Source organism: Pseudoduganella flava, from assembly GCF_007830495.1.
GTDB lineage: Bacteria > Pseudomonadota > Gammaproteobacteria > Burkholderiales > Burkholderiaceae_D > Rugamonas > Rugamonas flava.
The window spans coordinates 225564-283081 of record NZ_VLKW01000001.1 but is presented as its reverse complement, the minus strand read 5'-3'; the positions used below and the strand labels follow the sequence as shown (position 1 = coordinate 283081).

Sequence of the window (57518 nt, the reverse complement as noted above, 5' to 3'; positions counted from 1 at the left end):
GAGATGATCGGCGAATTCACCACGTCGACGCCGTCCGCCACCCGGGCCGACACGTTCGGCTGGGACACCAAGCGCGAGTGCATGTTGGAAGGCACGACGGCCTTGCGCGACATCAATAAGCGGCTGGGCCTAAACTTTCCGCTGGATGGACCGAAAACACTGAACGGACTGCTGCTGGAATACCTGCAGGAGATCCCCGACGCCCCGATCAGTGTGCGCATTGGCAATTGCATCATTGAGGTTGTTCAAGTGCAAAATCAGTCGATCAAAGTCGTCAAATTACGACAGCACCACGCTTTACAAAAGTGATGCCCACGGGCATCATCGCTTGATTGCGACCCACCTTTCATCCTAGTAGTTAGCGCTATGGCAGCAGTGCAACCCAATACGGCGGCAAGCGCGCCCATGCCGGGACTCGCGCGGGCATTGCTGCAGGCCGGGCGTTTGACCGCCCCGCAGGCGGATGCGCTGCAACGCAAGTCGCATGTGGAAAAGGCGCCGTTCATCGATGTGCTGCTGGCCAGCGGCGCGATCGCCTCGCGCGAGCTGGCCGTGTTCTGCGCGGAGACGTTCGCGTACCCGATGCTCGACCTGCAGGCGTTCGCCGTGGCTGCGCTGCCACAGAAGATCATCGATCCGAAGCTGATGCAGACGCAGCGCGTGGTGGCGCTGGCCAGGCGCGGCAACAAGATGTCGGTGGCGATCTCGGATCCGACGAACACGCAGGCGCTCGACCAGATCAAGTTCCAGACGGAGACGCTGGTCGAACCGGTGATCGTGCCGCACGACGTGCTGGTGCGGCTGCTGCAGGAACTGGCCAAGAGCAGCGAGCAGCTGATCGGCGAACTGGCCGGCGAGGAAGGCGATATCCAGTTCGAGCAGGAACCCGATGCGGCGCTGCAGGAAGCGCCGGCGACGGACGTCGAGGATGCGCCGATCGTGCGCTTCCTGAACAAGATGCTGATGGACGCGGTGAACATGGGCGCGTCCGACCTGCACTTCGAACCGTTCGAGAAGTTCTACCGGATCCGCTTTCGCGTCGACGGCGTGCTGATCGAACATGCGCAGCCGCCGATCGCGATCAAGGACAAGCTGGTGTCGCGCATCAAGGTGCTGGCCAAGCTGGACATCTCGGAAAAGCGCGTGCCGCAGGATGGCCGGATGCGGCTGATCGTGTCGCCGACGAAGACGATCGACCTGCGCGTCTCCACATTGCCGACGCTGTTCGGCGAGAAGACGGTGATGCGTATCCTCGATGCGACGCAGGCGCAGATGGGCATCGACTCGCTGGGCTACGAGCCGGAACAACGCGCGCTGCTGCTCGACGCGATCCAACGGCCCTACGGCATGGTGCTCGTGACGGGGCCGACGGGTTCCGGCAAGACGGTGTCGCTGTACACGTGCCTGAACATCCTGAACAAGCCGGGCATCAACATCTCGACGGCCGAAGATCCCGCCGAGATCAACCTGCCCGGCGTGAACCAGGTGAACGTGAACGACAAGGCGGGGCTGACGTTCCCGGTCGCGCTGAAGTCGTTCCTGCGCCAGGACCCGGACATCATCATGGTCGGCGAGATCCGCGACCTGGAAACGGCGGACATCGCGATCAAGGCGGCGCAGACGGGCCATATGGTGTTCTCGACCTTGCACACGAACGACGCGCCGTCGACGTTGACGCGCCTGATGAACATGGGCGTGGCGCCGTTCAACATCGCGTCGTCCGTCATCCTGATCACGGCGCAGCGCCTGGCGCGCCGGCTGTGCTCCTGCAAGAAGCCGGCCGACATCCCGGCGGACCGCCTGGTCAGCGCCGGCTTCCGGCCGGAAGAACTGGACGGCAGCTGGAAGCCCTACGCGCCGGCGGGCTGCGAGCGCTGCAACGGCTCGGGCTACAAGGGCCGCGTGGGCATCTACCAGATCATGCCGATCACGCCGGCGATCGAGGCGCTGATCCTCGCGCACGGCAATTCGATGCAGATCGCCGCGCAGGCGCAAGCCGAGGGCGTGAAGTCGCTGCGGCAGTCCGGCCTCGTGAAGGTGAAGGCGGGATTGACGAGTCTTGAAGAAGTGCTGGGCTGCACGAACGAATAGGAACACATATGGCACACGCGGCGAACCGGTCCAGGGACGGTCAGATCAAGGAATCCGTCTTCGCCTGGGAAGGCAAGGACAAGACGGGCAAGACCGTGCGCGGCGAGCTGCGCGCGGGCGGCGAGGCCGTCGTCAACGTGACGCTGCGGCGCCAGGGCATCATGGTCACCAAGGTGAAGAAGAAGGTGTACCGCTCCGGCAAGAAGGTCACGGAAAAGGACATCACGCTGTTCACCCGCCAGCTGGCCACGATGATGAAGGCCGGCGTGCCGCTGCTGCAGGCGTTCGACATCGTCGGCAAGGGCCACTCGAATCCTTCCGTGTCGAAGCTGATCATGGACCTGCGCGCGGACATCGAGACGGGCACGAGCCTGAACCAGGCGTTCCGCAAGTTCCCGCTGTACTTCGACCCGCTGTTCTGCAACCTCGTCGGCGCCGGCGAACAGGCCGGCATCCTGGAAGACCTGCTGACGCGCCTTGCCGTCTACAAGGAAAAGACGCTGGCGATGAAGGCCAAGATCAAGTCGGCGCTGACGTACCCGATCGCGATCCTGGCCGTCGCGTTCATCGTCACGGCCGTCATCATGATCTGGGTGGTGCCCGCGTTCAAGGAAGTATTCACGAGCTTCGGCGCGGACCTGCCGGCGCCGACGCTGCTGGTGATGGCGATGTCGGAGTTCTTCGTCAACTGGTGGTACCTGATCTTCGGCGGGCTGTTTGCCGCCATCTACTTCTTCTTCCAGGCCTGGCGGCGCTCGCTGAACATGCAGCGCACGATGGACCGGCTGCTGCTGAAATTGCCCGTGTTCGGCGAGGTGATCCGCAAGGCGACGATCGCCCGCTGGACCCGCACGCTGGCGACGATGTTCGCCGCCGGCGTGCCGCTGGTGGAAGCGCTGGACTCGGTTGGCGGTGCGTCGGGCAACGCCGTGTACCTGGACGCCACCCGCCGCATCCAGACGGAAGTCTCCACCGGCACGAGCCTGACGGTGGCGATGCAGAACGCCGAGGTGTTCCCCAACATGGTCACGCAGATGGTCGCGATCGGTGAGGAATCCGGCGCGCTGGACGGCATGCTGGGCAAGGTGGCCGACTTCTACGAAGAGGAAGTCGACGAGGCCGTCGCGTCGCTGTCGTCGCTGATGGAACCGGCGATCATGGTGATCCTCGGCGTGCTGATCGGCGGCCTCGTCGTCGCGATGTACCTGCCGATCTTCAAGCTGGGCTCCGTCGTCTGACGGCCAGTTCCAGCCAATCGAACGTGATGCGGTGAACCCTGCCGCGCCCGCGTTTCCGCGCGGTCGCGTGAGATGCGTTCATCGTGCACGTTCCCCATCCGGCGCATGCAGCGCGAGCACCCGCACCGGCGCGCCGGGCGCACAGGCCAGCGCGTCGAGCGCCGGCTTCGCCAGCCGCAGTACGGCGGCGTGCGGATCGGCATCCGCCACGACGACCCGGAATTCCTGCCGCCAGGTGGTCGCCACGAGCGCCGGGCTCGCGCCGCCCGGTCCCGCCGCCGCGATGTGCAGCCGGCTGTCGCGCACGGCGCGCAGGTTCTCGAGGCTGGCTTGCAACACCGGGCCGCCGTCGAAGATGTCGATGTAGCCGTCGAAACGTAATCCCTCCTGTTCCAGCAGGCGGCGCGCGGGCGCCGTGGCATCGTGCGTGCGGCCGATCGCCGCGCAGGCGGCCTCGCCCAGCAGGTGCGTGTACAGCGGCAGGCGGGGTACGAGGTGCTCGATGAACAGGCGGTCGCCCTTGCCGCACAAATCGTCCGCCGCGTCGAAGTCCATGCGGAAGAACGGCCGGCCCACGCTTTCCCAGAACGGCGATTTGCCGTGCGCGTCCTGATAGCCGCGCATCTCGGCGAACACGCGGCGCGCGAACAGGTCGGGGAACTGGGCCAGGAACATGAAGCGGCCCTTGGAAAGCAGCCTGCCGTTCGTGCCGTTGCGGTAGTCCGGATGCAGGAAGAGAGAACACAGTTCGGACGCGCCCGACAGGTCGTGCGACAGGTGCAGCGACTCGACGCGGTTCACGAGGCCCGTCGTGGGGCTGGCATGGACCGAGGTACTGATGCGGTAGTTGTAGAACGGCTCGCGCACGCCGACCGCGCCCTTGATGGCCGACACGCCGCACACCCGGCGCCGCTCGAGGTCTTCCAGCACGAACAGGTAATCGGCATCGGCGGGTGCGGCCTCGCCGGCGAACGACGCCGCAGCCATCGCCAGTCGCGCCCGCAACGCCGCGCGGTCGGCTTTCAGCGTGGTCATGCCCGGCCCGGCGGCGAGCGCCATGGCAAGGATGGCCTCGAGATCGTCCTCGGCGGCGTTGCGCAGCACCAGCATGTCACACCGCCCGGTCCGCCGCGGCCGGGGCTGCCGGCACCGGCACGCTTTGGCGCGCCCGATGCGCGCGGTGGATGGCCAGCAGCAGCAGGCCGGAGACGACGCAGATCGCCGCCATCAGCAGGAAGAACCCCTGTGGGCTCATGCGTTCCCAGATGGCGCCTGTGACGCCGGACAGCAGGTTGCCCGTGAAGGAGCAGAAGAACCAGGCGGCGATCGTGGTGGCGGCGAAGTGCCGGGGGGCCAGGCTGGCGAACAGGCCCAGGCCCACCGGCAGGATGTACAGTTCGGCCAGCGTGTAGAGGGCGAAGAAGGCGACGAGCCATGGCCAGCCGATCGCGAAACCGGCCGCGTGGCCGATTGAGATCAGCGCCGCCAGCGCCGCGTAGGCCGCGCCGACGCCGATGGCGCCCAGCGTCATCCGCTCCAGCGCGGGTTGTGCGCGGCCTTGCGCGGCGCGGGCATTCCATCTGCGCACCAGCAAGGGACTGATCAGGAATACGAACATCGAGTTCAGCGACTGGAACCAGGTGGCGGGAATGGTCATGCCTAACGCCTGGCGGTCCACGTCGGTGTCGGCCCACAGCGCGAACGTATTGCCGCTTTGTTCGTAGGCGATGCGGAACAGCATGACCGCCAGCGCGACCCCGGCCAGCATTGCGACGTTACTCCGCTCGTTGTTCCGGTCATCGCCGGCCGGCGCGACTTCGGCCCTGCGGGGCGCCCTGTCCGCCTCGGGCGGCAGGTAGCGGCCGCCCCAGGTGTAGATGAGAAGCCCCAGGCACATGCCGACGCCGGCGGCGCCGAAGCCGTAGTGCCAGCCATACAGCTCGCCCAGCGTGCCGCAGATCAGCGGCGCGAGGAACCCGCCGAGGTTCACGCCCATGTAGTAGACGTTGAAGGCGGAGCCTGCCCTGGGGTCGCCCTGCGCGTACAGCAGGTTGACCTGGCTCGGCAGGTTCGGCAGGAACAGGCCGTTGCCGATCGCGATCACCGCCATCGCCGGGAAGAACAGCGGCTCGAACGCCATCATGAAGTGGCCCAGCGCCATCGTCGCGCCGCCGAGGATGACCGCCTTGCGGCGCCCCAGCCAGCGGTCCGCGACGAGGCCGCCCGCGATCGGCGTCAGGTAGACGGCCGCCGCGTAGGCGCCGAAGACCACCGACGCGTAGGCCTGCGAGAAATGCAGCGCCTTCATCATGTAGTAGATCTGCAGCGCGCGCATGCCGTAGAACGAGAACTTCTCCCACGTCTCCGTCAGGAACAGGATGGTGAGTCCCTTCGGCTGGCCGAACCAGTTGCCCGTGTCACGCATGGTGCACCTCCATCGCCTTGTCGAGCGGCCAGATGGGGCGCGCCAGGTGGACGTACGGCAGGCGCGCGAGGTCGCTGTTCAGGGCGCCCGGCGCGTCGCAGATGATGGTCGTTGCCGCGATGGGATCGAAGCCCGCGCGGAAATGCCGGGTCGACTTGACGACGACGAGGCGCTTCGCCGCCAGGTCGATGCCCAGCTCCGTGAAGCACTCCGGCGAAAAGACTTGCTGGCGCCGGGTGTTCAGCACCACGTCGATGCCGCCGACGCGCAGCGCGACCGCATCGCCCAGCGCCTCGGTGAACTTGCCGGCCAGGCCGTGCTGGCGCGCGTCGTGCCGCACCGCGGTGACAGTCGCGCGCACGTCGACCGGCGGCCCCGACCCTTCGCCGACCTTGCCGCCGATGCGCAGCCGCAGCTCGGCGCCGACGCCGGCGTCGCTCGCCAGCTGCACCGCCAGCGGATCCCACAGCATGCCGAGGGCGGCGCCCTGCACGCCGCGGTCGATCAGTTCGCGCAGCACCCAGGTGCTGTCACAGGCCGCGCCGCCGCCAGGGTTGTCCGCGCTGTCGGCCAGCACCACGAGGCCCTTGTCCCCTGCCGCCAGCGCCGCGTCGACCGCGTCACGCACGTTCAGCGCACCGTGGGCCCCGACCTCGCGCAAGGCGAAGAACGTCTGTGCCAGCGCCGCGGCCGTGGCGCGCGCGGCGGCGTCGTGGCCCGCCTCGAACAGGACGAGCACGGCGGCGCCGGTGTCCGCGGTGTCGGACCACGGGAAGCCGTGGATCAGCGAGATCGACAGGATGCCCGGTGTCTGTTCGCGCCGCAGCACGTCGTCGACCAGCGCCCGCATCGGCCCCTCGCCCGTGCCGAAGATGCCCAGCATCGGTACCTTGTGCATCAGCGCGTCCGGACGGCAGGTGCGTGCCACCATGCGCGCCAGGATGCCGTGCAGCTCGCGGGTGCGCGCCAGGTAGTCGGTGTGCGGATATTCCTTGCATGCGACGAGGACCGCGCCGCTGGCCAGCATGCGGGGGGTCAGCGTGGCGTGCAGGTCGAGCAGCGCGCCCACCGGCACGCCCGGGCCCACGAGCGCGCGCACGCGCTCCAGCAGGTCGCCTTCGCAGTCGGGGTAGCCGTGCGCGATCATCGCGCCGTGCAGCACGAGGAACACGGCGTCGACCGGCCCCGCGGCCGCCAGCTGCCCGAGCAGTTCGTCGCGCAGCGATTCGTAGACGGCGCGCGCGACCGGGCCGCCGGGCTGGGCCCACGCGCACAGGCCGCACGTGACCGTGTCGCCGTGCACGGACGCGGTTTCGAGCAGGAGGCCGTAGCCGGGGAAGCCAAGGGCTTCGGCGCGCTGCGCTCCCCCGTCGCGCGGCCGGTACAGGATGCCTTCCCCGAACGCACGCAACGTGGTCGGGATCGGCGAGAAGCTGTTGGTTTCGTGGGCCAGCGCGGCGAGGAAGATGTGCATGGCGGGCCTTTCAGCGCTGGAAGCGTTGCGGGCTGATACAGGCCGGATCGAAGCCTGTTGCGGCCACCGCCGCCGGCACGGGCTCGCCCAGCAGCACGGACGCGTAATAGCGGCCCGCGCCCGGCGCCGACTGGATACCGTAGCCGCCCTGGGCGGCAGCCCAGAAGAAACCGGGCAGCTTCGCATCGAAGCCGCCGACCAGCTCCCCGTCGGCGACGAAGCTGCGCAGGCCCGCCCACACATGGGTGGGGCGGCGGATGCGCAGCGTGGTCAGGCGCTCGATGTTGTCGATGGCGATCGCGATGTCGAGTTCCTCGGCCTGCACGTCGTGCGGAAAGGTCGCGTCGGCATTGCAGGGCGACCCGAGCAAGGTCCCGGCGTCGGGCTTGATGTAGAACGACTCGTGCACGTCCAGGAACAGCGGCCAGTGCGCGGTGGCGAGACCGTCCGGCGGTGCGAAGATGAACGCGGAGCGCCGCTTCGGCACGAGTCCGACCGGGTCCGCGCCCGCCAGCCGCGCGACCTCGTCGGCCCACGCGCCGGCGGCGTTCACGACCACCGGCGCCTGCCAGCTGCCGCTGGCCGTGGCGACGGTCCACACGCCGTCCGCGTGGCGCAGCCCCGTGACGGCCGCGTCGTTGACGGTCAGCGCGCCGTGGCGGCGGGCGCCGCGCAGGAAACCCTGCAGCAGCGCGTCGACGTCGATGTCGGCCGCATCCTTCTCCAGCACCCCGCCCACCACCTCGCCGGGGCGCAGCACCGGTACCAGGTCGAGCGCGGCCCGCGCATCGAGGCGTTCGACCCGCGACGTGGTCTGGCGCACGAGCGCCTCGTGCTCATCCAGTGCGGCCTCCTGGCCGTGTGCGGCGAACACGAAGGCGCCGCGCGGCGACAGCAGTGCATGGTCGCCGAAACCCTCCGGCGGCTGGCGGAAGAAGTCGAGGCTGGCCCGCGTCAGCGCGCGCACCTGCGGCGGGCCGTAGCTCTCCATGAACAGCGCGGCGGAGCGCCCCGTGCTGTGGTAGCCCGGCTGCGTCTCGCCCTCCAGCACGACGACGCGCGCTTGCTGCGCGAGCCAGTATGCAACCGACGCGCCGCCGATGCCCGCGCCGATCACGATGAAATCCGCCGTTTGGTTCATGAGACCCCTGCTATTTTCAAAAAAAGAAAATTCTTCTGTTGTTGAAAGATATGCCACGCGAAGCGCGTGCGCAAGCACTTTTTGCGCGTGGCGCAAATCGGTTGACGCGCCTTCCGGCGGCCGGGATAATGGCTTTTCTTTTCCGTATCAGAAAATGTTGACGGCTTCACGCCGCGAGGAGGAGATCGCCATGTCAGACATCGTCCGCACCCCAAGCGCCCTGCCCCTGCCGTTCTCGCAGGCCGTGCAGGCCAACGGCTTCCTGTTCCTGTCGGGGCAGATCCCGTTGGGGGCGGACGGCAAGCCGCTGGCCGGAACGATCGAGGACCAGACCCGCAACGTGCTGGACCGGATCGCGGCGACGCTAGCGGCGCTGGGCAGCGGGCTGGAAGACGTGGTGCGTGCGACGGTGTGGCTGGCCGACCTGGACGAATTCGCCCGCTTCAACGCGGTGTACGCCGATTACTTCAAGGCGCCGCACCTGCCGGTGCGCTCCACCGTGCAGGCGCAGCTGGCCTTCGGCGTGGGGGTGGAGATCGAGGTCACGGCCTGCATCGCTTGAGCGGAACCGCCGTGCAAGACAGGCACAAGTCGCCGGATTACTTGCGTGCTTACTTGAGTGCTTACTTGCGTGCTTACTTGCGTGCTTATTTGCGTGATTACTTACGGCTTTTCTTCGCACGCACGGGCGTGGGTGGCGGTGGAGGAGGCTCCGCGGGCGCCGGCGCGGGCGCATCGAGCAGCGACGCGTACATGGTTTCCGAATTCGGCTCGTCCGACGTGCACACGGACAGCACGCGGCAGGGTTCCTCGCCGACGGCGATGTAAGCGTGCGCCATGCCGCTGTCGAAGTAGATCGAATCGCCCGTTTCCAGCCGAGCGGGCGCATACAGGTCCGTGTACAGGTCGACGGTGCCCTCGAGCACGATCGCGAACTCCTCGCCCGGATGGCGGATCAGTTCGCCGAAGTCCTCGATGGAGCGGGTGTGGATCTCGGCGATGATCGGCACCGAGCGCTTGTTCAGCAGGTCCGCGGCCGGATACAGGTGCGAATAATTGGGCGTGTTGATCGCGTAGCCGGTGCCGCGCCGGTTGATGCTCCTGCGGCCGCTGGACGCCGGCGCCGCTGCCTTGCCGGCCGCGGGGGTGCCGCTGAACAGCTCCGAGATGTCGACGTCGAGCGCCTTGCAGATACGCAGCAGCTTGTCATAGCTGAGCGACATCTTGTTGTTCTCGATCTTCGAGATGGTCGACATCGGCATGCCGCTTTTCTCGCCCGCCTCGATCAGCGTCAGGCCACGTTCCTTGCGGATGCGCCTGAGCGATTCGCCCAGGTTGCCATCCCGTTCCGGTCCGTGATTGATCGCGCGTTTTGTCGCCATGCCTGTCCTCTCCAATACCGCCATTATAGTTCGACCTTGCAGCGCGTGAAAACTCGGCATGGCAGCTTTTCCAGGATGCTAAATTCCCGCGGCCGCATGCGGATCGGCCACCCGCGGCCAGTAATCCGTGGAACGCAGCCGGTAGGGAATCGCGCCGAAGTCGAAGTTCATCGCACCCGGCGACGAGACGTACAGCACCTGCCGCGCCAGTGGCGCGAACTCGGCATGGAAGTGCTGCGTCGACTTCACCGCGACGACAGCCTTGTCGGCCAGTTCGAGGCCCAGGCCCGTGAAGGCGTCGGTACCGTAGGTCTGGGTGCGGATCGAGGCCAGCACGATGTGCAGCCCGTTGGCCGCCTCGACCCAGACGCTGGGCCCGAGACGCTCGCGCGTGCCGAGCGCGCTCTGGCTGTGGTTCTCGACGATCGCGCGCACGCGCACGCGCAGGTCCACGGGCAGGCCGGACGCCGGCCCGCACTTGCCGCCGATGCGCAGGTCGAGGACCGCGCCGACGCCCGCGCTGCGGCAAACGTGCACGGCGCCCAGGTCCCACAGGGCGCCGACGACGGCATCGGCCGTGCCGCGCTCGACGAGCCGGCGCAGGATGAACGTCGAGTCGCCCGCCGCGCCGCCGCCCGGGTTGTCCGCCACGTCGGCCAGCACCACCGGCCCTTCCCCTTTTGTTGCGGCGGCCACGTCCAGCGCCGTGTCGATGTCCACCGTCTCCGGGCCGATGCGCTCGCGCAGGTCCCAGAACGCCCGCCCCAGCCGCTCGGCCACGGACTGCGCCAGTGCCGCGTCGCCATCGGCCACCACCCAAAGCTTGGCGCCTGCTTCCGGCACGTCGCCCCAGGGAAAGCCGTGGCCGAGCGAGACGGACAGCACGCCCGGCTCGCGCTCGGCCGCTTCCATCTGCCGCACGAACTCGCGCATCGGTTCGCGCGTCGTGTGCCACAGGCCGACCATCCTGCAGTCGTACACCGCCATGACGGGCTGGATGTCCCCTCGCGCCGCGGCGACGAGCAGCCGGTACAGCTCGCGGCCGCGCTCGTCCGTGTCGACGTGCGGATACTCCTTGAACGCGACGATGACGTCCGCCGCGCGCTGCATCCGCCCGGTGAAATGGCAATGCAGGTCGAGCTCCAGGCCGATCGGCACGCCCGGGCCGACGATGGCGCGGATCCGTTCGGCGAGATCGCCCTCGCAATCGTCGTAGCCCTCGGCCGCCATGGCACCGTGCAGCAGCAGCTGGACGGCGTCCACCGGCATGGCGGCGCGCAGATCCGCCAGGATCTCGTCGCGCAGCGCCTCGTACACGTGGCGCACGGTGCGCCCGCCGGGCTGCGCCAGCGTGCACAGGCTCTCGACCGCCTCGTGGCCGTCCGCCTCGATCAGGCCGCGCAGGAAGTGGAGGAAGGCGCCGGCGCCTTGCGGGTCGCGACGGCTGGCGTCGCCGTGAAAGACGCCGATTTCCTCGAACGCGCCCAGCCCGGTGGGCGCGGCCGCGAACGTGTTGGTTTCGGTGGCGAGATGGGCGATGAAGAATTTCATGTCGGTCCTGATGCGCTGCAGGTGGATGTCAGTAGTTCAGGTTCCACGTGATCAGCTGGCCGACCACGCCCACCCACACGATGCCGAGCAGCGCCAGCGCCACCAGCACGCTCCCGAGGCGCGCCGTGCGCGGGCTGTCGATGCGGAACATGCGCCATGCCGCCCACACCCCGGCGGCCGCGGCGGCGAGCGCCAGCAGCCCGCTCGCTTCCAGCAGGCCCACCAGCCAGTCGATCGTGTGGCTGTAGACCGCCACGTCGGTACTGAGCACCGGCTTGATCAGCATGAACCACGCGGCCGCGTAGACCACGTCCACGACGACGGCCGCACGCAGGATGCGCCGCAGGCGCCGGTGCTCCGGCGTGGCGCCGCTCGTCGCGCGGTCGGCGCGGCGCAGCAGCGCGCCCAGCGGCCAGGCCAGCAGGGTGCCGGCGAGGACCAGCGTCGAGAACAGTAGCACCGTCAGGTTCAGCGGCGCGGAGCGCACGAACCGCGCCTCCTGCAGCACGGAGACGGGATTGTTGCTGGCGACGATGGTCTTGACGCCGCCCTGCTCCTTCAGCGCCAGCATGTCGGCGCCGTCCACCTTGCGCCACAGCTGCGGGCCGATTTCGCGGTAGGTCTCCGGCTCGCCCGTGAGGCCGGGCGCGGTGATGGTGCCGTCGGGGTTGGCGGTGACGACGGCCTGGTTCAGCAGGTACAGCGCGGTGAGGAAGCCGTGCTCCACGCGGCGCGAGCTTTCGTAGCGGCCCGCGATGCGCTGCGCGTCGGCGGCGGCCGAGGCCAACGTCTGCGGTTCGGGCGCGCGCGGCGCGGGGAAGTAGCGGTTCATGAAGCCGTCGAACAGCTCCTGGCGCGCCGCGTACACCGCGTCTTCCTTGCCGCGGCTGTTGTAGGAGAAGAAGATGCCCACGCCGTCGTCGGGCAGCAGGTTCATCTCGGTGTGGTGGACGATGGTGTCGCCGCCGTGGCCGATCACCCGGTGGCCGTTCTGCGGGAACGAGAAGAAGCCGTGCGCCATCACCGCGAAGCCCGGGTCGGCGGTGCCGGTGGGCGAGTGCATCAGCGTCGTCGTCTCCGGCTTCAGGATCTGACGGCCGTCCACGCTGCCCTGCTGCAGGTGCGCCAGCATGAAGCGCGCCATGTCGGCCGCGGTCGTCGTCAGCGCACCGGCCGGCGCCGTGATCACGAGCTCGAACGGCGACGGCGGCTGGCTCGCGACGGGATAGCCCTTCGACAGGAAGCCGGGCAGGTTCTTCGGCGGCGGTTGCACGAACGTCGAATGGCGCATGCCCAGCGGCTGGAAGATGTGGCGGTCCACGTAGGCCTCGAACGGCTCGCCCGACACGCGCTGCACGATGTAGCCGGCCAGCGCCACGCCGTAATTCGAATAGCCGGGCACCGTGCCGGGCGCGAACAGCATCGGACGCGGATGGTCCTTCAGGTAGCGCTCCGTGCTCGGCGCGCTGGAAGGGTCGTAGCTGAGCAAATCCTTCAGCCCCTCTTCGAAACCAGCACGGTGGTTCATCAGGTCGCGCATCGTGATCTTCTTGCCGAACTTTTCCTCGATCCTGAAATCGAGGTAGTCGTTGACGTTGCGGTCGAGGTCGATCTTGCCCTGCTCGACCAGTTGCATCACGGCCGTCCAGGTGAATAGCTTGGAGGTCGAGCCCGGACGCACCAGGCTCTGTTCCGGATCCATCTTCACTTTCGCGGCCACGTCGGCATAGCCGTAGCCCTTTTGCAGGAGCACCTTGCCGTCCTTGACGACGACGAGCGAAAGGCCCGCGATGTCGCCCGTCTTGAGGGCATAGGGCACGAGGCCGTCGAGCCACGCTTCCAGGTCGCCCGCCTCCAGCGCGTGGGTCGTGACGGCGGGGGGCGCGGCCTGCTCTTCGGGCTTCCTGGCCGGCGCGGGCGTGGCGGCGAGGTCGGTAGGTGCCTGCTGCGCCGGCGCGGCAGCCAGCGCCGTGCCGAACGCCGCGGCGGCCAACAGGGACAAGACGGAGCTGCTTGCTTTCATCGTGAGGTCTCTCGGATCAGTAATGGGGATTGAAGCTCAACAGGTGGTGCCAGGCGCCGACACCCACGAGTACCGCGAAGGCCAGTACCCACAGCAGGGCCATGCCGCGGCCCGTCCCGCCGCCGCTGTTGCCCGCCTTCGCACCCGCGAACACGGTGCGCGCGTGCCACAGCGCCGCCAGCAGGCCGCCGACGAAGGCGACGATGGTGACGCCCTGCGTCACCATCAACAGGCCGGCCGGGTCGGCGCCGTCCGTGGCGGCGACGGTGGCAACCCACAGCGCCACCGCCACCGGCACCAGGCAGCTCGCGACCCGCACGAGCGTCGCTGGACGGCCGGGCCGCGGCAGGCCATGGCGGCGCCGGATGCGCGCGGCGACCGGCCAGGCCAGCGCCGTCAGCACGGCCACGCCGAACGCGGCCAGCAGCGCCACCAGCACGGGCGTGCTGGCCATGAACGGCACCGGCTCGAACACGAACGCGAACACGTACGGCTCCAGGCCCCAGCGCTGCACCTTGCCGTCCTTGACGACGGCCTGCAAGCGCCGTTTGCCATGCTCTTCTTCCCACAGGAACGGCCTGACTTCGCGGAACACGTTGCGGCTGCCGCCGATCTCGATCGCGACGCGGCCATGCTCCACGGCCTCCACTTTCACGGGACTCAGCAGCTGGAGCACCGACATGAAGGAGGAGTCCTCGCGCCGCGTGTTGCGGTAGGCCCCGGCCAGCAGGTGCGCATGCGCCGTGGCGGTGGCTTCGTCGACGCCGGCCGCGCGGGGACGCCGGTCCGGCAGGTAACGGTCGACGAAGCCCTGATACAGCCGTTCGCGCAGCCACTTGCCCTGGTCGTGCCGGCCCGCCGCGTTCACGGACACGAACAGGCCGATGCCGTCGTCGGGCAGCAGGTACAGCTCGGAGTGGAACAGGTTCGTGTCGCCGCCGTGGCCCACGGCGCGGTGGCCGTTCACATCCTGCTGGTAGAAGCCAAGGCCGATGCCGTTCAGGTCCGGCATGCCGCGCGTGATCCGCGTGTGCATCAGCTGCACCGTCTCGGGCTTCAGGATGCGCTGGCCGTCCAGGCTGCCCTGCCCCAGATAGGCCAGCATGAAGCGCGCCATGTCGGCGCCCGGCGCGGCCAGGCTGCCGGCCGGCGGCAGGTTGACGATCTCGTAGGGCTTGGCCGGTTCGTCCACGCTCGGATATCCCTGCGCCATGTGCGCGCGCAGGGCCGGCGGCAGCGGCTGGCGGAACGTCGAATGGCGCATGCCCAGCGGCGCGAAGATGTGCTTCTCGACGTAATCGTCGAACGGCTCGCCGCTGACGCGCTGCACGATGTAGCCGGCCAGCGCGGTGGCCCAGTTCGAATAGCCCTGCGTGGTGCCGGGTTCGTACAGGTACGGCGGGATGTAGGCCTTCAGGACCTTGCCGTTGTCCGGCGTGTACTGGTCGTAGACGATCAACCCGCGCCCCGTTTCCTCGAGACCCGTCGTGTGGGTCATCACGTGGCGCAAGGTCAGCGCCTTGCCGCGCCAGGACGGCACGGCGAAGTCGAGATAGCGGTTCACGTCGGTGTCGAGGTCGAGCTTGCCCTGTTCGACCTGCTGCATCACGGCGGTCCAGGTGAACAGCTTCGAGATCGAACCGGGGCGGAACAGCGTCGTGGCGGGATCGACGGGCACCGCCTTCTCCCAGTCGGCGTAGCCATACCCCTTTTGCAGCAGCGGCTTGCCGTCCTTGACCAGCACGACCACGGCACCGGGCACCCCGGCGATGCGCAGCGCCGTGGGCATCATGCCGTCCAGCCAGGATTCGGCGTCGGCCGCCGTCAGCGCCACCGCGGACGGCACCGAGGCCGGCGCGGGCGCCTGCGCGAGCGCGGGCAGCAGGACGGCGGCGCAGCAAGCCGTGGCGGCGGCGCGCAGCCACGCCGCGGGTCGCAACGGGCGCGCCATCAGAATTCCCTCGACAGGTTCATGCCGACGGTGCGCGGCTGGGTCGGCGTCACCCGCAGGGGGCCGGCGAACGCGGTCAGTGCGGTGTCGGCGCTGGAGAAGGCCCGCTTGTCGGCCAGGTTGCGCACGAACGCGCCCACCTGCCAGCCGTCGACCTCGATCCCCGCCTGCAGGTCGGCCATCGCATAGCCGGGCAGCCGGAAATTCGGCACCGAGGTGCCCGGCGCATCGAACCCCGCGTTGCGCTGGCCGACCTGGCGCAGCGTCAGGCCGGCGTACGCGGCGTGGCCGCCCACGTCGAAGCCGTAGCGGCCCGTCACGCTGCTGGACAGGCGCGCGCTGTTCGGCAGGCGCGCGCCGGACGGCCCCAGCGCGGGCGCGTCCTCGGTCAGCTTCGCGTCGGTGTAGGCCAGGTTGCCCTCGAGCGTGAAATGGTCGTCCACCTTCCAGCGCAGCGCCACTTCCAGGCCCTTCGATTCGGCCTTGCCGGCATTGCCCGTCAACGTGGTGGCGCCCACCGCGATCGGCTGCTGCAGCTTGTCCCAGCGGATGTCGAACAGCGCGGCCTCGATGGCGAGGCGCCTGTCGAGCAGGTCGGCCTTGTAGCCCACTTCGTAGCTCCACAGCTTGTCCGGTTCGAACTGCAGCGGCGCGCCCGGCACGACCTGGCCGTTCTGGTCGAGCGCCGGCGGGTTCGGCCCGCCCGGACGGTAGCCGCTGGCGGCGCGGAAGTAGACGCTGCTGACCTTGTCGATCGAATAGCGCGCGGTGGCGAGGTAGGTCTTCGAGCTGTCCTTGCCGCCCGATTCGAAGTCCTTCACGCCGTTCGTGAGGGTGCCGTAGACCTGGCGGTTGCGCGCGGCGCGGGCGCCGACCGTGAACGACCATTGCGGTGCCGGATTCCACGTCAGGTCGCCGTAGAACGCGTTCTCGATGAAGCGCGACGGCTGCGCGGACCGGACGAAATCGGACTCCGTGCCGTCGGGCAGCTGCGCGTACAGGCGCTGGTCGCGCAGGCCGGTTTCCTTGTTGTGATAGTAGCCCACCAGCCATTCGAACGGCCCCCGTCCCGAGGTCAGGCGCACCTCGGCCGTGCGCTTGTCGAGGCGCGTGTTGTTGTCCAGCGCCCCGTAATTCAGGCCGTCGCTGCCGACGATGTCCGTGGCGTCCAGCATCGTCCGGGCGCGGAAGCGCTGGGCCGAACCGATCACGTTCAGGCGCGCCCAGCCCAGGTTGTATTCGACGTCGCCCGACAGCAGGCCGGTCTTGATCGTATAGGGCTCGTCGCGGTACAGCCAGTGCGTGAGGTCGCCGTACCGCGGGCGGCCGGTGGCGATGTCGTACTGCATCACGCCGGTGCCCGCGCGCTCGATGTTCTGTTGGGTCGCGGTGACGCGCACGCGCAAGTCGCGGCTCGGGTCGAACAGGAACGAGAGGCGGGCCCCGCGCGTATCGCCGTCGTTGACGTGATCGCCCGTCACGCGCCCGACCGACCGGATGTAGCCGCCGTCGTGCTCGTTGAAGGCCGCGAACCGCATCGCCGCGACGCCTTCGCTGAGCGGAACGTTGACGACCGCGTTCTCGGTGTGGCCCAGCGCGCCCCTGCGGCTCTGGCGGACGGCGACGCCGGCCTTGCCCGAGAAGCGGTTCGCGTCGGGATCGTTGGTCACATATTTGAGCAGGCCGCCCATCGCACCGGCCCCGTACAGCGTACCCTGCGGGCCGCGCAGCAGCTCGACGTGGTGCAGGTCGAGCAGCGACAGGTCGAGCGCGGCCACGGCCTCGCCGACGAAGCTGGTGCTGGAACCGAAGGCGACGTCGTCGACGTAGATGCCGACCGTCGGCGCGTTCTGGCTGCCCACGCCCACGCCGCGTATCTCGACCTGGCCGCGGCCGGGGCCGCCATCGGTGGCGACATGCACGCCCGGCAGCGAGCCGACGTAATCGGTCAGGGACGCGGCACCCGAGCGCTCGAGGGTTTCCGCGCTCAGCGTCTCGACGCGCAGCGGTACGTCGCGCACCGGTTCGCGGCGCCGGGTCGCCGTGACGGTGACGACTTCCGTCCTGGCGCCGGGACCGGCGGGCGGCGCGGTCCGCGCATCGTCGGTGGCGGCGGGCGCCCCGTCCTGCGCGGTGGCATGGGTACAGGCCAGCACGGCGAGTGCGGCCGCCAGCGCCACCGTCTTGCGGCGCGGCCCAGCACCGGCGGGAGATTGCCCTGGCGCGCGGCCGCTTGCCTGGCCGCTTGTCTGGCTGTTTGTCTGTGCGGTATTGGACAGCTGCAAAACGCTTCGGTACATGTTGCACTCCTGGTGAGGGAACCGCGGTCAATACGTTTTCCAATCAGTATATTCTTTTCATGATATGAATCAATCAGAAAATTTATTGAACTGTTTTCTGTATTGGAAAATACAACGCCGCGGTTCCGATTGGCCGCTCCGCTCGTGACGGGCGGCTGCTTCCGATCAGCGATCGAGAACCGCCAGTTGCGACTGATTCCCCGCTGGCCGAACCACCGGGCATGGTGATCCTCGGCGTGCTGATCGGCGGCCTCGTCGTCGCGATGTACCTGCCGATCTTCAAGCTCGGCGCGGTGGTCTGATTCCACGCCGTGATCCCGCCGCCTGATTCCGCCGCCCGATAGCGCGCCCCTACCCGCACGATTGCCCGCCGGCCTGCCGGATGGAGTAAGCTGCCGACTGCGGCGCAATCGGCGACCGGCGCGGCCGGCTGCCTGACCAACCAGGGGGCACAGTGGCGGCTTTTGTTTTACAAGTACTTCCCGCACTGGCGGCAGCACTCTTGCTTGTACTCGCGCTGGCGCAAACGCGCAGGCTGCGCCAGGCCCGCGCCGAGGCCGCCGCGTGCCGCGATGCCGTGCGCCAGATGGCGGTCGCCTACGATCACGCACCGCTCGGGCTGGCCGTACTGGACCGCGACCTGCGCTATGTCCGCATCAACCCGGTGCTGGCCGGGATCAACGGCGTCAGCGTCGCGCGCCATGTGGGCCACACGATCCATGAGGTCGTGCCGGAAGTGGCGGCACTGGCCGCCCCCACATTCAATGAAGTCCTGCGCACCGGCGTGCCCGTGTTCGGCCTCGAGTTCGCAGGACCGACGGCGGCCCAGCCGTCCGTCATCCGCACCTTCCGCGAGAGCGTCTACCCGATCCGCGACAAGCATGGGGCGATCGCCGGCCTGTCGGTGGCGGTGGAGGACATCACCGAACGCAAGCGCCTGCTCGAAGCGCTGCACGCCAGCGAACAGCGCGAACGCCTGCGCGCCAGCGAACTGGAAAGCGTGATGGACGCGACGCCCGCCGCCGTCTTCATCGCCCACGACCCCGGCTGCCTAACCGTGACGGCCAGTGCCGAGGCCCGGCACCTGCTGCGCCTGGCCGCGGACGAAAACCCGTCGCTGAGCATACCCGCGCGCCACGCCTTCGAAGTGTTTGCCGGCGGCGAGCGGCTGGCGCCGGACCGGCTGCCGTTGCAGGTGGCCGCCACGACAGGCGCCGACGTGCGCGGCAAGGAACTGGAAATCCGCTTCGACAATGGCGACGTGCTGCACGTGCTGATGAACGCGGTGCCGTTGCGCGGGCAGGATGGCCGGCTGATCGGCGCCGCGGCCGCGTTCGTGGATATCACGGCGCACACCAACGCGGTGCGGGAACTGCACCGCCAGGCCCGCTACAAGGATGAATTCCTGGCCGTGCTGGCGCATGAGCTGCGCAATCCGCTGGCCGCGATCCAGTCGGGCCTGGAACTGCTGAAACTGGATGCGTCGGAGACCACGCCACGCGTACGGGCACGCGAGATCATGCAGCGCCAGATGGCCCACGTGGTGCACCTGATCGATGATCTGCTCGACGTCGCGCGCATCAGCTCCGGCAAGCTCGAGCTGAAGATGGAAGCGGCCGGCGTACGCGAGATCGTCGAGGCGGCGACCGAGTTCTGCCGCGATGACATCGAACGGGCCGCGCTGCGTTTCGAGGCGCGCCTGCCGGCCGTGCCGCTGACGGTGTATGCCGACCGCGTGCGGCTGACGGAAGTGATCTGCAACCTGCTGCACAACGCCGTCAAGTACACGCCGCGCGGCGGCAGCATCGTGCTGGCCGTGGCCGAGGAGGAGGACAACGCGGTGTTCCGCGTTGCCGATACCGGTGCCGGCATCGCCGCCGACACGCTGCCCCAGGTGTTCGGCATGTTCGCCCAGGCCGAGGACACGCGCGCGCAACGCCAGGGCGGCCTCGGCGTGGGGCTGGCGCTGGCCAGCCGCATCGTCGAGCTGCATGGCGGCACGATCGTGGCCGAGAGCGACGGGCAGGGCAAGGGCAGCACATTCACGGTACGCCTGCCCGTGCTGCCGGCCGCCGCGGCTGGCCGGCGCGAACGCCCCGCGGCACGCGCACCCGCGCGGGCGCCGCTGCGCGTGCTGGTACTGGACGATAACCACGATGCCGCGCAGACGCTGGGCGCGATGCTCGAAGCGCGCGGCCACGCCGTGCAACTGGCCTACACCGGAAGGAGCGCGCTCGAGGCGCTGGAACAGGCGGACGTGGATGTGGCCATCCTCGACATCGGCCTGTCGGACATCAGCGGCCACGAGGTGGCGCGGCAGATCCGGCTGCGCCACCCGCACCGGCCGATCCTGCTGATCGCGCTGAGCGGCTGGGGCAGCGAGCGCGAGCGCCAGCAAAGCGAACAGGCCGGCTTCGACCTGCACCTGACGAAGCCGGCGACGATGGAGGCGCTCGAGCGCGCGATCCAGTCGCGCCGGCCGTCCGCCCAGCGCGCGCTCGCCTCGTAGCGGCGCTCCCTCAGTGCCGCGCTGCCGGCAGCGGCACGGCCATGTCGGCCTCCTGCTGCGCCGGCTTCAGCTTCACCCGCAACACCGCCACCGCCGCGCACAGCATCAGCACGCCGGCCAGCCGGATCACGTTGGCCGGATCGCCGCCCAGCACGGTGCCGTACAACAGCGGCAGCGTGAAGATCTGCACGATCATCGGCAGCACGATGAACATGTTGAAGATACCCATGTAGACGCCGGTGCGCTCCGGCGGGATGCAGCCGGCCAGCATCACGTACGGATTGCCCATCATGCTGGCCCAGGCAAGGCCGATGCCGATCATCGGCAGGAACAGCAATGCCGGTTCGCGGATCAGCGGGATGCACAGCATGCCGATGCCGGCCAGCGCGACGCACACGCTGTGCATCACCTTCGGGCCATAGCGCCGCGTGAACGGCACCAACGCAAACGCGGCGATGAAGGCGACGAAGTTGTAGAACGCGCCGATCTGGCCGTTCAGCAGGCCCGCGTCGCGAAAGCCCGCGCTGGCCGGGTCGCTGGTGCCGTACACCGTGCGCGCCAGCGCCAGCATGATGTACTGCCAATAGCAGAACATCGCATACCACTGGAACAGCTTCACCAGCGCGAGGCGGCGCATCGTGTCCGGCATGTCACGCAGCGCCAGCACGACGTCGGCCAGCACCGTGCGCAGGCCTGGCCGCGTGCCGCCTTCGATGACGGCGGGCGGGTCTTCCGGCGTCGTGCGGATCGACCACAGCACGCTGGCGATCGACATGAACGCGCCGAGCAGGAACGCCGCCACCACCACTTGCGGAATGTGGCTGCCGTTGGTCGCATCCTTGTCCATCCCCAGCAGCACCAGCAGCGACGGCGTCAGGTAGGCCAACGTCTGCCCCAGCCCAGTGAACGCGCTCTGCGTCAGGAAGCCGAGCGAATGCTGGCTTGGGGCCAGCTTGTCGCTGACGAACGCGCGGTACGGTTCCATCGTCACGTTGTTGGCCGCGTCGAGGATCCACAGCAGGCTGGCCGCCATCCACAACGTGGGGCTGAACGGCATGGCGAGCAGCCCCAGGCTGCACAGCAGCGCGCCGATCAGGAAGTACGGCGTGCGCCGCCCCCAGCGCGTGACGGTGCGGTCGCTCATCGCGCCGACGAGCGGCTGCACGAGGAGGCCCGTGACGGGGCCGGCAAGCCACAGCAGCGGCAACGTCGCTTCGTCCGCCCCGAGGTATTTGTAGATCGGGCTCATGCTGCTTTGCTGCAGCCCGAAGCTGAACTGGATGCCGAAGAAGCCGACATTCATGTTGACGATCTGCCAGAACGACAGGTGCGGCCGGTGTGCCATCGTGCGCTCCCTCACTCGGCCCACTGCCGCAGCCACGCGGCATGGAAAGTGGCATCGGCCGGTACCGCGCCGCGCACGCCGCAGATCGCCGCGGCAAACGCGTTGGCCCGCGCCAGCGTCGCCGCGCGCGGCCAGCCGTGCCGCTCGCCCAGCAGGAACACGGCGGAAAACGCGTCGCCCGCCCCCACCGTGTCGACGATCTCGACGCCTGCCGGTGCGGCGGCATGCAGCCGGGTGCCGTCGGCGCCCTGCCACAGCGCGCCGCGCGGCCCCAGCGTGACCACGAGGCTGTCCAGCCGGAACATCGCGATCAGGGCCGCGCAGGCGTCGGCCTCCTCCGACCGCGGCAGCCCCAGTGCGGCCTGCAGCCACGCCAGTTCTTCATCGTTCACCTTCAGGATGTCCGCGTGACGGATCGATTCCAGCACCGCCTCGGTGGTGTACTGGCCGTCGCGCAGGTTCAGGTCCAGGTAGCGCGGCGCATCGGTGGCGGCCAGCAGGCTGTCGAGCGTCGCGCGCGACACGGCGCCGCGCTGCGCCAGCGTGCCGAAGTACAGCATGCGGGGTGTGCCCTGCGCCAGCGCGGTCAATGCCAGGTGCGCATCGATATGGTCGTACGCCTGATCGGGCAGGATCGTGAAGCGGTGGCTGCCGCCCTGCTGCTCGACCAGCACCCGGCCGGTGGGCCGCACCGGGTCGACCTGCAGGCCGGCGTCCGGCATGCCGAAGCGCTCGAACTGTGCGCGCACTGTTGCACCGAAGGGATCGGCGCCGATACGGGTGATCGTCAGCGTGGCGGCGCCGAATGCGGCCAGGTGGCGCGCGACGTTGAACGGGGCGCCGCCGACGACCTGGCTGGCGCCGAAGTCGTCGACCAGCGCTTCGCCGAAGATGGCGATGGGTTGGCTGTGCTGTGTCATCCGGTTTGTCTCGTCATGTGATTGTTATGTGTGATGCGATGTGTGATGCGGTCAGCGCGTCAGCCAGCGCATGCCCCAGGGTTCCAGCTCGATCGCGTCAGGATACCTCGGCCAGGTGCCCGGCGGCACCTTCACCGTTCGCGCGGAGAAATTGAACAGCGCAAGGAAGCTATCGCCCCGTGCCAGCGCCAGCAATGCCGGGTCGTCCATCGGCAGCACCGTGCGCGGCACGTCGGCGGCCAGCGCGGCGCACGCGCTACGTTGTTCGACGAGCGCGCGCAGCGCACCGAAGACCCGGCCGGACCACGTATCGCGGTCGTCGCGCCGCGCCGCCGCTTCGTCGTCGAAGTCGGGGCGCTGCACCCAGCGCGTGTCGTGCGCGCGCTGTGGGTCGGCGCGGTAGCCGTGGTCGTTGCCCATGCCCAGTTCGTCGCCCATGTACAGCATCGGCATGCCGCCGAACGCCAGCGCCACGCCATGCACCAGCAGCAGCCGGCGCAACGCCGCCTCGCGTGCCAGCGGCCCGGCCGCCGTCTCGAAGCCGGCCAGCGCCGCGGCCATGCCGTTGGTCGCCTGCACCGTCACCGCCGCGCCGGACTGGAACGGCACGCCGGCCGCGAAGCTGTCGCCCGCGCCGTGGAAGAAGTTCGCGATGCCGGCCAGCCGGGCCACGTCGCCGGCCGCTTCGTCGGCCAGGATCTTCCAGCCGATATCGTCGTGGCAGCGCACATAGGTCAGCCAGCTGGCGCCCGCCGGCAGGGACGGCGTGCGCTCGACGACGGCGCGCAGCAGGCTCGTGTCCTGCTCGGCCAGCGCGGCCCAGCCGGCCGCCATCAACGTGCTGTGGTAGGCGAGGTGACACTCGGGCACGCCCGGTTCGCCCAGGTAGGCCGGCAGGTCGCGCGTCGGCACGATCGCCTCCGCCTTCAGCAGCACGGCCGGCGCGGCGATGCCGACGATCGCGCGCAGCGCCTGCAGGATCGCGTGCGCCTCCGGCTGGTTCATGCACGGCGTGCCCTCGCGCTTCCACAGGAACGCCGTGGAGTCGAGCCGGAACACTTCCACCCCGCGGTTGGCGAGGCGCAGCAGCGCGGCCGCGATCTCGGCCAGCACGTCCGGATTCGCATAGTTCAGGTCCCACTGGAACGGGTAGAACGTCGTCCACACCCAGCCCAGCGCCGGCACGTGCGTGAAGTTGCCCGGTGACGCTTCGGGGAACACCTGGCCCAGCGTGCGCTCGTAGCGGTCCGGCATGGCGCGGTCGGGGAACACGTGGAAGAAGTCGCGCAGCCGTGCGTCGCCGGCCAGCGCGCCCTGCGCCCACGGATGGTCGTCGGCCACGTGGTTCAGGATGAAGTCGCCGCACAGGCTGATGCCGGCCGCGCGCAACTGCACGCACAGCGTTTCCAGGTCGTCCATCGTGCCGAGGCCGGGCTCGACGTCGTCGAAGCTGGCGACGGCGAAGCCGCCATCGTTCTCGCCGGCCCGCGCGCGCAGGAACGGCAGCAGGTGCAGGTAAGTGACGCCGAGCGCACGCAGGTGTTCGATGCGCCGGCCGACGCCGGCCAGGTCGCCGCCGAACCGCGACGCATACGCGCTGTAGCCCAGCATCGCCTGGCCGAGGAACCAGCCGGGGTTCGCCGCACGGCACGCATCGAGCTCGCGCAGCCCGGCGGAGCGTTCGGCCATGAGCGCGCCGATCGCGGCCAGCAGGTCGTCGTACCAGCGCGCGAAATCGGCACGGCCGCCGTACAGGCCGGCCAGGCGCCGGTACAGCAGCGGGCCATGCTCGGCATAGCGGCGCGCCGCCTCGGCCCGCTGCGCCAGCGGCAAGGCCGCGAGCAGGCGCTCGGGGGAGGGAAAGTCGGTCATGTGCAAAGTCAGAAGGAATATTTCACGCTGGCCTTGATGGAGCGGCCGGCGATCGAGCGGGCCGCGTGGCCGTCGCCTTCGACCTCCGTGTAGCCCGTTTCGTTGAACAGGTTGTTGGCGGACAGCGACACCATCACGCGCTCGCTGACGTCGTAGTTCACGAACGCGCTGACGGTGCGGTAGGCCGGCATCACGATCGTGTGCTGGTCGTCCGCCCACGATTTGCCGGTGCCGATCACGCTGGCGCCCAGCAGTGCCTTGCCCAGTGAGTAGGTGGCGGCGGCCTGGTACACGGCATGGGCCTGGCGGCGCGGCGTATTGCCGATGACGGCCTCGCCGCCCGGCGCCGTGGCCGTGATCTCCGCGTCCGTCAGTGTCAGACCGCCGTTCAGCTGCAGTGCGCCGGCGCGCCATGCCGCCTCGATCTCGACACCCTTCGCGTCATAGCTGTTGGCCGTGCTGGTGCGGGTCGTGACTTCGTAGTTCGATTCGCGGGTCTTCGCGTGGAAGGCCGTGACGAACGCGCTGACGCCGCCGCGTTTCCACTTCACGCCGCCCTCGAGCTGGCGCACCGTGTTGATGCTGACGGGGACGCTGCCGTCCAGCGGCGCGCCGAACAGGATGCGGTCGGCGTTGAACGCGACGCCTTCGCTGGCGCGGGCAAACAACGCGAGGTTGTTTGAAAGGCGGTAGTTGGCGCCAGCCGAGTACGAGTTGTGCGTCAGGTCGTAGTCCACGCGCTGCACGGTGGCCGGTTCATAGCGCTGTGCGCCTGTGGCGATGTTGGCGGTGCCGCTCGCGCTCTGGCGGTCGTGGCGCACGCTGGCATCCACGTTCCACGGCCCTGCTTCGTAGCCGAGGTTCAGGTACGGCGCCAGGTATTTGTACTCCATGTCGATGGCCCGCGAGCAGCAGGCGCCGAACGCGGGGCCGACGAGGCCCGGTGTGGCGTTTGCCGTGCGCAGCAGCGCCGGCTTGTCGCCGCTGGCCTGCATCAGGTATTCGTTGAAGTTCCAAGTCAGGCCCAGGTCCTGGTCGGACGCGTACAGGCCGGCGGTTGCGGTCAGCTTGGTGCCGTTTGCCAGCGCGAACGTGCGCGCCAGCTTGGTGTCGTTGACGAAGAGGCCCGCATCGTCGATCGATGTGTTGAACACGACGGCCGCGAAGGCGCGGCCGGCATACGCCTGCCCGGCCTGCGGGCCGGTGGCGAACACGTATTGTCCGACGCTGCCGTTGTTCCCCGCGAACACGCCGATGAAGCGGCCGCTGTTGTTGGCCTTGCGCAGGCGCTCGGTGACGGTCCAGCCGCCGCCCAGGTCGAACTGCGCTTCCAGGCCGAACGTGTTGCTGCGCACGTGCATGCCGTCGTTGACGTCGTGCGCGACCTGGCGGTTGCTCTTGTCGAGCGTGACGTCCGGCACCCAGTACGGCGAATAGAAGCTGACGGTACGCGGGTCGATGCCGTCGATGGCCGCGATGCGGCCGTTCGTCACGCTGACAGGGACCGGCAGCGCCGTCGGCGTGTGGTCGTCCAGGTGCTTGAACGACAGCCGCACGTAGCCGTTGTCGAATTCGCGCGTGACGTTGGCGCTCAGCTGGCCGCCCTTCTCGCTGGTGACGCCCGTCTCGCGCACGCCTTCGCCGCGGCGATAGAAGCCGGCGACGAAGAAGCGCGTGCGCTCGGCCACCCGGCCGCCGTAGTCGAAGTCGACGCGCTTGCTGTCGTAGTCGACGCCCGTCGTGAAGCCGATGCTGCCGCCCTCCTTCTCGCCCGTCTTGCCGATGAAGTTGATGATGCCGCCCGGCGCATTGGTCGCCAGCGTGGAGGCCGAACCGCCGCGCACGACTTCCAGGTGAGACAGGCCGCCGTCGACGCGCACGTAGGCGTCCGGCGTGATGAAGTTGAAGTCGCCCGATTGCAGCACGGGCAGGCCGTCTTCCTGGATCTGCACGTAGCGCGAGCCGCCCGCGGAAATCGGCACGCCGCGCACCGTCATGTTCGCATTGCCCTCGCCGCCCGACGATTCGGAGCGCACGCCGGGCACGGCGCGCAGCACGTCGGCAGCGCTGGTCGGCACGGACTGGGCGATCGTGTCCGCCTCCAGCGTGCTGACCGAAACGGACGATTTCATCTTCGACGTGCCGGCGGCCGTGCCGGTGACGACGACACGGTTCATCTGCAAGCCGTCGTCCTGAGCCGGGGCGGCCGGGGCGGCCGCTTCCTGGCCGAACGCGTTCATCTGCAACAGGGCGAGCGATACCGCCGCGCCCATGCGGGTGCAAGGGAATTTCATGGTCTCCTCCGATGGTTTTATTGGTTGTGCTGACGCCCCTGGTGCATCTCACCCGCGGCCCGGCCAGCGCATTATCACGACTTTTGCAAATTATTGCAATCGATTGCAATGCCTTTCCAACAACCATATGCGGCGTAAAAGCTACACTTTCGTCAACGCATAGGCGTATCGATGCAATCGATTACAACTGGCAGCAATAGTGGCTGCCGGACCGGGATCAGGGAAAATCAGGACGCTTCGCCGGCGCTGGCGCGCACGACCAGCTCGGTGGGCAGTTCGACCGACGGCGCGGGCGCCCCGTCGATCAGCGCCAGCAGTTTCGCGACCAGCGCCTGGGCGGCCGCGCCGATCGGTTGCCGCACCGTCGTCAGGCGGGGGTGGAAGTACGAGGATTGTTCGATGTCGTCATAGCCGACGACGGCCACGTCTTCCGGCACGCGGCGGCCATGGGCGCGCAGGCTGTCGATGGCCGTCATCGCCAGCAGGTCGCTGCACGCGAACACGGCATCGAACGGCACGCCGCGCCCGAGCAAGGTGGTTACCGCGTCGCGGCCGCCGCTGGGCAGGAACGGGCAGGACACCTGCAGCTGCGGGTCGGCGTCGATGCCGTGCCGCTCCAGCGCGGCCCGATAGCCGCGGTAGCGCTGGGCCGGTTCGGGCAAGTCGAGGTCACCGAGGAAGGCGATGCGCCGGCGCCCCTGCGCGAGCAGGTGCTCGGTGGCGAGCCGGCCGCCGCTGACGTTGTCGCTGCCCACGCAGCAGTACAGCTGCTGCGGCAGCTGGGCGCCCCACACGGCGATCGGCACCTTGCGCGCGGCCAGCTCGTTGAGTTCCTGGTGGCGGCCCCACTGTCCGACGACGATCACGCCGATCACGCGGCCCGAGTCGAACGGCGCGGCCAGCGCCGTCCCCAGCTCGTCCGTGGCGATGCGCGAGAACAGCATGTCGAAGCCCTGCTCCGTCAGCGCGTCGGCGAGGCTGCCCAGCATCGTCAGCAGGAACGGATCGGTCAGGTGCTGGTGGCTTTTGCGGTCGAACGGGATCACGACGCCGATCGTGCGGTTCTGCCGCAGGCGCAGGTTCTGCGCGCCGATATTGATCGAATACTTCAGCGACGCGGCCAGCTCGAGGATGCGGTTGCGGGTTTCCTCGTTGACGAGCGGGCTGTGGTTCAGCGCCCGCGACACGGTGGCCGTCGACACGCCGGCCAGCCGGGCGATGTCCGCCATCTGCAGGCGCCGCTGCGCCGCATCGTTTGCTGGCCCGTCCTGTCGTGCTTTCGCCATGTCCGCTGGTTTGCCAAGAGAAGAGCGCCGATTGTATGCCACGCACCGATGAGTGGAAAGGCCCGTGCCGGCCCGCGCGGTGGTGTAAGCTTCGGTTTCGCCCGGATGGCCCATTCCCTGTACGACTTACCGACATGCCCCAGGAACTCTTCCTCTTCTCCCCGCCCGCCACCCTGGCCGCCGCGATCGTCGCCGGCATCTTCGGCCTGTTGATCGGCAGCTTCCTGAACGTCGTCATCTACCGGATCCCGAAGATGATGCAGCGCGAGTCGGACAATTACGTGGCCAGCGAGTCGGGCCAGCCGCTGCCCCACACGGACAAGTTCAACCTGATGGTGCCGCGCTCGCGCTGCGGCCATTGCGGCCACCAGATCACGGCGCTGGAAAACATTCCCGTGCTCAGCTGGCTGGTCCTGCGCGGCAAGTGCAGCGCATGCAAGGCGCCGATCTCCGCGCGCTACCCGATCATCGAAGCGTGCACCGGCGTGCTCTCCGCCGCCCTCGTGTGGCAGTTCGGCAGCGGCTGGACGGGCCTGGCCACGCTGCTGTTCGCCTACCTGCTGATCGCGATGACGTTCATCGATGCCGACACCCAGCTGCTGCCGGACGACCTGACCTACCCGCTGCTGTGGGCGGGCCTGCTGGTGAACCTGAACGGCACCTTCGTGCCACTGCGCGATGCCGTCATCGGCGCGGCCGCCGGCTACCTGGTGCTGTGGTCGATCTACTGGGCCTTCAAGCTGCTGACGGGGAAGGAAGGCATGGGCTACGGCGACTTCAAGCTGCTGGCGGCGCTGGGCGCGTGGCTGGGCTGGATGATGCTGCCGACGATCATCCTGCTGTCCTCCGTCGTGGGTGCCGTCGTCGGCATCGCGCTGATCGTGTTCGCGAAACGGGGCCGCAACAACCCGATCCCGTTCGGCCCCTACCTGGCCGCCGCGGGGCTGATCGCGCTGCTGTTCGGCGAGCCGATCGCCGCGTTCACGCAGGCGCTGCTGGGCTGACATGGCGCGCTTCACGGTAGGCCTGACGGGCGGCATCGGCAGCGGCAAGAGCGTCGTCGCGCGGCTGTTCGCCGAGCGCGGTGTGGACATCGTCGATACCGACCAGATCGCGCGCAGCCTCACCGGCCCGCACGGCGCGGCGATGCCGGCCCTGCTGGACGCGTTCGGCGCCGGCTATGCCGATGCGCACGGGGCGCTCGACCGCGCGAAGATGCGCGCGCTCGTGTTTTCCGAGCCGGACGCGAAGCGGCGCCTGGAAAGCATCCTGCACCCGATGATCCGCGACGCCGTGTTTGCCGAGAGCCTGCTGGGCACGGGGCCCTACGTGATCTTCGACATTCCGCTGCTGGTCGAGTCGGGCACGTGGAAGGAGCGCGTGGCACGGGTGCTCGTCGTCGACTGCCCGGAAGCGGTGCAGCTCGAGCGTGTGGTGGCTCGCAACGGCCTGCCGGCGGCGCAGGTACAGGCGATCATGGCCACGCAGGCGCCGCGGCAGGCCAGGCTGGCGGCGGCGGACGACGTCATCGAGAACGGCGGCGAACTGGCCGCGCTGGCGCCGCAAGTGGACCGTTTCCATGCCAATTACTTAACGATGGCCGCACGATTGGTGAGAAACGTTTAACAACGTTTGTATTTTTGCCTCGCATGGTTCAGAATCACGAGCATATTTCAGGTCTACCAACGAGGGATTCACTTTGATCGTTTATGAATATCCTTTCAACGAGCGCATCCGCACGTTGTTGCGCCTGGAGGACCTGTACGAGAAGTTCAAGTTTTTCGTGCATCAGGAACACCCGATGCAGCATCACGTGGCCCTGGCCACGATCTTCGACATGCTGGAAGTGGCCGGCCGCGCCGACCTGAAATCCGACCTGCTGCAGGAACTGGAGCGCCAGAAGCAGACGCTGATGGGCTACCGTTCCAACCCCGCCGTGCAGACCGAGATGCTCGATGCGATCCTCGCGGAGCTCGACAGCGTGTCCGCCGCCCTCGTCGCGGCGCAAGGCAAGACGGGCCAGAACGTGCGCGACAACGAATGGCTGATGAGCATCCGCGGCCGCACGATCATTCCCGGCGGCGCCTGCGAATTCGACCTGCCCTCGTACTACGCCTGGCAGCAGCACCCGTTCGAGCAGCGCTACGGCGACATCGTCACGTGGTTCGCGCCGCTGGCGCCGCTGTTCGACGCTCTGGCCCTCGTGCTGCGCCTGCTGCGCGATTCGGGTGCCCCAAAGAAGATGATCGCCAACGCCGGCAGCTACCAGCAGATGCTGCAGGGGAAGGTCTATCAGATGCTGCGGCTGACCGTCGACTCGTCGCTCGGCGCCATCCCCGAGATCTCCGCCAACAAGTACATGCTGTGGGTACGTTTCACGAGCCAGGGCGGCGACTGCAAGCCGAAGCCGCTGGAAGAAGACGTGCCGTTCGAACTCACGCTGTGCAATTTCTAAGCAATATCGAAGTCAATACCCATGCCTACCGTTGTCGACTGCCCCACCTGCGGCAAGAAAGTGGAGTGGAGCGAGAAAAACAAGTACCGCCCCTTCTGTTCCGAACGCTGCAAGCAAATCGACCTGGGTGCCTGGGCCGAGGAAAAATACACGATCCCCGGCGCCGCGCCAGCCGATCCGCTCGACGAGGAAAAGCAGTAGCGCACTGAGCGCGCCACTGCCCCTCTCACGCCTTACACGCGTTCACTCCCCTCACTGCTGGGCAATCTGCGCCTTGCGCCGCTGCGCCCACATGTCGCGCACCATCGCGTATTCGTCGACCGCCAGCTCGCGCATATTGTCCAGGCCGAGCGCGCCGGCGCGCATGCTGCCCAGCTGTACGACCGCCGCTGCCGCGCTGACGCCCGAATCGTCGATATGGCCGGGCGGGTTCAAAGGCTTGTCACCGAAGCCGGCGCTGAAGTCGCGCAACGTGCTGGGGCCCTGCAACGGGGCGACAAAGTAGCGCGAATCCCGCCAGCCCCACACGGCCAGCGTCTGGCCGAAATCCTCGTTCGACCGCGTCAGCGCCAGCTTGCTGGCCGGGTCGAACATGCCGCCGATGCCGGCCGTCGTATTGACGACGAAGCGCCCGAACGTCCGTGTCGCGCCGCCGGGCCGCCCTTGCAGCAGCTGGTTGACCATCGTGCGCGGCTCGCGCAGGTTGGCGAAGAACGACGTCACGCGGTGCTGCACGACGTTCGGCACCACCGTGTCGTAGGTGACGCCGATGGGGCGGGCGATGTACTTGTCCACCTTGCCGTTGAAGCTGTACATGCCGCGGTTGTAGCGTTCCCACGGATCGGCGATGGGCGCATCGGCAGGCTGGCCGCTGAAGGCAGGCGGGGTCTCGGCGGGCAGGTTCGAGGGCGCAAGGTTGTCGGCGGCATGCGCGCCGGTGGCCAGCACGGTGGCGGCGAAGAGGACGAAATGACGTGGTTTCATGGGAGCGTTCCGTGGTCGTGGCGCGCCGACATGGCGCGCCTCAAGCCGATCATGGCCGCGCGGCGTTAAGCCGGTTTTAGCGTTTTTAAGACTTCTTTAAAGCGTGCCGGCGGGCGGCGGGTGCCACGCCGGGAAAGACCACGCGCACCGTCAAGCCCCGGCCATCGAGCCCCGTATCCATCTCGATCGTCGCGGCGTGCGAGCGGGCGATGCTGGCCACCAGCGACAGGCCGATGCCGCTGCCCCGCACCGTGCTCCCGGCGGCGCGATAGAAGCGCTCGAAGATGGCATCGCGCTCGGCGAGCGGGACACCCGGGCCGTCGTCGGACACTTCCAGGTAGATGCCGGCCCCTTTGGCGGCCGGCGCGTGGCGGCAGCGCACCAGCACACTGCCGCCCTGCGGCGTATAGCGCAGCGCGTTGTGCAACAGGTTGCGCAGCAAGATGCCGATCTCGTCGACGTCGCAACAGATCGGGCAAGGATGGACGTCCAGGTACAGCGCGCGCCCGCTCCGGCTGGCGGACACCTCGAATTCCTGCGCCACGTGTTCCACCAATAACGCAAGGTCGACCTGCGCTCGCTGGTGCGCCCTGGCCCCGGCATTGATGCGGGCCAGGTCGAGTAATTGTTCGGACAGCCGGGTGCTGCGCCCCGCCACGACGAGCAGCTTGCGCAGCGCGACCTGCTTGTCCTCGGGATCGGCAGCCTGCAACGCAATCTCGGCCTGCGCCTGGACGGCCGACAGCGGTGTGCGCAGCTCGTGCGCCGCGTCGCCGATGAAGCGGCGCTCGTCCTCGACGGCTTCGTCGAGCTGGCGCAGCAGGTCATTGAACGAGGCGACGAACGGGTGCAGCTCGCGCGGCAGGCCGTCGAGCGGCAACGGCGTCAGGTCGAACCTGCTGCGGTGGCGCATGGCCGCGCTGAGCGCCAGCACGGGCCGGAACACGCTTCTCGTCGCGAGCCAGATGGTGGCGGAAACGATCACCACCAGCACCGAGATCAGGATCAGCCCATGCCTGACGGAGTTGCGCATGTAGCCATCGAGGATGGCGTGCGCATTGCCCACCTGGACGGTGACGCGGCCCGTCTTGTCCGTGGCGGAGTACGCCCGCCACCGCTTGCCGAGGACCACCGTCGATGCCAGGCCGTCGGCGAAACTGGCCACCAGCGGCGCGTCCGGGGCGCCGGGCGTCGCCGCGACCAGCCGGCCGTCGACCCAGATCTGGAATACCAGCGCATCGGCGGCGACGCTTGGCGCGGCGCGCGGTTGCAGGCCGGCTTCGCGCAGCCCGGCGCGGTCGGCATCGGCGGGCAGGGTCGACAACAGCCGGGTCGCCATCAACGCCAGGTTCTTGTCCGCCGTCCGGCCTTCGTAGAATTGCGACAGCACGGCGACCAGCATCCCGGTACAGCAGAGCGCAATGGCGCCGATGACGACGAGGATCAGCCGCAGGTTCAGCGAGCGGGCCTTCATGCCGCCGGCGGCCCGACGACATAGCCCAGGCCGTGCACCGTGCGGATCAGGTCTTCGCCCAGCTTGCGGCGCAGCTGGTGGATGAACACGGCGATGGTATTGCTCTCCACCGTGCTGGCGCTGCCGTAGACGACGGCGTGCAGGGTGTCGCGCGTGATCACGTGGCCGGGCCGTTCGACGAGCGCCAGCAGCGTGCGGTACTCGTAGGCGCTCAGCACGACATCGACGCCCGCCTTGCTGACGACACGGCGGGCGCGGTCGATCCGCACGTCGCCATGGGTGAACACCGGGATCACCCGCCCCTGGCTGCGGCGGATGACGGAGCGCACGCGCGCCCACAGCTCGTCGAACTGGAAAGGCTTGACCAGGTAGTCGTCCGCGCCCGCATCGAGCCCGGCGATCCGTTCGCTCAGCTGGCCGCGGGCCGTCAGGATCAGCACGGGGGTCGCATCGTAGCGGTTGCGCATCGTGCGCAGCACCGTCAGGCCCGAATCGCCGGGCAGGCCGATGTCGAGCAGCACCGCCGCGTACGTGTGGTCCGTCAGCGCCGTCCGCGCCGCCTGCGCATCGGCCACGTGGTCGATGCTCCAGCCGCTCTGGCGGGCACCGTCGCAGATGCTTTCACCCAGCATGGCGTCGTCTTCGACAAGGAGGAGGTGCATGGGCTGCGGTCGAGTGGTCGGAAAGCCGCAGCATGACGCAACGGTTTTAGGATTTTTTTAAGGCGCCGGTTCGCATGAATCCAACCCAACGGCAAACCCTGGGGCCAGACCCGCCGGGGCGAAGCCGGGATTTCAAGGAGCACCGCTCCTTGCCGGCGCAGCGGTGTGGGCCTGCAGGCCCACACTCCTCCCTGACCCCGGCTTCTGCCTCTGGTTTTATGCATGCGTCGCCAACCCTTTAACAGCGGTCGATCCACTGCAGCAGCGGGATCGTCGCCGGCAGCAGCGGCTCGACACCCACTTCGCCCTGCCACGCGAACGCCTGGCCTTCCAGGCTTTGCGGCTCGCCGCGCCAGTCGCGGCTGATGAAGAAGTGCAGCCGCACGTGCGCGTGTTCGTACACGTGCTCGACGCCGCACCACTCTTCCGCGGACAGCACTTCGATGCCCAGCTCCTCCATGAATTCGCGCTGCAGCGCCTGGAAGATCGTCTCGCCCAGGTCCACTTTCCCGCCGGGGAATTCCCAGTAACCCGCGTATGGCTTGCCCGCCGGGCGCTGGCCCAGCAGCACGTCGCCGTTCGGTTTCATCAGGATGCCGACGGCCACGTCGATCGGTTTTTTTACTTCCGTCATGCGCGCTTTCCCGCATGGTCGCGGGCGAACTGCCATGCGACGCGGCCCGAACGGGAACCGCGCTGCAACGCCCAGCGCAGCGCGTCGCCGCGGGCTTCCTCGATCTGCGCCGGCGTGCAGCCAAACGTCGCCAGCCAGTGCGCGACGATGTCCAGGTAGTCGTCCTGCTTGAACGGGTAAAACGACAGCCACAGGCCGAAGCGCTCGGACAGCGAGATCTTTTCCTCGACCGTTTCGCCCGGGTGCAGGTCGCCATCCTCATCGTGCTTGTAGCTCGTGTTGTCCGACATCCGCTCGGGCAGCAGGTGACGGCGGTTCGACGTCGCGTAGATCAGCACATTGTCCGACTGCGCCGTGATCGAGCCGTCCAGCGCCACCTTCAGCGCCTTGTAGCCGCTCTCGCCTTCCTCGAACGACAGGTCGTCGCAGAACACCACGAAGCGCTCGGGCCGGCCGGCGACGAGGTCGATGATGTCCGGCAGGTCGGCGAGATCCGCTTTATCCACTTCGATCAGCCGCAGGCCCTGGTCGGCGAACTGGTTCAGGCAAGCCTTGATCAGCGACGATTTGCCGGTGCCGCGCGCGCCCGTCAGCAGCACGTTGTTGGCCGGGCGGCCCGCCACGAACTGCCGGGTGTTCTGCTCGATCTGGGCCTTCTGATTGCCGATATTGTGCAGGTCGTCCAGCTGGATCGTCGACGCGTGCGCGACCGGCTGCAACCAGCCAGTCGTGCCGGCGATACCGCCGCGCTTGCGCCAGCGGAACGCGAACGCGGCGTTCCAGTCCGGCGCCGGCACGGCGGGCGGCAGCAGCGCCTCCACGCGCGCCAGCACGCGCTCGGCGCGCGCCAGGAACGTGGCCAATGAGTCGTCCTGCCCCGCCATCACGAACGGTAGTCGGCGTTGATCGACACGTAATCGTGCGACAGGTCGCACGTGTAGACGGTGGCCTGGGCGCTGCCGCGGGCCAGCTTCACGCGCACCGTGATCTCGCTTTGCTTCATCACGCGCTGGCCGTCTTCTTCCTTGTAGTCGGGATTGCGGCCACCGTCCTTGGCCACCCACACGTCGTCCAGCCACAGGTTGATCTTGGCGACGTCCAGGTCGTCCACGCCGGCATAGCCGATGGCGGCCAGGATGCGGCCCAGGTTCGGGTCGGATGCGAAGAACGCCGTCTTCACGAGCGGCGAGTGGCCGATCGAGTAGGCGATCTTGCGGCACTCCTCGGTCGAGGCGCCCTCTTCCACCGTGATCGTGATGAACTTGGTGGCGCCTTCGCCGTCGCGCACGATGGCCTGCGCGAGGAACACGGACAGCTCGGTGACGGCGGCGGCCAGCTCGCGGTATTCCGGCGAGTCGACCGAGTTCACTTCCAGCGTGCCGGCGCCGGTGGCGACCAGCATGAACGAGTCGTTGGTCGACGTATCGCCATCGATCGTGATGCAGTTGAACGACTTGTCGGCCGCTTCCTTCACCAGCACGTCCAGCACCGGCTGCGCCACCTTCGCATCGAACGCCAGGTAGCCCAGCATCGTGGCCATGTTCGGCTTGATCATGCCGGCGCCCTTGCTGATGCCCGTCAGCGTGACCGTGTGGCCGGCAATCGTCACGGTGCGCGAGCCGGCCTTCGGCTGCGTGTCCGTCGTCATGATCGCTTCGGCGGCATTGAACCAGTTGTCGGCCTTCAGGTTGCGCACCGCGGCCGGCAGGCCCGCCTTGATCTTCTCGACGGGCAGCGGTTCCAGGATCACGCCGGTGGAGAACGGCAGGATTTGCTGCGGCGCGCAGCCCAGTTCCTGGGCCAGTGCCGCGCAAGTGGCTTGCGCATTCGCCAGGCCCGCCGCGCCGGTGCCCGCGTTGGCGTTGCCCGTATTGACGAGCAGCGCGCGGATCGGCTTGCCGCCCGCCTTCACGGCGGCCAGGTTGTCCTTCGAAATCTGCACGGGGGCCGCGCAGAAGCGGTTCAGCGTGAACACGCCGGAGACCGTGGCGCCATCGGCCAGCTTCATCACCAGCACGTCCTTGCGGTTCGGTTTCTTGATGCCTGCTTCGGCATAGCCGATCTCGATACCGGCAACGGGTTTCAGTTCAGCGGCGACAGGAATGGGGGAATTGACGGCCATGGGTCGGTTCTCGGCAGGAAGAAAAAGTAAATAGGAAGCCAATATTGTAATCCCTCGCGCGGCACGGCGCGGCAGTGACTTCCAGTATCAGCCCACCTGATGTTATCGCTACCTTTTGCTGCGCTTGCACATAAGGCATTTCACTTTCTTATGCCTTCAAGACAGGCAGGAATGCCTTTACTGACAGGGTTTCGCAAAAAAACCACACCATCGATAATCATAAAGCACGAAACAGCCGATTTCACTTTCATGCACTGCGGAAATTAAATAAAGTTGCATCGCATTAAGACTGTCCTGGGCAATCTCCGCTACGGGGACAGGAAAGAACACAACAACCATCGGAAATCGGAAGATGAAAAAGCGACTGTTAGTAGCAGCACTGCTGGGCACGCTGGGCGTGTCGGCCCAAGCGGCAACCCTCGGCGACGAGAACCTCACGATCACGGGCTTCGGCACGCTGGCTGCGGCCAAGAGCAACACCGAAGACGCACGCTTCACGCGCTCGAACCAGCGCGAAGGCACGGCGGGCACGACGACGATCGGCCTCGATTCGAACCTGGGCCTGCAGGCCACGTATTCGTTCTCGGACAAGCTGTCCGCGACGACCCAGATCCTGTCGCGCAAGTCGACCGGCGACAGCTTCACGACCGAGCTGGCATGGGCCTTCGTCAAGTACAAGATCAACGATGAAACCGCCGTGCGCCTGGGCCGCGTCGTGGTGCCGTCGTTCCTGATCTCGGATTACCAGAACGTGGGCTACGCGAACACGATGATGCGTCCGCCGATCGAGATGTACGGCCAGAACATCATTGAAAACGCCGACGGCGCCGACATCAACTGGCAGCACAGCTATGGCGACACGAACGTGACCGCCCAGGCATTCGTGGGCGTGGCCCGCGGCAAATCGTACGTGGCCTCGACGCACACGGAACCGCGCTATCACGCGCCGGCCGCCGGCTTCGCGGTCAGCGCCGAACACGGCCCCGTCACGCTGCGCTTCGCCCACGTGCAGGGCAAGCTGACGTCGACGGAAGTCACCGCGATCAACTCGCTGACCGACACGCTGACCAAGCTCGGCTTCGCCCAGCTGGCCAACGACATCTCGATCAAGGACGGCAAGCGCATGGCCTTCACGTCCGTTGGCCTCCTGGCCGACTGGAACAACATCGTCGTGCAGGCCGAATACGGCATGCGCCGCGCGAAGGAACCGGTCTACCTGTCCGAATCGAACGCGTGGTACACGATGGCCGGCTACCGCTTCGGCAAGGTGCTGCCGTACTACGCCCACGCCAAGTATGACGGCAAGGGTTCGACGTTGACCGTGCCGGCCGCCCTGGCCGCCGTCCCGACGCTGAACGCCACCGTGAAGGGCATGCTGGCACCGTCCGACCAGAGCTCGGACATCCTCGGCGTACGCTGGGACTTCGCCAAGTCGGCCGCGCTGAAAGTGCAGGTCGACCGCGTGAAGCCGGGCGCGAAGAACGGCTTCCTGTCCGACGTGACGCCTGCCGGCGTGGGCAAGAACGTCACCGTCGTCGCCGCCGGCGTCGATTTCGTGTTCTAAGGAGCCACCATGAAAAAGACCCTCGCTACCCTGATCGTTGCCGCACTGGGCACGTTCGCCGCGGCTTCCGCTTCGGCCGAGATCGTGGTGATCGTCAGCGCCAAGAACCCGGCAACGCGCATGTTCTCCGAGCAGGCCGCCCAGTTCTTCCTCGGTAAATCGACGATGTTCACGCCGGTCGACCAGGCCGACGGCTCGGCCATCCGTAACGACTTCTACAAGAAGGTGACGGACAAGGATGCCGCCCAGGTGAAAGCCATCTGGTCCAAGCTGGTCTTCACCGGCAAGGCGCAGGCACCGAAGGAGTTCAAGTCGAACGCCGAAGTGAAGAAGGCCGTCGCCGATGACCCGAAAGCGATCGGCTACATCGACAAGTCGGCTGTGGACGATACCGTCAAGGTCATCCTGACGCTGCAGTAAGCCGTCTTACGGCGCTGTGAAGAACCCGGCCAGGTGCCGGGTTTTTTTGTTTGATCCGAGAAGCAGCGTCGAGGGCCGGACGGCAGGACGAGGCTGCCGAAGTCGCTGTGGATTTGCGTATTTCCACTGCAATGAAAAAAGCCCGGCATTACGCCAGGCTTTCTTGACCCAAAATTCAACGTCTGGGGTCGGACCCGGCGGGTCCGACCCCGGTCTTCATCACGCCAGCTTGCCGTGGCAAGCCTTGTACTTCTTGCCGCTGCCGCAGGGGCAGGGATCGTTGCGGCCCACCTTCGGGCCCACCTGGACCGTCGCTTCCGGCATGCCGGCTGGCATGGCCGTCGGTGCCAGCAGCTCTTCCGGCGCCGCGTTCGGGTTGAAGTCGGCGTGCTGGTAGTGCACGTTCTCCACGTGCGACGCGGCCAGCGCGGCTTCGGCCGCTTCGACTTCCTCGCGCGACTGGATGCGCACCGTCATCACCATGCGCACCACTTCGTTCTTGATCATGTCCAGCATCTGGCCGAACAGCTCGAACGCTTCGCGCTTGTACTCCTGCTTCGGGTTCTTCTGCGCATAGCCGCGCAGGTGAATGCCCTGGCGCAGGTGGTCCAGCGCGGCCAGGTGTTCGCGCCAGTGGCTGTCCACGCTCTGCAGCATCACGCTGCGCTCGAAGCCGCCGAAGGCATCCTTGCCGACGATCGCGATCTTCGCGTTGTACTGCTCGTCCGCGGCGGCGATCACACGTTCGACGATCTCCTCGTCGGTCAGGCTCGATTCCTTCTCCAGCATCGCCGCCAGCGGCAGGTCGATCTGCCATTCCGCGGCCAGCACGGCCTGCAGCGCCGGGATGTTCCACTGCTCCTCGACGGATTCGGCCGGCACGTACTGGCGCACGATGTCGGTGAACACGCCGTGGCGCAGGTTCTGGATCATGTCCGAGATGTCGGTCGCTTCCAGCAGCTCGTTACGCTGCTGGTAGATCACCTTGCGCTGGTCGTTGGCGACGTCGTCGTATTCGAGCAGCTGCTTGCGGATGTCGAAGTTGCGGGCCTCGACCTTGCGCTGGGCCGACTCGATCGAACGCGTGACGATGCCCGCCTCGATCGGTTCGCCTTCCGGCATCTTCAGGCGTTCCATGATCGCGCGCACGCGGTCGCCGGCGAAGATGCGCAGCAGCGGATCGTCCAGCGACAGGTAGAAGCGCGACGAGCCCGGGTCGCCCTGGCGGCCGGAGCGGCCGCGCAGCTGGTTGTCCACCCGGCGCGATTCGTGGCGCTCGGTGCCGATGATGTGCAGGCCGCCGGCCGCCACCACCTGCTCGTGCAGCGCCTGCCAGCCGTCGCGCAGCTTCTGCGCCTGCTCGGCCTTCTCGGCGTCGGACAGGTTCGCATCCGCTTCGACGAACTGGATCTGCTTCTCGACGTTACCGCCCAGGACGATGTCGGTACCGCGGCCGGCCATGTTCGTGGCGATCGTGATCGCTTTCGGCGAACCTGCCTGCGCGATGATTTCCGCTTCGCGGGCGTGCTGCTTCGCGTTCAGCACGTTGTGCGGCAGCTTGGCCTTGGTGAGGATCGACGACAGCAGTTCCGAGTTCTCGATCGACGTCGTGCCGACCAGTACCGGCTGGCCGCGGTCGTAACACTCGCGGATGTCGTTGACCATCGCCTGGTATTTTTCCTGGGCCGACTTGTACACCTGGTCCTGGCGGTCCTTGCGGGCCGACGGGCGGTTCGGCGGGATCACCACGGTCTCGAGGCCGTAGATCTCCTGGAATTCATACGCTTCCGTGTCGGCGGTACCCGTCATGCCGGCCAGCTTGCCGTACATGCGGAAGTAGTTCTGGAACGTGATCGACGCGAGCGTCTGGTTCTCGTTCTGGATGCGCACGCCCTCTTTCGCTTCGACGGCCTGGTGCAGGCCATCGGACCAGCGGCGGCCCGTCATCATGCGGCCCGTGAATTCGTCGACGATGATCACTTCGCCGTTCTGCACGACGTAGTGCTGGTCCTTGTGGTACAGCGCATGGGCGCGCAGCGCCGCATACAGGTGGTGCACCAGCGTGATGTTGGCCGAGTCGTACAGCGACGCGCCTTCCGGCAGCAGGCCCATTTGCGTGAGGATCGCCTCGGCCCTTTCGTGGCCGGCCTCGGTCAGCAGCACCTGGTGCGCCTTCTCGTCCTTCGTGTAGTCGCCCGGCACCTCGATCTTGCCCTTGCCGTCCGGCGTCTCTTCGCCCACCTGCAACGTCAGCTGCGGCGGCACGGTGTTCATCTTGTGGTACAGGTCCGTGTGGTTCTCGGCCTGGCCGGAAATGATCAGCGGCGTACGGGCCTCGTCGATCAGGATCGAGTCCACTTCGTCGACAATCGCGTAGTTCAGGCCGCGCTGCACGCGGTCGCGCACTTCGAACACCATGTTGTCGCGCAGGTAGTCGAAGCCGAATTCGTTGTTGGTGCCGTACGTGATGTCGGCCCCGTAGGCCTGCTGTTTCAGCGCATGCTCCATCTGGCCCAGGTTCACGCCCGTGGTCAGGCCCAGCCAGCGATACAGCTTGCCCATCGTCTCGGCGTCGCGCTGGGCCAGGTAGTCGTTGACGGTCACGATGTGCACGCCCTTGCCGGACAGCGCATTCAGGTAGGCCGGCAGGGTTGCCGTCAGCGTCTTGCCTTCACCGGTGCGCATCTCGGCGATCTTCCCGTAATGCAGGACCATGCCGCCGACCAGCTGCACGTCGAAGTGGCGCATCTTGAACACGCGCTTGGACGCCTCGCGGCAAACGGCGAAAGCTTCCACGAGCAGGTCGTCCAGCGCCTCGCCGGCCGCCACGCGTTCCTTGAAGGCGGGCGTTTTCGCCTGCAATTCGGCGTCCGACAGCTTTTCGTACTCCGGCTCGAGAGCGTTAATCGCTTTTACCGTTTTTTGGTATTGCTTGAGCAACCGTTGATTACGGCTGCCGAAAATCCGGGTCAGTAAGGACATGCTTGAATTCTTGAATAAACGCCGTTTAAAAAATAGCTCGCTTCGCGACCTGCCCGGAGCGCCGCCCGCTTGTCCGGAGCCCCCGCAGTTGCCCGCCTGTGGCAAAAGACCATGATTTTAGCACGGGGGTACATTGGGATGGCCGCTGGTAAGACAATAGCCCGATTGGCAATATTAACATTCGGCAGTTACCGCTCCCGCCGGTTGCCCCGTGCCGATGCTGCACGCGCGGCGTGCCTATGCTATGTTTCGCGCATGCGATTCAACTCCCCCAACCAGAACCGGGCCGCCGTCGAAGCGACGGATTTCCTGCGCCGGCACGACCGCCTCGCCGCGCTGCTGCCGGCCGTGCAGCGGATGGCGCGCCTGCAGCAGGACTGTGCCCAGGTGCTGCCGGCCGCGTTCGCGAGCTGCGACATCCTGTCGTTCGAGGCGGGCCAACTGGTGCTGGCGGTGCCGAACGCATCGGTCGCCGCCAAGCTTAAACAGCAATTGCCAAAACTTCAAGACGCACTGTTGCACAAGGGGTGGCAGATCGACAACGTGCGCCTGAAGGTGCGGATGACGCCGGCCGTCGTGGCGCCGCCGCCACCGCGGCGCCAGCTGGAGATTCCCGAGATGGGGGTGGAGTCGTTCGCCCGGCTGTCCGAAACGCTGGAGCCCAGCAAACAGAATGCGCCGCTGATTGAGGCGCTGAAGAACCTGGTCAAGCACCGGCGCTAGCTTGCCGGGTGCACGGCCTGCCGGCCAGCGCACTTTCTAGTTATACGACCATTCCTGTTCCAGCTGCTTCGCATACGACGGCGGTGCCGCGTCCAGCGAATCGTAGGTGACGATCTCGTACGCATCCGGCTGGTCCATCAGGGCGCGCAGCAGCTTGTTGTTCAGCGCATGGCCGGACTTGTGCGCCTCGTAGGCACAGATCAGCGGATGGCCGATCACGTACAGGTCGCCGATCGCGTCGAGGATCTTGTGGCGCACGAATTCGTCGTCGTAGCGCAGGCCGTCCGGGTTCAGGATGCGGTACTCGTCCATCACGATCGCATTCTCCAGCGAGCCGCCCCTGGCCAGGCCGATCCCGCGCAGCATCTCCACGTCCTGCATGAAGCCGAACGTGCGCGCCCGCGCCACCGCCTGGATGTACGACTGGCTGCCGAAGTCCACCGACGCGCGCTGCGCGGTGCCGTCCACGGCCGGGTGGTTGAATTCGATGAAGAAGTCCAGCTTGAAGCCTTCGTGCGGCACCAACCTCGCCCACTTCTCGTTGGCGCCCTCGCCTTCGCGCACCTCGATCGTCTTCTTGATGCGGATGAATTTCTTCGGCGCGTCCTGCTCCTGCAGGCCGGCCTGCTGCAGCAGGTAGACGAACGACGACGCCGAGCCGTCCATGATCGGGATTTCCTCGGCCGTCACGTCGACAAACAGGTTGTCGATGCCAAGACCGGCGCAGGCGGACATCAGGTGCTCGATCGTCGACACGCGCGCGCCTTCCTTGATCATCACGGTGGCCATGCGGGTATCGCCGATCTCGAGCGGGCCGACGGGGAACACGACGGGCGGCTGCAGGTCCACGCGGGCGAAGACGATGCCCGTATCGGGCGGAGCGGGACGCAAGGTCAGTTCGACCTTAGTGCCGGAGTGCACGCCGACACCAGTGGTGCGAACGGCTTCTTGGACGGTACGTTGTTTCAGCATTTCACGATTATATCGGCTTTCCCGGCCGCTCGTGCCGCGCCGCTCATCCGCTCAAAGGGCGATAAAATCCAGACAATATGCGGGTTTCAAGGGTGTTCGCTTTCCGCGTGGGCAGCCTCGCGGCGCACCAGGTAAATGCCGCTGCCGATGATGATCGCGGCGCCCGTCAAGGTCCAGCGGTCCGGCAGCGTGTTCCACAGCGCCCAGTCGATCGCCACGCCCCACGCCAGCGCCGTGTACTCGAACGGCGCCACGATCGACGCCTTGCCCATGCTGAACGCCTTCGTGATCGCCAGCTGGCCGAAGAAGCCCGACAGCGCCAGCGCGACCAGCACGGGCCAGTCGTCCCAGCGCAGCGGCACCCAGCCATGCCATGCCAGCGGCACGGCGCCCAGGCCCATGAAGGTCAGCAGCCAGAACATGATGTGTTCATTCGCATCGGTGCGCGACAGGATGCGGCTGGCGATCGCCGACACGGCATAGCACGCGGCCGAACCCAGGATCGCCAGCCCGGCCAGCGAGATGAAGTTCATGCCGTCGGGCCGCAGCACGACGAGCACGCCCACCAGGCCGACGACGATCGCCAGCCACTGCATCGCGTCGACCCGCTCCTTCAGGATGAACACGGACAGCGCCGTGATCAACGCGGGCGCGATGAAGAACACGGAATACGTCTCGGCCAGCGGCAGCGACTTCAGGCCGTAGGCGAACAGCGTCAGCATGCCGATGCCGAGCGCGCCGCGCAGCAGCTGCAGCGGCCAGTGCACGCGCAGCATGCCCTTGAACTTGCCGCGCCACGCCACGTAGGCGCACACCAGCGGCATCGAGCAGAACGCGCGCAGCACCGTCACCTGCATGGCCGGGTAATGGGCGGCCAGCATCTTCATCGACGTGTCCATCAGCGAGAACATCGCGACGGCGGTCAGCATCGCATAGATGCTGTGCAGGTTTTCCTTGGCTTGCGGTTTCAACGGCGGTCCATGATCTTGGCGGGATGACCATTGTACGCAAAGAGATCCACCGCGGCCCAGCCATGGCATACTCGAACGATGAAGACGATCCTGCTCACTGTCACCCTGCTCGCCGCCGGTCTGCACGGCGCCTGCCGCGCCGCCGACGATTGCACGGCGCCTTCAGCGCGCACGCTCGCCAGCATCGACGAGCTGCCCGAGGCAGTGCAGGCCCTGTTGGGGCGACGCGAACCGGGCATTGGCGGCATCGCCGATGCGGGCAGCCGGTTCAACCCATCCGATGCGGTGGCCGGCATGCCGCCGCTGCCGATGCGCCGTTTCGCCAGCGCCAGCGCGGGCGACGGCTGCTACGCCGTCACGCTGGAACAGGGCGGGATCGCGCACTGGTTTGAAACCCACATCGTGCGCCGCGAGCGCGGCGCGTGGCGCGTGGCGGGCACACGCCGGCCCGCGCCTGCCGAACTGCCGCCGGAGCACACGAAACAGCGGCAACCGTGATCGTGCGCGCGGGGAAGCGCGGTATGATGTCGAAATGACTACGCCCGCGAAGAAAACCCCCTCCCCCATGTATGAAGTGCACGAGTCGCCGATCCATGGCAAGGGCGTGTTCGCCCGCACCAGGATCCCTGCCGGCACCCGCATCATCGAGTATGTCGGCGAGATCGTCGACTGGGATGAAACGTGCCGCCGCACGGCCGCCAAGGGCGGCCCGATCAACCATACGTTCTTCTTCACGCTCAATAACGGGCTGTTGATCGACGGCGGCGCGGGCGGCAACGAGTCGCGCTTCATCAACCACTCGTGCGACCCGAATTGCGAAGCGATGGAGGAGGACGACCGCGTCTACATCCACGCGCTGCGCGACATCGAAAAGGGCGAGGAGCTGCGCTACAACTACGGCCTGATTTACGACGAGCGGCACACGCCGGCCGTCAAGAAGGCCTTTGCTTGCCGCTGCGGCGCGCCGAACTGCACCGGCGTGATGCTGGCGCCGAAGAAGCGCAGCCGCGCGAAGAAAGCCGCCGCGTAACGTTCCCGGCTCGCCGGGGCGCGCGATCGTAGCAGCAAGCATGCGCGCAGCGCCTGATCGGCCGCAACAGCGGCCGATGCCGTTTCGACGACCTCCTCTAGAACATCCCGCTGTGCGCTGGCGCCGCGCAAGCGCCGACACTTCCTTGACAATTGACATATTGATAATTTGTCTGGCCCGATATAGTCGTGCCCGCCATAACAACCGATTGTCAACAGGGAGGACTTATGTCGATTTGCCAGAACTGCGGCACGCATTTCATCAGCAGCGCGCTGTGCACCACCTGCCGCCCCGCCATGCCGGCGGCGCCGGCGCCGCTTGAATACGCCACGCCGCAAAAGCTGCCGCTCGTCTGGACGGAAAAATTCGCGCTGATCGACCGCGCCGGCGGCGTCGGGCTGCCGAAGCTGACCCAGCTGCCGCTGGCCGCCCGGCTGCGCATCCATTGCAACCTGTTCGCCATGCTGTTCGGCGTGCTCTATTACGTGTGCAAGGGGATGTGGAAGCGCGGCGTCTCGCTGGCGCTGCTGGCGATCGCGCTGACCCTGCTGCTGCAGTGGAGCGCCGCGCCGCTGGGCCTGTCCGCCGACACCGCGCACAACTTGGCCACCGCCCTGTCCGCGCTCGCTTACGCTTGGCGCGCCAATGTCGATTACTACAAGCAGGCAGTGCTGGGGGACGATAGCTGGTGGTGACCGCTGCCGCTTCTTGTCCCAGCCCCGGACCTTGCTCCGGGGTTTTGCTTTTTGGCTACGTGCACAATAGCTTTCCTGGTGACAAAAAATCAAACTGCTTGTATTCTGGAAATTAGTTAGGTTTTTTTTAACCAGGAGATCGTAGATGGCTTTGCCCAGCAGCTTCAAACACAGCACCGTGGTCATGACGGCGGCACTCCTTGCCGCGTGTGGCGGCGGCACGGATACCGATACGACGGCGGCAAAAACGTCCGCTGCCGCTGCCGCCGAGGCCCGCCCGCGCAACTGCGACGCGCTTGCCGGCCGCACCGTCCCCGCCGCCGCAATCGGCTTGCCGACGGGTGGTGCCACGGTGACGTCGGTGACGACGGTCGCGAGCGATGATCGCGCCGCCGCCTACTGCCAGGTGCTGGGTTCGATCGCCGCGGCGCCATCCGATGCGGCGGGCACGCCGGAAATCCGCTTCCAACTGAACCTGCCGCTGGTCTGGAACGGCAAGGCCGTGCAGATGGGCGGCGCCGGCTACAACGGCACCGTCGTCGATGCGACGGCGGCCATTCCGTTCGCGCCGGGCGCCACGCCGCTGTCGCAGGGCTATGCGACGTACGGCTCCGATTCCGGCCACACCGGCGCGCTGTCCTCCGCCGAATTCGCGCTGAACGAAGCATCGCTGACGAACTTCGGCTACGCCCACATCAAGAAGACGCACGACGCGGCATTCGCATTGATCCGCCAGTACTACCTGCGCGCACCGGTGCGCTCGTACTTCGCCGGCGGTTCCACCGGCGGCCGCGAAGGCATGACGGCCGTGCAGCGCTACCCGCGCGACTACGATGGCGTGATCGCCAACGCGCCGGCGCTGAACTTCACCGGCGTGCGCCTGCACGGCGTGCGCATCGGCCAGGCCGCCTACGGCACGCCGGGCGGCTTCGTGAACCGCGCCAAGCAGCTGCTGATCCGCAGCACGGTGCTGGCGCAATGCGACGCGGACGACGGCGTTGCCGATGGCCTCGTCGGCAACGTGGCGGCCTGCCGCGTGAAGAGCGGGGCGATCCTGGCGGCGCTGCGCTGCCCGAGCGGCGCGGACGAAGGCGACACCTGCCTGTCCGACCCGCAGATCGCGACCGTGCGCGCGATCGCCGACGACCTCGAACTGCCGTACGCGCTGGCGCACGGCGTGACGCGCCACCAGGGCTACAACATCCTGCAAGGCGCGGACTTCTCCAACACGATGGGCTCCTCGGCCACGCCGGTGGCGCCGCCGACCGTGCCGGCCAACGGCTACATGTTCTCGCAGGGCGACGGCTACCTGAAATACTTCATCGCCAAGGACGCCGCGCTGAACACGCTGCAGTTCAACCTGGCCAACCCGGGCACGCTGCAGCAGCGCCTCGTCGACATGTCGGCCACCGTCGGCGCGACGAACCCGGACATCGACACCTTCCGCGCGCGCGGCGGCAAGCTGATCGTGCTGCACGGCCTGGCCGACGAGATCATCAGCCCGAACGCGACGATCGCCTACTACCAGGGCCAGGTGGCCAAGTACGGCCAGTCGAAGGTGGAAGACTTCTTCCGCTTCTACACGGTGCCCGGCTTCGGCCACAGCGTCGGCGCGTTCTCGCCGTCGTGGGCCGCGCTCGACGCGCTCGACCAGTGGGTCGAGAAAGGCACGCCGCCCGGCACGCTGGTGGCCACCGACGTGACGGCCGCCACGGCCGGCCGCACGCGGCCACTGTGCAAGTATCCGGCGTATCCGCGCTATAACGGCGGAGATGTGAATGCGGCGGCGAGCTTTGCTTGTGTGGTGAACTGAGGGACCGGTAGCGCATCCTGCCCCGCGGCTGCTGTCGCGGGGCAGGCCGGCATTGCGACGCCGGTAGTCCAGCCACAGCGCGATCGGGTGTCGCGGTAATGCCTCACCTGTCGCCACGCCCGCAGCTCTGTTGATTACGGCCAACGCTCGGCAGTAATGGCTCTTCAAAATATCCGGACAGCTTTCGCCGGAAAGCCGTGCGGTCGTTGACCGCGAACCTGGCCGGGAGACGCCTTTGAAACGCCCTGTCCTCGCTCTTGCTGCGCTGATCAGCTCCGCTGCACTGTCCCAAGGAGCGGAACTATGGGAATGGATACTGCGGCCGGCCGAAACACGCTACGCAATCTACGGCGGCGATCTGAGCGAAATGCATGCGCCAACGCGTAACGACGTCCACGTCGCCTTCTATGTGCGCGGCCGCGCCGCGAAGGACATGTTCAACGCGATGGACCCCGACAGGAAGAGCGAATGCGGCATCGAAGATGGTGCCCGCGTGAGGCAAAAGGAAAACGTCGCGTGCCGCTATCGCCCGTCGGACGGTTATGAATGCGACTTCGGCTTCGACCTCCGCTCAGGCAAGAGCATCGGCGGCTCGATCTGCTGACCCAAACAAGAACGCCCCTTGAGCAGGGGCGTCTTTCAGTTCAGCTCAGTGTGCAGCGGAATTACAGCTGCCCCAGCAGCGTCTCCGCATTCGACACCTCGAACTTGCCGCCCTGCTCGACGTTGAGCTGCGTGACGACGCCGTCCTCGACGAGCATCGAGTAGCGCTGCGAGCGCGTGCCCATGCCGAACTTCGAGAAGTCGGCGTCCAGGCCCAGTGCCTTGCTGTAAGCCGCGTTACCGTCGGCCATCATGCGCACGATGCCGGTCGCCTTCTGCTCGCGGCCCCAGGCGCCCATCACGAACGCGTCGTTGACGGAGATGCACCAGATCTCGTCCACGCCCTTGGCCTTGAACTCGGCGGCGTGCTGCACGAAGCCCGGCACGTGCTTGGCCGAGCACGTCGGCGTGTAGGCGCCCGGCAGGCCGAAGATGGCGATCTTCTTGCCTTTGACGAGGTCCTGCACGTTGAACGTGTTCGGGCCCAGCGAGCAGGCTTCGGTTTCGACTTCGATGTATTCGGACAGCGTGCCTTCGGGCAGCTTGTCGCCGATCTTGATGGTCATGTGGGGACTCCTCTATCTCTTCAACACAAAAAAAAAAGCCGCGCAGGACAGCTGCCCTGGCGGCGGCTCCGGCAAGTATGCCAGAGCGTGAGCGAACGCGCTCAAGGCGCCGGTCCCTCTCACAAAGCCCGGCGCGGCGGCGGCCCCGGCTTCAGGAGCCGCCGCGTAATCCTCTGCGAAGTCAGCCCGCTCGCGCGGGGAAGCCGGATCCCGGACGACGTCCTCAGTCGGCCTGCTTGCGCAGGAACGCCGGGATGTCGTAGGTTTCCATGCCGTTCTTTTCCATCGCGCGCACCTGCTCGGAGGCGGACTCGCGGCGCCACACGGCCGGGGCCTTCATGCCTTCGAACGAGTGACCGCCGGCGGCGCCCACGCCCATCGATACGGACGTGGAGCCGACGCCGCCGCCCAGCGCGGCCTGCGGGGCGTTGTGCGTACCGGTGCGCAGCATCTGCTGCGGTACCAGCTGCACGTGCTTCTTCGCCTTGCCGAGGCCCGTGGCGACGACGGTGACGCGGATCGCGTCGCCCATCGCATCGTCGTAGGCGATGCCCTGGGCGATCGACGCGTCCGGTGCCGCGAATGCGCGCACGGCGGCCATGACTTCCTTGATCTCCTTGCCCTTCAGGCCGCGGCTCGCGGTGACGTTGACCAGCACGCCGCGCGCGCCGGACAGGTCCACGCCGTCCAGCAGCGGCGACGCGACGGCCTGCTCGGCCGCGATGCGGGCGCGGTCGACACCGGAAGCGGTCGCGGTACCCATCATCGCCTTGCCCTGCTCGCCCATGATCGTCTTCACGTCGTTGAAGTCGACGTTGATGTGGCCCGGCACGTTGATGATCTCGGCGATACCGGCCACCGCGTTGTTCAGCACGTCGTCCGCATGCTGCAGCCATTCGATCAGCGACTCGTCCTCGTAGATCTCTTCGAGCTTCTCGTTCAGGATGACGATCAGCGAGTCGACGTTCTGGGACAGCTGTTCCAGACCCTCGTCGGCGATCTCCATGCACTTCTGGCCTTCGTGCGAGAACGGCTTCGATACCACGGCCACCGTCAGCGCGCCCAGCGACTTGGCCACTTCGGCCACGATCGGTGCGGCGCCCGTGCCGGTGCCGCCGCCCATGCCCGCGGCGATGAACACCATGTGCGCGCCGCGCAGCGCATCTTCGATACGGTCGCGCGATTCCTCGGCCAGCTTGCGGCCGACGTCCGGCTTCATGCCCGCGCCCAGGCCGGTCTCGCCGATCTGGATGATGTTGTTTGCCTTGGAAGCCGACAGCGCCTGTGCATCGGTATTCGCGGCGATGAACTCCACGCCGCTCATGCCCTTGTTGATCATGTGCTGCACCGCGTTACCGCCCGCACCGCCGACACCTACCACCTTGATCACCGTTCCCAGTGATGCGTTATCGACCATATCGAACTCCATGATGTGCTCCTAAAAAGAATGCGGTTTCCAAGCGCCAGGCCTCATATCGGTAGAAGAACTGGAGATTGAAAACTGCGTATATATAAAAAATTCCCTTAACCCTGTACTGCTTGCGGGTGCCTCGTTTTTCAGAAATTACCGAGGAACCATTCTTTCATGCGCTGCCACACCGCCTTCACGGACCCGTCCTGACGCGTGACGATGTGCCCGCGCAGATACTGCTTCTTCGCTTCCAGCAGCAGGCCGAGCACGGTGGCGTAGCGGGGGCTGCGCACCACGTCGGCCAGCTGGCCGCGATAATCCGGCGTGCCGAGACGCGCCGGTTTCAGGAAGATGTCCTCCGCCATCTCGACCATGCCAGGCATGATCGAGGTGCCCCCGGTCAGCACGATGCCGGACGAGAGCACGCCCTCGTAGCCGGACTCGCGCACGACCTGGTGCACCATGGCGAACAATTCCTCCACGCGCGGCTCGATGACGGCAGCCAGCGCCTGGCGGGAGAGGTTGCGGGGACCGCGGTCGCCCAGGCCCGGCACTTCCAGGTGTTCCCCTGGATCTGCCAGCACCTGCTTGGCCACGCCGTAGCGGATCTTGATTTCTTCCGCTTCGGCCGTGGGCGTCCGCAAGGCCATGGCGATGTCGTTGGTGATCTGGTCGCCGGCGATCGGGATCACTGCCGTATGGCGGATCGCGCCGTCCGAGAACACTGCAACGTCGGTGGTGCCGCCGCCGATATCGATCAGCACTACACCCAATTCCTTTTCGTCCGGCGTCAGCACGGCATCCGCGGATGCCATCGGCTGCAGGATCAGGTCCGAGACCTCGAGCCCGCAGCGCCGCACGCACTTGACGATGTTCTGCACGGCGCTCACGGCGCCGGTAACGATGTGTACCTTCACTTCCAGCCGGATGCCGCTCATGCCGATCGGCTCGCGCACGTCTTCCTGGCTGTCGACGATGAATTCTTGCGGCACCGTGTGGAGCAGCTGCTGGTCGGTCGGGATATTGACCGCTTTTGCCGTTTCGATGACGCGCGCCACGTCGGTAGCCGTGACTTCCTTTTCCTTGATCGCCACCATGCCGCTCGAGTTGAAGCTGCGGATATGGCTGCCCGCGATGCCCGCATACACATTGCGGATCTTGCAGTCGGCCATCAGCTCCGCTTCCTCGAGGGCGCGCTGGATGGATTCCACCGTCGCTTCGATGTTCACCACCACGCCCTTCTTCAGGCCCTTGGATTCGTGCTGTCCCAGCCCGATCACTTCGTGGCGGCCATCGCCCATCACTTCGGCCACCACGGCCACCACCTTCGAGGTGCCGATGTCGAGGCCGACGATCAGGTTTTTCGCGTCTTTTGTCATCTGTTTTGCTCGTCTGTATTCGCGTTTTCTTCGCGTATTTGTTCGGTTACTTCTTGGCCTTCTCGGCCGGTATCTTCAATCCCGTCGCCGACAGCGCCAGCCCGTTCTGGTAGCGCATGTCGATCGTCTCGATGTTCTGCACCCGCGCGGCCAGCTGCGGCCAGATGCCGACCAGCCGTTCGACTCTTTCCTTCAGCATCGTCGGCGTCTGCTCGCGCCCCAGCGCGACGCTCATGCCGTTATTCAGCGTCACCGTCCATGCATAGCGCCCCGACAGCGCCAGCCCTTCGGGAATCAGCCGCGCCGGCGCGAACCACTTGCGCAGCTCCGCGTAGCGCGACAGCACTTCCTTCTCGCTGCCGTCCGGTCCGGAGAACTGCGGCAGCTCGTGGTCCTCTTCCGCCTCGGCCAGGTTGGCCGTGAAGACGTCGCCCTTCACGGACAGCAGCCGGCCATCCTCGCCCCAGGTACCCAGGGCTTCATGCTCTTCCACTTCCACGATCAGCTGGTCGGGCCATTCGCGCCGCACCGTCGCGCGGCGTACCCAGGGCACCGACTCGAACACCTGGCGCACGCTTTCCAGGTTCGCCGTGAAGAAGTTGCCGCGGATGCGGCCCTGCGTGCCGTTCTTCAGGGTCAGCAGATTCACGTGCCGCAGCTCCGACGTCACCATCGGTTCGACGCGGATCGTGCGCAGGTCGAACACGGGGCGGTGCGCCAGCCACCAGACGAAAGCGCCAAAGCACGCGGCCGCAACAAAGGCAAAGATGCCGTTGGCGGTTGCGTTCAAGGCTTTCGCGTCTTGCCACATAAATGCCGCTTCCCTCTCAACCCTTGTTCTTCAGGCGCGCGCCGCGCAGGATCTCGACGCACAGCGCTTCATACGACATGCCCACCGCGCGCGCCGCCATCGGCACCAGCGAATGGCTCGTCATGCCCGGCGACGTGTTCACTTCCAGCAGGAACGGGCGCTGGTCGCTTTCGCGCAGCAGCACGTCGACCCGGCCCCAGCCCTCGCAGCCCAGCACGCGGTATGCCTCCACGGCGCAGCGCTGCATCTCGTCCTGGATGTCCTGCGGCAGTTGCGGCGGGCAGAAGTACTGCGTCACGTCCGTGTAGTACTTGTTCTGGTAGTCGTACTCGCCCTGCGGCGCCACGATCTCGACGATCGGCAGCGCGCGTGCCGTCGCACCGGTGCCCAGCACGGCGACCGTGAACTCGCGGCCCGCCACGAATTCCTCGGCCAGCACTTCGTCGTCCAGCGCGGCCGCCTTGTCGTAGGCCGCCTGCATTTGCTCGGCGGCGGTCACCTTCGTGAAGCCGATCGACGAGCCTTCATGCGGCGGCTTCACGGCGATCGGCAAGCCCAGTTGCGCGGTGGCGGCGGCCAGGTCCGTGCCCGGTTTCAGCACCGCGTAGCGCGGCGTCGGCAAGCCCGCATTCAGCCACATGATCTTCGTCGTGATCTTGTCCATCGCCATCGCGCTGGTCATCACGCCGCTGCCAGTGTACGGAATGCCCAGCAGTTCCAGCGCGCCCTGGATCGTGCCGTCCTCGCCGTAGCGGCCGTGCAGCGCGATGAACACGCGGTCGAATTTTTCCGCCGCCAGCTCGGCCAGCGAACGCTGGCCTGGATCGAACGGATGGGCGTCGATGCCCTGGCTTTGCAGCGCCTGCAGCACGCCGGTGCCGGACATGATCGACACGTCGCGCTCGGCCGAGCGGCCGCCGAACAGCACGCCGACCTTGCCGAACGCCTGGGCTTCCTGGGGAGTGATGGTGGGAGTGCTCATACCGTCATGCCTTATTAAAACTGACCAGTTTCGCGGGGACGCCGCTGATCGCGCCCGCCCCCATCGTCAGGACGACGTCGCCGTCCCGCACCAGATTCATGATCGTGTCCGGCACGTCGGCGATGTTCTCGACGAAGACCGGTTCCGTTTTGCCGCGGGCGCGGATCGCCCGCACCAGCGAGCGGCCGTCGGCGCCGACGATCGGCGCCTCGCCTGCCGCGTACACCTCGGCCAGCACCAGCAGGTCCACCTGCGACAGCACGCGGGCGAAATCGTCCAGCAGGTCGCGCGTGCGCGTGTAGCGGTGCGGCTGGAACGCCAGCACCAGGCGGCGGCCCGGATAGGCGGCGCGCGCCGCGGCCACCGTCACTTCCGTCTCCACCGGGTGGTGGCCGAAGTCGTCGACCAGCGTGAACGCTCCGCCACCGGGGATGGCCACGTCGCCATACTTCGTGAAGCGGCGGCCGACGCCTGCGAAGCCGGCCAGGCCGGCCTGCGTGGCGCTGTCGGGCACGCCGATCTCGCGGGCGATCGCAACTGCCGAGCAGGCGTTCTGCACGTTGTGCATGCCGGGCTGGTTCAACACTACGTCCAGGTCGGGGAAGCCTTCCTGCAGCACCGTGAAATGCATCTGCGTCCCGACGGCGCGCGCGTTCACGGCGCGCACTTCGGCGTCCTCCGCGAAGCCATACGTGGTCACGGGCTTCGTCACCTGCGGCAGGATGCTGCGCACGTGCGGATCGTCGATGCACAGCATCGCGCGGCCGTAGAACGGCAGCCGGTGCGTGAAGTGCACGAAAGCCTGTTTCAGCTTCTCGAAATCGTGCTCGTACGTGTCCATGTGGTCGGCATCGATGTTCGTGATCACCTCGATCATCGGCGCCAGGTTCAGGAACGATGCATCCGATTCGTCCGCCTCGGCCACCAGGTAGTCGCCGGAGCCCAGCTTGGCGTTCGCGCCGGCCGCGGTTAGGCGGCCGCCGATGACGAACGTCGGGTCCAGGCCGCCCTGGTACAGCACGGAGGCGACCAGCGACGTCGTCGTCGTCTTGCCGTGCGTGCCGGCGATCGCGATGCCGCGCTTCAGGCGCATCAATTCACCCAGCATCACGGCGCGCGGCACGATCGGGATTTTCTTCGCGCGCGCGGCAACCACTTCCGGATTGTCCTGCGCCACCGCGGTCGACGTGACGACGGCGTCGGCATTGCCGATGTGCTCCGCCGCATGGCCCTGGAACACCTTCGCGCCCATGTCGGCGAGGCGCTGCGTGACGGCATTGCTGCCCAGGTCCGAGCCGCTGACGTTGTAGCCGAGCGTGACGAGCACCTCGGCGATGCCGCTCATGCCGCTGCCGCCGATGCCGACGAAGTGTATGTTTTTGACCTTGTGTTGCATGTTGTTCGTCGCGCTCTATTTTTGTTGTGCCAATTGTTCCAGTACGTTCGCGATCGCCTCGTTGGCGTCGCGCTTGCCCACCGCGCGTGCCGCCACGGCCATGCGGCGGCATGCGTCGCGCGGCAGTTGCCGCAGCAGCGTCGCCAGGCCCTGCGGCGTGAGTTCGCTTTGCGGCTGGTGGATCGCCGCTTCCTGCTTCGCCATCCAGACGGCGTTGTCGCGCTGATGGCTCGTCGTCGATGCCACGAGCGGCACCAGCACGCTGGCCACGCCGGCGGCCGTCAATTCCGCGACCGTGATCGCGCCGGCGCGGCAGATCACCACGTCCGCCTGCGCATACGCGCCGGCCATGTCGTCGATGAAGTCGACGACGTTGGCCACCACGTTGGCCTCTCCATACGCGGCGCGCAGCGCATCGATGTTCTTCTTGCCCGACTGGTGCGTGACGATCGGGCGTTCGCCTTCCGGCAGCAGTGCCAGCGCGGCCGGCAACGCGTCGTTCAGCGCCTTCGCACCCAGGCTGCCGCCGACGACGAGCACGCGCAGCGGCCCTTCCCGGCCGGCGAAACGCTGCTCCGGCGCCGGCAGGTCCAGGATTTCCTTGCGCACCGGGTTGCCGGTGACGATTGCCTTGCCGGCCGCGTTGCCGAAGTCCGCCGGGAAGCCGAAGCACACGCGCGCGGCGAACGGCGCCAGCGTCTTGTTCGACAGCAGCAGCGCCGCATCCGCGTTCACAAGGGTCAGCGGCACGCCGGCCAGCTTCGCCATCATGCCGCCCGGGACCGTCACGTAGCCGCCCATGCCCAGCACCACGTCGGGCTTGCGTCGGCGGATGAAGCCGAAGCAGTCCGCGAACGCCTTCAGCATCTTCACGCCGCCGCTGAGCGTGTGGCCGATCCCCTTGCCGCGCATGCCGGAGAAATGGATCACGTCCATCGGCACGCCCTGCTGCGGCACGAGCTGCTGCTCCATGCCGTGCGACGTGCCGAGCCAAGTGACGTCCCAGCCGCGCGCGCGCATCGCCTGCGCGATCGCCAGGCCGGGGAAGATGTGGCCGCCGGTGCCGGCTGCCATGATCATCAGCTTCTTCACAGGCGCCCCCCGCGCATCAGCACCCGGTTCTCGTAGTCGATCCGCAGCAGGATCGCGAGGCCGATGCAGTTCACGAGCACGCCCGTGCCGCCGTAGCTCATCAGCGGCAACGTCAGGCCCTTGGTGGGCAGCAGCCCCAGGTTCACACCCATATTGATGAAAGTCTGTACGCCGATCCAGATGCCGATGCCTTTTGCCACCAGGCCGGCGAAGGTCTGGTCGATGGCGATCGCCTGGCGGCCGATGTCGAAAGCACGCTTAACGATCCAGTAGAACATCCCGATGACAACCAGCACGCCGACGAGGCCCAGTTCTTCGCCGATCACGGCCAGCAGGAAGTCTGTGTGCGCTTCCGGCAGGTAGTGCAGCTTCTCGACGCTGCCGCCCAGGCCCACGCCGAAGATCTCGCCGCGGCCGAACGCAATCAGCGAGTGCGTCAGCTGGTAAGCCTTGTTCAACGCGTTTTCCTCTTCCCACGGATTCAGGTAGGCGAAGAAGCGGTCGCGCCGGAACTTCGACAGCGCGATGATGGCGACAAAAATCGTCACCAGCATGCCGGCGATGCCGCCGAACCAGATCGCGTTGACGCCGCCGAGGAACAGGATGCCCATCGCGATGCAGACGATCACGCCGAACGCGCCCAGGTCGGGCTCCAGCAGCAACAGCATGCCGACGAAGCCGACGGCCAGCGCCATCGGCATGAAGCCCTTGGTCAGCTTGTGCATGTATTCCTGCTTGCGCACCGTGTAGTCGGCCGCGTAGAGCACGATGAACAGCTTCATCAACTCGGAAGGCTGCAGGTTGTACACCTTCAGCGACAGCCAGCGCCGGCCGCCGTTGACGACGACACCGACCCCTGGAATCAGCACGAGCACCAGCAGGAACAGCGTGCCGATAAAGACATACGGCGCCCAGCGCTGCCAGGTGGCGATCGGAATGCGGAACGCGACGAGCGCCACGACACCGGAGATCGCGATGAACGTCGCCTGGCGCGTCAGGAAGTACGTGTTCTTGTACGCTGCGAACTTCGGCGAATCGGGCAGCGCGATCGACGCCGAATACACCATCACCATCCCCAGCAGCAGCAACAGGATCACGACCCACAGCAACGGCTGGTCGTACTCCATCATCCGCGACTGGCGCGCGCGGATGTCGATCGGCGTCACCGATCCGGCACCGGCGAACTTGAATGGCAGCTGGAAGGCCATCAGATCTCCTGCCCCGCGTCGAGCGCGATGTCGCGCACGGTGTCGATGAACACCTGGGCGCGCTGCGCGTAGTTCTTGAACATGTCCAGGCTCGCGCACGCGGGCGACAGCAGCACCGCGTCACCGCCATGCGCCAGCGCGGCGGCGCGCTTCGTCGCCTCCTGCAGCGTGGCGAAATCCTCCAGCCTGACAGCGGTGCCTTCCAGCGCCGTGCGGATCGCCGGCGCATCGCGGCCGATCAGCACCACGGCGCGCACGTAGCGCGACACGGGACCGGCCAGCGGATCGAATTCCTGGCCCTTGCCGTCACCGCCGGCGATCAGCACGATCTTTTGCTGCTCTCCGGTGAAGCTGGTACCCAGGCCGTCGATGGCGGCCACGGTGGCGCCCACATTGGTGCCCTTGCTGTCGTCGTAGAAATCGACGCCGTTGATCGACGCGACCAGTTCCACGCGGTGCGGCTGGCCCTTGTACTCGCGCAGGCCGTGCAGCAGCGGTGCGAACGGCAGGCCGATCGCGCGGCACAGTGCCAGCGCGGCCAGTGCATTGGTCGCGTTGTGCGTGCCGCGGATCTGCAGCGCATCGGCCGGCATCAGCTTCTTCACGTACGTCTCGACGGGTGGCGCCGGTTCGTTCTTGCGGCGCTTTTTCACGGGTTCGGCATCGTCCGTCGGCTCGGCCGTCGCCAGCCAGTGAATGCCCCGTTCGTTGACGAGGCCGAAGCTGTGCGGCGCTTCCGGTTCGTCGGTGCCGAACGTGACGTTGTC

Annotated in this window: 49 protein-coding genes (2 of these 49 cut by a window edge); 17 read left to right on the top strand and 32 right to left on the bottom strand. The window is 67.3% G+C overall.

Features of this window, described 5'->3' with window-relative positions; translation table 11 throughout:
* The 3 genes from IP92_RS01310 to IP92_RS01300 form a co-directional block, all read left to right on the top strand.
* Positions 1 to 309 carry the 3' portion of an HlyC/CorC family transporter gene (locus IP92_RS01310; protein ID WP_145872725.1) on the top strand. Its footprint begins 978 nt before the window's first position, so 309 of the gene's 1287 nt are visible here — the last part of the coding sequence; its start codon lies off the left edge, out of view; its stop codon occupies positions 307 to 309.
* A gap of 96 nt (positions 310 to 405) precedes the next feature.
* Positions 406 to 2091 carry a type IV-A pilus assembly ATPase PilB gene (gene pilB, locus IP92_RS01305; RefSeq protein ID WP_229418555.1) on the top strand — a complete coding sequence of 562 codons (1686 nt, stop codon included), beginning with the start codon at positions 406 to 408 and terminating at the stop codon, positions 2089 to 2091.
* A gap of 8 nt (positions 2092 to 2099) precedes the next feature.
* Positions 2100 to 3329, top strand: a complete 1230-nt coding sequence (locus IP92_RS01300) for a type II secretion system F family protein (protein ID WP_145872723.1) — start codon at positions 2100 to 2102, stop codon at positions 3327 to 3329.
* A 78-nt stretch (positions 3330 to 3407) separates the two neighbouring features.
* Here IP92_RS01300 and astA read toward each other — a convergent pair whose 3' ends face one another.
* From astA to IP92_RS01280, 4 genes are read right to left on the bottom strand one after another with little or no spacing between them, the layout of a single operon-like run.
* Positions 3408 to 4439 carry an arginine N-succinyltransferase gene (gene astA / locus IP92_RS01295; RefSeq protein ID WP_145872722.1) on the bottom strand — a complete coding sequence of 344 codons (1032 nt, stop codon included), beginning with the start codon at positions 4437 to 4439 and terminating at the stop codon, positions 3408 to 3410.
* Position 4440: 1 nt separating this feature from the next.
* A complete protein-coding gene (locus IP92_RS01290) occupies positions 4441 to 5754 on the bottom strand; it encodes a peptide MFS transporter (protein ID WP_145872721.1) in 1314 nt (437 codons plus the stop codon).
* A complete protein-coding gene (locus IP92_RS01285; RefSeq protein WP_145872720.1) occupies positions 5747 to 7228 on the bottom strand; it encodes a M81 family metallopeptidase in 1482 nt (493 codons plus the stop codon). The genes IP92_RS01290 and IP92_RS01285 overlap by 8 nt, the downstream gene beginning before the upstream one ends.
* A gap of 10 nt (positions 7229 to 7238) precedes the next feature.
* A complete protein-coding gene (locus IP92_RS01280; RefSeq protein ID WP_145872719.1) occupies positions 7239 to 8369 on the bottom strand; it encodes an NAD(P)/FAD-dependent oxidoreductase in 1131 nt (376 codons plus the stop codon).
* Between the two features lie 190 nt (positions 8370 to 8559).
* Here IP92_RS01280 and IP92_RS01275 point away from each other — a divergent pair, with 190 nt between their 5' ends.
* Positions 8560 to 8931 (top strand): RidA family protein, encoded by a 372-nt coding sequence (locus tag IP92_RS01275; RefSeq protein ID WP_145872718.1) that lies wholly within the window; start codon positions 8560 to 8562, stop codon positions 8929 to 8931.
* A 97-nt stretch (positions 8932 to 9028) separates the two neighbouring features.
* Here IP92_RS01275 and IP92_RS01270 read toward each other — a convergent pair whose 3' ends face one another.
* From IP92_RS01270 to IP92_RS01250, 5 genes are all read right to left on the bottom strand, one after another.
* On the bottom strand, positions 9029 to 9751 hold the full coding sequence (locus tag IP92_RS01270) for a helix-turn-helix domain-containing protein (protein WP_158206797.1): 723 nt from the start codon (positions 9749 to 9751) through the stop codon (positions 9029 to 9031).
* 78 nt (positions 9752 to 9829) lie between these two features.
* A complete protein-coding gene (locus IP92_RS01265) occupies positions 9830 to 11302 on the bottom strand; it encodes a M81 family metallopeptidase (protein ID WP_145872716.1) in 1473 nt (490 codons plus the stop codon).
* A 28-nt stretch (positions 11303 to 11330) separates the two neighbouring features.
* A complete protein-coding gene (locus tag IP92_RS01260) occupies positions 11331 to 13304 on the bottom strand; it encodes a serine hydrolase domain-containing protein (RefSeq protein WP_158206796.1) in 1974 nt (657 codons plus the stop codon).
* Positions 13305 to 13341: 37 nt separating this feature from the next.
* On the bottom strand, positions 13342 to 15276 hold the full coding sequence (locus IP92_RS01255; RefSeq protein WP_145872714.1) for a serine hydrolase domain-containing protein: 1935 nt from the start codon (positions 15274 to 15276) through the stop codon (positions 13342 to 13344).
* Entirely contained in the window at positions 15276 to 17576 is a 2301-nt protein-coding gene (locus tag IP92_RS01250) for a TonB-dependent receptor (protein WP_145872713.1), read from the bottom strand. Before IP92_RS01250 ends, IP92_RS01255 begins: the two co-directional genes overlap by 1 nt.
* A 502-nt stretch (positions 17577 to 18078) precedes the next feature.
* Here IP92_RS01250 and IP92_RS01245 point away from each other — a divergent pair.
* Positions 18079 to 20085 carry a PAS domain-containing hybrid sensor histidine kinase/response regulator gene (locus tag IP92_RS01245; RefSeq protein ID WP_145872712.1) on the top strand — a complete coding sequence of 669 codons (2007 nt, stop codon included), beginning with the start codon at positions 18079 to 18081 and terminating at the stop codon, positions 20083 to 20085.
* 10 nt (positions 20086 to 20095) lie between these two features.
* Here the strand turns inward: IP92_RS01245 and IP92_RS01240 are convergent, their stop codons facing one another.
* The 5 genes from IP92_RS01240 to IP92_RS01220 all read right to left on the bottom strand — a co-directional run bounded on the left by IP92_RS01240 (position 20096) and on the right by IP92_RS01220 (position 27802).
* Complete coding sequence (locus IP92_RS01240; RefSeq protein ID WP_145872711.1) at positions 20096 to 21430, bottom strand: MFS transporter; 1335 nt, start codon at positions 21428 to 21430, stop codon at positions 20096 to 20098.
* Between the two features lie 11 nt (positions 21431 to 21441).
* Complete coding sequence (locus IP92_RS01235; protein ID WP_145872710.1) at positions 21442 to 22350, bottom strand: PfkB family carbohydrate kinase; 909 nt, start codon at positions 22348 to 22350, stop codon at positions 21442 to 21444.
* Between the two features lie 51 nt (positions 22351 to 22401).
* Positions 22402 to 24222 (bottom strand): alpha-amylase family glycosyl hydrolase, encoded by a 1821-nt coding sequence (locus IP92_RS30685; RefSeq protein ID WP_145872709.1) that lies wholly within the window; start codon positions 24220 to 24222, stop codon positions 22402 to 22404.
* 8 nt (positions 24223 to 24230) lie between these two features.
* On the bottom strand, positions 24231 to 26516 hold the full coding sequence (locus IP92_RS01225; protein ID WP_145872708.1) for a TonB-dependent receptor: 2286 nt from the start codon (positions 26514 to 26516) through the stop codon (positions 24231 to 24233).
* Positions 26517 to 26743: 227 nt separating this feature from the next.
* Positions 26744 to 27802 carry a LacI family DNA-binding transcriptional regulator gene (locus tag IP92_RS01220; protein WP_229418554.1) on the bottom strand — a complete coding sequence of 353 codons (1059 nt, stop codon included), beginning with the start codon at positions 27800 to 27802 and terminating at the stop codon, positions 26744 to 26746.
* Between the two features lie 134 nt (positions 27803 to 27936).
* Between IP92_RS01220 and IP92_RS01215 the strand changes: the two genes are divergently transcribed.
* The 4 genes from IP92_RS01215 to yacG all read left to right on the top strand — a co-directional run bounded on the left by IP92_RS01215 (position 27937) and on the right by yacG (position 30458).
* The gene (locus tag IP92_RS01215) at positions 27937 to 28806 is read left to right on the top strand and encodes a prepilin peptidase (protein ID WP_145872707.1); all 870 of its coding nucleotides are present in this window, start codon (positions 27937 to 27939) and stop codon (positions 28804 to 28806) included.
* 1 nt (position 28807) lies between these two features.
* Positions 28808 to 29428 (top strand): dephospho-CoA kinase, encoded by a 621-nt coding sequence (coaE, locus tag IP92_RS01210; RefSeq protein ID WP_145872706.1) that lies wholly within the window; start codon positions 28808 to 28810, stop codon positions 29426 to 29428.
* A gap of 73 nt (positions 29429 to 29501) precedes the next feature.
* Entirely contained in the window at positions 29502 to 30257 is a 756-nt protein-coding gene (zapD, locus tag IP92_RS01205) for a cell division protein ZapD (protein ID WP_145872705.1), read from the top strand.
* Between the two features lie 21 nt (positions 30258 to 30278).
* On the top strand, positions 30279 to 30458 hold the full coding sequence (gene yacG, locus IP92_RS01200; RefSeq protein ID WP_145872704.1) for a DNA gyrase inhibitor YacG: 180 nt from the start codon (positions 30279 to 30281) through the stop codon (positions 30456 to 30458).
* A 51-nt stretch (positions 30459 to 30509) separates the two neighbouring features.
* On the opposite strand, the gene IP92_RS01195 is transcribed toward yacG, so the two are convergent.
* From IP92_RS01195 to argJ, 6 genes are all read right to left on the bottom strand, one after another.
* Positions 30510 to 31241: an MlaA family lipoprotein gene (locus tag IP92_RS01195; protein WP_145872703.1), complete on the bottom strand. Its 732-nt coding sequence runs from the start codon at positions 31239 to 31241 to the stop codon at positions 30510 to 30512.
* 85 nt (positions 31242 to 31326) lie between these two features.
* Positions 31327 to 32715, bottom strand: a complete 1389-nt coding sequence (locus tag IP92_RS01190) for a sensor histidine kinase (RefSeq protein ID WP_145872702.1) — start codon at positions 32713 to 32715, stop codon at positions 31327 to 31329.
* A complete protein-coding gene (locus IP92_RS01185) occupies positions 32712 to 33377 on the bottom strand; it encodes a response regulator transcription factor (protein WP_145872701.1) in 666 nt (221 codons plus the stop codon). Before IP92_RS01185 ends, IP92_RS01190 begins: the two co-directional genes overlap by 4 nt.
* A gap of 238 nt (positions 33378 to 33615) precedes the next feature.
* Positions 33616 to 34011, bottom strand: coding sequence for an NUDIX domain-containing protein (locus IP92_RS01180; protein ID WP_145872700.1), 396 nt, complete (start codon positions 34009 to 34011; stop codon positions 33616 to 33618).
* Positions 34008 to 34895 carry an ATP-binding protein gene (locus IP92_RS01175; protein ID WP_145873260.1) on the bottom strand — a complete coding sequence of 296 codons (888 nt, stop codon included), beginning with the start codon at positions 34893 to 34895 and terminating at the stop codon, positions 34008 to 34010. The genes IP92_RS01180 and IP92_RS01175 overlap by 4 nt, the downstream gene beginning before the upstream one ends.
* Entirely contained in the window at positions 34895 to 36133 is a 1239-nt protein-coding gene (argJ, locus tag IP92_RS01170) for a bifunctional glutamate N-acetyltransferase/amino-acid acetyltransferase ArgJ (RefSeq protein ID WP_145872699.1), read from the bottom strand. Before argJ ends, IP92_RS01175 begins: the two co-directional genes overlap by 1 nt.
* A 352-nt stretch (positions 36134 to 36485) precedes the next feature.
* On the opposite strand from argJ, the gene IP92_RS01165 reads away from it, so the two are divergent.
* Complete coding sequence (locus tag IP92_RS01165; RefSeq protein WP_145872698.1) at positions 36486 to 37697, top strand: porin; 1212 nt, start codon at positions 36486 to 36488, stop codon at positions 37695 to 37697.
* A gap of 9 nt (positions 37698 to 37706) precedes the next feature.
* Positions 37707 to 38117: a type 2 periplasmic-binding domain-containing protein gene (locus IP92_RS01160; protein ID WP_145872697.1), complete on the top strand. Its 411-nt coding sequence runs from the start codon at positions 37707 to 37709 to the stop codon at positions 38115 to 38117.
* Positions 38118 to 38336: 219 nt separating this feature from the next.
* On the opposite strand, the gene secA is transcribed toward IP92_RS01160, so the two are convergent.
* Entirely contained in the window at positions 38337 to 41099 is a 2763-nt protein-coding gene (gene secA / locus IP92_RS01155) for a preprotein translocase subunit SecA (protein WP_145872696.1), read from the bottom strand.
* 255 nt (positions 41100 to 41354) lie between these two features.
* Here secA and IP92_RS01150 point away from each other — a divergent pair, with 255 nt between their 5' ends.
* Positions 41355 to 41822 carry a DciA family protein gene (locus IP92_RS01150; RefSeq protein WP_145872695.1) on the top strand — a complete coding sequence of 156 codons (468 nt, stop codon included), beginning with the start codon at positions 41355 to 41357 and terminating at the stop codon, positions 41820 to 41822.
* Positions 41823 to 41858: 36 nt separating this feature from the next.
* Here the strand turns inward: IP92_RS01150 and lpxC are convergent, their stop codons facing one another.
* Together lpxC and IP92_RS01140 are read right to left on the bottom strand one after the other, a co-directional pair.
* The gene (gene lpxC, locus IP92_RS01145; RefSeq protein ID WP_145872694.1) at positions 41859 to 42794 is read right to left on the bottom strand and encodes a UDP-3-O-acyl-N-acetylglucosamine deacetylase; all 936 of its coding nucleotides are present in this window, start codon (positions 42792 to 42794) and stop codon (positions 41859 to 41861) included.
* Between the two features lie 86 nt (positions 42795 to 42880).
* Positions 42881 to 43723, bottom strand: coding sequence for a DMT family transporter (locus IP92_RS01140; protein WP_145873259.1), 843 nt, complete (start codon positions 43721 to 43723; stop codon positions 42881 to 42883).
* 120 nt (positions 43724 to 43843) lie between these two features.
* Here IP92_RS01140 and IP92_RS01135 point away from each other — a divergent pair, with 120 nt between their 5' ends.
* The 5 genes from IP92_RS01135 (at position 43844) to IP92_RS01115 (ending at position 47907) form a co-directional block, all read left to right on the top strand.
* Complete coding sequence (locus IP92_RS01135) at positions 43844 to 44263, top strand: hypothetical protein (RefSeq protein ID WP_145872693.1); 420 nt, start codon at positions 43844 to 43846, stop codon at positions 44261 to 44263.
* Between the two features lie 34 nt (positions 44264 to 44297).
* Positions 44298 to 44795, top strand: a complete 498-nt coding sequence (locus IP92_RS01130; protein ID WP_145872692.1) for an SET domain-containing protein — start codon at positions 44298 to 44300, stop codon at positions 44793 to 44795.
* Between the two features lie 227 nt (positions 44796 to 45022).
* Positions 45023 to 45490 (top strand): DUF2628 domain-containing protein, encoded by a 468-nt coding sequence (locus IP92_RS01125; RefSeq protein WP_145872691.1) that lies wholly within the window; start codon positions 45023 to 45025, stop codon positions 45488 to 45490.
* 145 nt (positions 45491 to 45635) lie between these two features.
* Positions 45636 to 47303: a tannase/feruloyl esterase family alpha/beta hydrolase gene (locus IP92_RS01120; protein WP_145872690.1), complete on the top strand. Its 1668-nt coding sequence runs from the start codon at positions 45636 to 45638 to the stop codon at positions 47301 to 47303.
* A gap of 235 nt (positions 47304 to 47538) precedes the next feature.
* Complete coding sequence (locus IP92_RS01115) at positions 47539 to 47907, top strand: hypothetical protein (protein ID WP_145872689.1); 369 nt, start codon at positions 47539 to 47541, stop codon at positions 47905 to 47907.
* A 61-nt stretch (positions 47908 to 47968) separates the two neighbouring features.
* Here the strand turns inward: IP92_RS01115 and IP92_RS01110 are convergent, their stop codons facing one another.
* The 9 genes from IP92_RS01110 to murD all read right to left on the bottom strand — a co-directional run.
* Positions 47969 to 48472: a peroxiredoxin gene (locus IP92_RS01110; protein WP_145872688.1), complete on the bottom strand. Its 504-nt coding sequence runs from the start codon at positions 48470 to 48472 to the stop codon at positions 47969 to 47971.
* A gap of 223 nt (positions 48473 to 48695) precedes the next feature.
* On the bottom strand, positions 48696 to 49901 hold the full coding sequence (gene ftsZ / locus IP92_RS01105; protein WP_145872687.1) for a cell division protein FtsZ: 1206 nt from the start codon (positions 49899 to 49901) through the stop codon (positions 48696 to 48698).
* Between the two features lie 128 nt (positions 49902 to 50029).
* Positions 50030 to 51262 carry a cell division protein FtsA gene (ftsA, locus tag IP92_RS01100; protein WP_145872686.1) on the bottom strand — a complete coding sequence of 411 codons (1233 nt, stop codon included), beginning with the start codon at positions 51260 to 51262 and terminating at the stop codon, positions 50030 to 50032.
* A 46-nt stretch (positions 51263 to 51308) separates the two neighbouring features.
* A complete protein-coding gene (locus tag IP92_RS01095) occupies positions 51309 to 52073 on the bottom strand; it encodes a cell division protein FtsQ/DivIB (RefSeq protein ID WP_145872685.1) in 765 nt (254 codons plus the stop codon).
* Between the two features lie 16 nt (positions 52074 to 52089).
* The gene (locus IP92_RS01090; protein ID WP_145872684.1) at positions 52090 to 53055 is read right to left on the bottom strand and encodes a D-alanine--D-alanine ligase; all 966 of its coding nucleotides are present in this window, start codon (positions 53053 to 53055) and stop codon (positions 52090 to 52092) included.
* Positions 53056 to 53059: 4 nt separating this feature from the next.
* Complete coding sequence (gene murC / locus IP92_RS01085) at positions 53060 to 54451, bottom strand: UDP-N-acetylmuramate--L-alanine ligase (protein WP_145872683.1); 1392 nt, start codon at positions 54449 to 54451, stop codon at positions 53060 to 53062.
* Positions 54452 to 54466: 15 nt separating this feature from the next.
* Positions 54467 to 55531: an undecaprenyldiphospho-muramoylpentapeptide beta-N-acetylglucosaminyltransferase gene (gene murG, locus IP92_RS01080; RefSeq protein WP_145872682.1), complete on the bottom strand. Its 1065-nt coding sequence runs from the start codon at positions 55529 to 55531 to the stop codon at positions 54467 to 54469.
* Between the two features lie 8 nt (positions 55532 to 55539).
* On the bottom strand, positions 55540 to 56751 hold the full coding sequence (gene ftsW, locus IP92_RS01075) for a putative lipid II flippase FtsW (protein ID WP_145872681.1): 1212 nt from the start codon (positions 56749 to 56751) through the stop codon (positions 55540 to 55542).
* Positions 56751 to 57518, bottom strand: the 3' portion of a protein-coding gene (gene murD / locus IP92_RS01070) for a UDP-N-acetylmuramoyl-L-alanine--D-glutamate ligase (protein WP_145873258.1). It continues 747 nt past the right edge of the window; 768 of the gene's 1515 nt are visible here — the last part of the coding sequence; the start codon falls outside the window, past its right edge; it ends in the stop codon at positions 56751 to 56753. Before murD ends, ftsW begins: the two co-directional genes overlap by 1 nt.

Excerpts from the sequence above, each read along its gene's own strand:
- pilB (WP_229418555.1), top strand. The coding sequence starts at position 406 with ATGCCGGGACTCGCGCGGGCATTGCTGCAGGCCGGGCGTTTGACCGCC.
- IP92_RS01300 (WP_145872723.1), top strand. The coding sequence starts at position 2,100 with ATGGCACACGCGGCGAACCGGTCCAGGGACGGTCAGATCAAGGAATCC.
- astA (WP_145872722.1), bottom strand. The coding sequence starts at position 4,439 with ATGCTGGTGCTGCGCAACGCCGCCGAGGACGATCTCGAGGCCATCCTT.
- IP92_RS01290 (WP_145872721.1), bottom strand. The coding sequence starts at position 5,754 with ATGCGTGACACGGGCAACTGGTTCGGCCAGCCGAAGGGACTCACCATC.
- IP92_RS01285 (WP_145872720.1), bottom strand. The coding sequence starts at position 7,228 with ATGCACATCTTCCTCGCCGCGCTGGCCCACGAAACCAACAGCTTCTCG.
- IP92_RS01280 (WP_145872719.1), bottom strand. The coding sequence starts at position 8,369 with ATGAACCAAACGGCGGATTTCATCGTGATCGGCGCGGGCATCGGCGGC.
- IP92_RS01275 (WP_145872718.1), top strand. The coding sequence starts at position 8,560 with ATGTCAGACATCGTCCGCACCCCAAGCGCCCTGCCCCTGCCGTTCTCG.
- IP92_RS01270 (WP_158206797.1), bottom strand. The coding sequence starts at position 9,751 with ATGGCGACAAAACGCGCGATCAATCACGGACCGGAACGGGATGGCAAC.
- IP92_RS01265 (WP_145872716.1), bottom strand. The coding sequence starts at position 11,302 with ATGAAATTCTTCATCGCCCATCTCGCCACCGAAACCAACACGTTCGCG.
- IP92_RS01255 (WP_145872714.1), bottom strand. The coding sequence starts at position 15,276 with ATGGCGCGCCCGTTGCGACCCGCGGCGTGGCTGCGCGCCGCCGCCACG.
- IP92_RS01250 (WP_145872713.1), bottom strand. The coding sequence starts at position 17,576 with ATGTACCGAAGCGTTTTGCAGCTGTCCAATACCGCACAGACAAACAGC.
- IP92_RS01240 (WP_145872711.1), bottom strand. The coding sequence starts at position 21,430 with ATGGCACACCGGCCGCACCTGTCGTTCTGGCAGATCGTCAACATGAAT.
- IP92_RS01235 (WP_145872710.1), bottom strand. The coding sequence starts at position 22,350 with ATGACACAGCACAGCCAACCCATCGCCATCTTCGGCGAAGCGCTGGTC.
- IP92_RS30685 (WP_145872709.1), bottom strand. The coding sequence starts at position 24,222 with ATGACCGACTTTCCCTCCCCCGAGCGCCTGCTCGCGGCCTTGCCGCTG.
- IP92_RS01225 (WP_145872708.1), bottom strand. The coding sequence starts at position 26,516 with ATGAAATTCCCTTGCACCCGCATGGGCGCGGCGGTATCGCTCGCCCTG.
- IP92_RS01220 (WP_229418554.1), bottom strand. The coding sequence starts at position 27,802 with ATGGCGAAAGCACGACAGGACGGGCCAGCAAACGATGCGGCGCAGCGG.
- IP92_RS01215 (WP_145872707.1), top strand. The coding sequence starts at position 27,937 with ATGCCCCAGGAACTCTTCCTCTTCTCCCCGCCCGCCACCCTGGCCGCC.
- coaE (WP_145872706.1), top strand. The coding sequence starts at position 28,808 with ATGGCGCGCTTCACGGTAGGCCTGACGGGCGGCATCGGCAGCGGCAAG.
- yacG (WP_145872704.1), top strand. The coding sequence starts at position 30,279 with ATGCCTACCGTTGTCGACTGCCCCACCTGCGGCAAGAAAGTGGAGTGG.
- IP92_RS01195 (WP_145872703.1), bottom strand. The coding sequence starts at position 31,241 with ATGAAACCACGTCATTTCGTCCTCTTCGCCGCCACCGTGCTGGCCACC.
- IP92_RS01190 (WP_145872702.1), bottom strand. The coding sequence starts at position 32,715 with ATGAAGGCCCGCTCGCTGAACCTGCGGCTGATCCTCGTCGTCATCGGC.
- IP92_RS01185 (WP_145872701.1), bottom strand. The coding sequence starts at position 33,377 with ATGCACCTCCTCCTTGTCGAAGACGACGCCATGCTGGGTGAAAGCATC.
- IP92_RS01180 (WP_145872700.1), bottom strand. The coding sequence starts at position 34,011 with ATGACGGAAGTAAAAAAACCGATCGACGTGGCCGTCGGCATCCTGATG.
- IP92_RS01175 (WP_145873260.1), bottom strand. The coding sequence starts at position 34,895 with ATGGCGGGGCAGGACGACTCATTGGCCACGTTCCTGGCGCGCGCCGAG.
- argJ (WP_145872699.1), bottom strand. The coding sequence starts at position 36,133 with ATGGCCGTCAATTCCCCCATTCCTGTCGCCGCTGAACTGAAACCCGTT.
- IP92_RS01165 (WP_145872698.1), top strand. The coding sequence starts at position 36,486 with ATGAAAAAGCGACTGTTAGTAGCAGCACTGCTGGGCACGCTGGGCGTG.
- IP92_RS01160 (WP_145872697.1), top strand. The coding sequence starts at position 37,707 with ATGAAAAAGACCCTCGCTACCCTGATCGTTGCCGCACTGGGCACGTTC.
- secA (WP_145872696.1), bottom strand. The coding sequence starts at position 41,099 with ATGTCCTTACTGACCCGGATTTTCGGCAGCCGTAATCAACGGTTGCTC.
- IP92_RS01150 (WP_145872695.1), top strand. The coding sequence starts at position 41,355 with ATGCGATTCAACTCCCCCAACCAGAACCGGGCCGCCGTCGAAGCGACG.
- lpxC (WP_145872694.1), bottom strand. The coding sequence starts at position 42,794 with ATGCTGAAACAACGTACCGTCCAAGAAGCCGTTCGCACCACTGGTGTC.
- IP92_RS01140 (WP_145873259.1), bottom strand. The coding sequence starts at position 43,723 with ATGCTGACCGCCGTCGCGATGTTCTCGCTGATGGACACGTCGATGAAG.
- IP92_RS01135 (WP_145872693.1), top strand. The coding sequence starts at position 43,844 with ATGAAGACGATCCTGCTCACTGTCACCCTGCTCGCCGCCGGTCTGCAC.
- IP92_RS01130 (WP_145872692.1), top strand. The coding sequence starts at position 44,298 with ATGACTACGCCCGCGAAGAAAACCCCCTCCCCCATGTATGAAGTGCAC.
- IP92_RS01125 (WP_145872691.1), top strand. The coding sequence starts at position 45,023 with ATGTCGATTTGCCAGAACTGCGGCACGCATTTCATCAGCAGCGCGCTG.
- IP92_RS01120 (WP_145872690.1), top strand. The coding sequence starts at position 45,636 with ATGGCTTTGCCCAGCAGCTTCAAACACAGCACCGTGGTCATGACGGCG.
- IP92_RS01110 (WP_145872688.1), bottom strand. The coding sequence starts at position 48,472 with ATGACCATCAAGATCGGCGACAAGCTGCCCGAAGGCACGCTGTCCGAA.
- ftsZ (WP_145872687.1), bottom strand. The coding sequence starts at position 49,901 with ATGGAGTTCGATATGGTCGATAACGCATCACTGGGAACGGTGATCAAG.
- ftsA (WP_145872686.1), bottom strand. The coding sequence starts at position 51,262 with ATGACAAAAGACGCGAAAAACCTGATCGTCGGCCTCGACATCGGCACC.
- IP92_RS01095 (WP_145872685.1), bottom strand. The coding sequence starts at position 52,073 with ATGTGGCAAGACGCGAAAGCCTTGAACGCAACCGCCAACGGCATCTTT.
- IP92_RS01090 (WP_145872684.1), bottom strand. The coding sequence starts at position 53,055 with ATGAGCACTCCCACCATCACTCCCCAGGAAGCCCAGGCGTTCGGCAAG.
- murC (WP_145872683.1), bottom strand. The coding sequence starts at position 54,451 with ATGCAACACAAGGTCAAAAACATACACTTCGTCGGCATCGGCGGCAGC.
- murG (WP_145872682.1), bottom strand. The coding sequence starts at position 55,531 with ATGATCATGGCAGCCGGCACCGGCGGCCACATCTTCCCCGGCCTGGCG.
- ftsW (WP_145872681.1), bottom strand. The coding sequence starts at position 56,751 with ATGGCCTTCCAGCTGCCATTCAAGTTCGCCGGTGCCGGATCGGTGACG.